Source organism: Pontibacter akesuensis (genome assembly GCF_001611675.1).
Lineage (GTDB): Bacteria > Bacteroidota > Bacteroidia > Cytophagales > Hymenobacteraceae > Pontibacter > Pontibacter akesuensis.
The window spans coordinates 3,225,650-3,283,320 of sequence record NZ_CP014766.1; the positions used below are offsets into that span (position 1 = coordinate 3,225,650).

A 57,671-nucleotide genomic window follows, 5' to 3' on the forward strand; every position below is an offset into this window, starting at 1 on the left:
CTACCTGTGGGCACTGCAGCGCATGTTCTTCGGCAAGTATTGGATTTTCCCGGAGCTGCGCGCTAACGCCATCATCACTGACCTGACAAAGAGAGAATACCTGATGCTGGTGCCGCTGGCGGTGCTGGCGCTGCTTTTCGGCATCTTCCCGCACCTGCTCCTCGACAAAATAGGCCTTACGGTCACAGGTTTTACCGAACTGGTGCTACAACGCGGTCAGGAGCAGTTGGGATTAATTTTATCAACGCTTAAGTAAGTGAACGAGCAGGCAGTAAACTTATCGCAGACGCTGGACGCCATCATGGGCGGGGCAGGCATGCTGCTGCCCGAGTTTCTGCTGGCGTTCTTCTTCCTGCTGCTCGTTACTCTCGACCTTTTCAAGTCTCCTGCGCTAAAAAGGCTGCTGCCCTGGCTGGCACTTACCGGCTTGTTTTCGGTGCTGGTGCTGCAAGTTCTCGGCGGTTATACTTCCGGTAACGGTTATTTTCTGAACCTGCTGGTAAAAGACGGCCTTGCTAGGTACGGTGGCATGCTATTCAGTGCGGCAGGTATTTTTACGGTTTTGATGTCGCTGCAACACAAGCGGCTTGAGAAGCTGCAGGAGGGCAGGGGCGAGTTTTACGCGCTGGTGCTTATACTTGTGCTTGGCCTCAATCTTATGGCTAAGTCGGTGAACCTGCTCATGGTGTTCCTGGCCATCGAAACCGTTTCCATTGCCTCCTACATCCTCACCCTCACCTTTAAGGAAGAGAAACGCGCCATGGAGGCAGGTCTGAAGTACATCCTGTACGGGGCATTGTCGGCGGGTGTGATGCTATACGGCATGTCTTTTTTCTACGGCTTTACGGGTACGCTCGATTATACGTCGCAGGCCTTTGCCTTTAGTTTGCTGTCGGCTGATGGCATGCTGGTAACAGTGGCGGCCATACTTGTACTGGCTGGCTTCTTCTTTAAGATATCGGCGGTGCCCTTTCATTTCTGGGCCCCGGATGTATACCAGGGAGCATCGCTGCCAGTGGTGGCGCTGTTCTCTACCGGCCCAAAGATGGCAGGTGTTTTAGTTCTCTACCGCTTTGTGACAAATTTTACAGATGCGGTGGCTTTTGCCGATGTGCAGTTGTTGCTGGGTATCGCCGCCGCTGCCACGCTGCTGGTGGGGAACCTGACGGCGCTGTGGCAGCGAACGCCGCGCCGGCTGCTGGCCTACTCCTCGGTGTCGCATGCGGGATTCCTGCTGCTGGCGCTGCTGGCTTTTGGCACCGACTATACTTCCAGTATCCTGTTTTACCTCACGGTGCTGCTGTTCATGAACTTCGGTATTTTCCTGGTGCTGCAGGTGGCCGAGGAGCAGTATGGCGTGCAAACGCTGGAAGGCTTTGCTGGCTTGGGCAGGATACAGCCCTACCTGGGGGTAATGGCAGTTTTATACTTGCTCTCGCTAACGGGCCTGCCGCCACTGGCCGGTTTTATGGGCAAACTGCTGGTGTTTAGCAACGTGTGGGAGGCCTATAGTATGAGCGGAAGTCTGCTGCTGCTGGCGCTGTTGGTGCTCGGAATCCTGCTGACGGGGGTGGCCCTGTTCTATTATATCAAGATACCGTTCTACCTTTTCTTCAAAGGGAATCAATCTCACGGAAATTTAGTTATTTCGCTATCAGATAAACTGCTGCTGGCACTGTTTGCCCTGCCGCTGCTGGTCTTGTTCTTTAAACCCGACCTGCTGCTGAACTGGATAGAAAGACTGCTGACTCAGACATAAAAACGCACTCATGAGCGACGCAATAAAACACGAATGCGGAATTGCCTTAATCAGGCTCCGAAAACCGATCGGCTACTATACTGAAAAGTATGGCACGCCCATGTACGGCATCAATAAGCTGTACCTGCTGATGCAGAAGCAGCACAACCGCGGCCAGGACGGTGCGGGTGTTGCCAGCATCAAGATCAACACACTGCCTGGCATCGACTACATCAGCCGCTTCCGCTCGGTGAAAACCCGTGCCATCGACAACATCTTCGGCAAGATCGGGAAAGAGTACAAAGACCTGGTGGAGCAGCAGCCGGACCGCGCCGATGACATGGAGTGGCTGTGGGAAAACATGCCTTTCCTGGGCGATGTATACCTGGGCCACCTGCGCTACGGCACGCACGGCATCAACAGCGTGGACAACTGCCACCCGATGGTGCGCGAGAACAACTGGCGCAGCCGAAGCCTGGCCGTTGCCGGTAACTTTAACATGACCAACGTGGATGAGCAGTTCCAGAAGCTACTGGAACTGGGACAGCATCCGAAGCATAAATCAGACACGGTAACGGTGCTGGAGAAGATCGGCCACTTCCTGGACGAGGAGAACCAGATGCTGTTCGACGAGTTTAAGAAGGGCGATTACACCAACAAGGAGATTACTAGCCTGATTGAGCAGAACCTGAACCTGCGCCGTGTGCTGAAGCGCGCAGGCAAGGACTTTGACGGGGGCTATGCCATGGCGGGCCTCACCGGTTACGGCGCAGCTTTCCTGATGCGCGATCCGAACGGCATCCGCCCGGCCTATTATTACATTGATGATGAGGTGGTGGTGATGGCCTCTGAGAAGCCAGCCATTAAAACAGCCTTCGGCATCGATTACAGCGAGATTAAAGAAGTGACGCCGGGCCACGCCCTGATCGTGGACAAGGCGGGCAACCCTGAGCTGGTGGAGGTAACCGAGCCGCGCGAGAAATTATCGTGCAGCTTTGAGCGCATCTACTTCTCCCGTGGCAACGACCCGGAAATTTATAACGAGCGCAAGAACATGGGTAAGCTGCTTTGCCCCCAGATTCTGGACGCTATCAATTACGACCTCAAAAACACCGTTTTCTCCTACATCCCCAACACGGCCGAAACCTCCTGGCTGGGCATGATGAAGGGCATCGAAAACCACCTGCGCGAGTACCGCAAAAAGGAAATCCTGAACAAGGACCTGACTGAGGAGCAGCTCGACGAGATTCTGCAGTTTAAGCCACGCGCCGAGAAGCTGGTGATAAAGGATGCTAAGCTGCGCACCTTTATCACTGATAACGACAGCCGCGATGACCTGGTAACGCACGTGTACGACACGACTTATGAGGTAGTGAAGAAAGGGGTGGATACGCTGGTAGTACTGGACGATTCGATTGTACGCGGCACCACATTGGAGAAAAGTATCATTAAGATGCTGGACAAGTTGGAGCCGAAGAAGATCATTATCGTGTCGTGCGCCCCGCAGATCCGCTACCCTGATTGTTACGGCATCGACATGTCGCGCATGAAGGAGTTTGTGGCATTCAGAGCACTGCTCGGTTTGCTCGAAGACAGGGGCCAGCTGTATAAGATGGAGGAGACCTATGACAAGTGCCTTGCTGCTGTGGGAACACCCGCTTTCAGGGAGACTAACTTTGTGCAGGAGCTTTACGGCTTGTTCACCCATTACGAACTGTCTGACAAGGTAGCCGAAATCGTGAAGGCGCCGGACGTGAAAGCAGAGGTACAGGTGATCTACCAGACGATCGAGGACCTGCACCAAGCCTGCCCGAACCACAAAGGCGACTGGTATTTTACGGGCAACTACCCAACCCCAGGCGGTACAGGTGTGGTAAACCGTGCTTTCATGAATTTCATGGAAAACAAATTAGTGCGCGCTTATTAATAAGACATAAGTATCAAGACACAGGACACAAGACTTTGTCTTGTGTGTGAAGTATAAAAGATCCCCGGCAGTTATGTCGGGGATTTTCTTTTGTGCCAGTTGCGCAAGTATAGGTTAGTTCCAGGTTTTGCCGACAAAGGCTTCTCGTCGATCTTGGCATATTTTGGCGCAAGCGTCCCCTGGTGCCGAAGTACACAAAAAATGCATCTGTCATTTCGAGCAGGGCCAGAAATCTATCTGGAATTCTGTATAGATCTCTCGTTGCACTCGGGAAGACAGAAGTGGGGGTATGAGCGATTAGGGGCAAGCAGAATAATGCTGTACAACTCAAAGAGAGATCTCTACAGGATTTCCATAGAAATCTCTCCTGTCGTCGAGATGACAACAGCATTGTAACAGTAACTGCAATGCTCACTTTCTCTTAAAAAGCCTCCCCGATTACCACATAAAAGTTACTGCCTTCGCGGCCGTAGCCCACATCCACGCGTATGTTCAGCTTTTGCTCTTTGTTGAGCGCGTAACGCAGGCCGGAGCCGATGGAGTATTTCAGGCTGGAGAAGCTAAGATCGGATGTCTGGTTGAAGACGTCGCCGATGCCAGCGAATGTAGCTAGGCCCAAGCGGCGGTACAGCGGGAAACGGTACTCTAGTTGGGTGCCGGCGAAATTATCGTCCAGGAAGCGGTTGCGGGCATAGCCACGCAGAATTCTGTCGCCACCCGCCGTAGCCAGGCGCATCACGGGTACCTCGCCGCTGTTCAGATTCACCACGGCATTAAATGCTAGAACTCTTTCCGGCCGCAGCGCTTTATACTTGCTGAAACTTAAGTTGATGTTCTGGTAACCGAAGTCGCCGCCGAAAGGAGAGCCGTAGCGGTAAGCCGAGGCTTCGAACATAATGCCGCTGCTGGCAAAAGCAGTGTTGTCGCGGGTGTCAATCAGAAACACCAAACCTGCGCCGCTGTTCAAGCCGCCCTTGTAGCCGGGTATGCGTTGCGATGAAAGTATACTTTCCCTGTTTTCGCTGATGGAGTCCTGGCTGACGCTGTAGTAATTGGTCAGTTGGTAGTCGAGGCCCAGGAACATCTGGTGCCCCAGGTTGCGGAGTGCGGCAAAACGCAGGCCCACCAGCGAGTAGCCATACTTGCCCTCATCCTCCAGCACCGTCTCGTTGCCAATGCCATAAAAGCGGTCGGTGTAGATGCGGTGGCGCAGTTCGCCGCGCAGCAGAAACTTCTCTTCACGCGTGAAGCCGTTCCACTCCAGCTGCTGGTCCATTTGCTTGTTTAAAGTATAGTCGGCCAGCAGGCGGGCGGTGGAGAGGCGGGTATAGGTGGAGTCGGTGCGGCTTTTCAGGCGGATGTACCCGATAACGGCGGCCCCCAAACCCAGGCGCGTGTCCGGGGTGTAATAAACTACCGGTATCGGGATCAGGCCTTTTATACTTGTCGCACCACCTGGGGCAACGGTGGAGTCAGGGGCTGTTTGGGCGTGGGTGTCTGAGCAGAAACCCCAGCAGCTGAGCAGCAGCAGGAAATAGAGATGCTTCTTCATAAGTATACTGCCGGTAACGTAAGTGAATCATTTGTAATCAGCTGCTGTTCAGTGCCTAAATCAGTCGGTCTGTTTTGCTGTAGCTAAATATACTATCTTCTGAACACAGAAACTATAGCCGTGAGCAACACAGAGAAAATATAGTACATCATTAGAAACTAAGGCATTGGATGCCTATATTTGATATTACTATCTAACACATCACCTTACCAATTCAGAATGAAGAAAATCTTAACCATTGCAGCCTGTCTTGCCTTTAGTGCAGGCGGTGTAATGGCGCAGGAGACATTTCCGCGCAACGGAGTGTATGATGAGCGCTCCGGACTTGTGGCCTTCACCAATGCCACTGTCCATACTGATTATAAGACAACCATTCCCAACGCAACGCTTATTATTCGCAATGGCAAAGTAGAGGCTGTCGGCACCAACCTGAAAGTGCCTGCCGGCGCAGTGGTGATGGATGCAGCGGGAAAGCACATTTACCCGGGTCTGGTGGACATGTACACAACGTACGGCCTGCCAGAGGTAAAGCCGGAGCGCAGAAACAGGCGCGCGGCCCCGCAACTGGAGTCGGAGAAAGAGGGAGCCTTTAACTGGAACCAGGCCATCCGCCCGGAGACGCATGCGGTGGAGCTTTTTAAAGTGAATAGCAAACAGGCAGAAGAACTGCGCAAGCAGGGCTTCGGCACAGTGCTGGCCGTGCACCGCGATGGCATTGCCCGCGGAACCGCCACACTCGTAACACTGGCTGACAAGCGCGAGAACGAAGTGGTGCTGAAGGACAAGGCGGCAGGCGCACTGTCATTCGACAAAGGCACCTCTAACCAGGATTACCCAAGCTCACTGATGGGCTCTATTGCGCTGCTGCGCCAGACTTACCTGGATGCACAGTGGAACGCACAAAACCCGGGCAAGGAGCAGAACATATCGCTGACAGCCTTTACACAGGCCAATAGTTATCCGCAGATTTTTGAGGCAGAGAATAAGCTGGATGCCATTCGTGCCGATAAAGTAGGGGATGAGTTCAACAAGCAGTACATCATTAAAGGTGCCGGCGACGAGTACCAGATGCTGCCACAGATCAAATCCACCAACGCACCCGTTATCTTATCGCTTGATTTCCCAAGCGCCTATAACGTAGAGGATCCGTTTGATGCACGCCGTGTATCGCTGGAGGACATGAAGCACTGGGAAATGGCTCCCTCTAATGCAGCCTTGCTGCAGAAAGCTGGCGTAACCATTGCGTTCACAGCCCATGACCTTAAGGACAAGAAAGACTTTTTGCCGAACCTGCGCAAAGCCGTACAGCATGGCCTGAGCGAGGAAGAGGCACTGAAGGCCGTAACTGCCACACCGGCAAAGCTGCTGAACGCGGAGAACCTGGTGGGCAGCCTGAACAAAGGCATGCTGGCCAACTTTATCATCACTACCGAAACGCTTTTCTCCGAAGACAACACCATTCTGGAGAACTGGGTGCAGGGCGAGCAGTATAAAATTGCCGGCGTGCCTGCCGATTACCGCGGCATGTATACTCTGAAAGTAGCCGGACAGCCAGACCGCAGGTTGCTAGTAGCGGGCACGGCCGAGAAGCCTGATCTGAAAGTGATCGCGCAGGACACCGTGAAAGGCAACATCAGCTTTAAGGGTAATCTGGTGACGATCTCTTTTGCAGAGAAAAAAGACAGCAAGGAAAGCATTCGGCTGAGTGGCTGGGTGGCCGATAAAAACCTGCAGGGCGAGGGCCAGCTGCCAAACGCTTCTACTGTAAAATGGTCTGCCGCTTTCTCTGAAGCCATGACAGCACAGGAGAAAAAAGACCGCGCCAAGAAAGAAACGGATACATCGGTAGGCAACATGATTTACCCCTTCCGCGCCTATGGCCAAGCCACATTGCCGCAGCAGGAAACGGTTCTGATCAAGAACGCCACTGTCTGGACAAACGAAAAAGAAGGCAAACTGGAAAATGCAGACGTACTGCTGAAGAACGGTAAGATTGCTAAAGTAGGCAAGAACCTTAGTGCCTCTGGTGCCAAAGTAATTGATGGAACAGGCAAGCACGTAACGCCGGGAATTATCGACGAGCACTCACACATAGCACTGGACGCTGTGAACGAAGGCGCACAGGCGGTAACATCAGAGGTGCGCATGGCCGATGTGCTGAACCCGGAGGACATCAACATCTACCGCCAACTGGCTGGTGGGGTAACCACTTCGCAGTTGCTGCACGGTTCTGCCAACCCGATCGGTGGCCAGTCGGCTATCATCAAACTGCGTTGGGGCAAAAGTGCCGAAGAGATGCTGGTAGAGAATGCCGATGGCTATATTAAGTTCGCGCTGGGCGAAAACGTGAAGCAGTCGAACTGGGGCAGCACGCAAACAGTGCGTTTCCCGCAGTCGAGAATGGGAGTGGAGCAGGTGTTCGTGGATGCCTTTACCCGTGCCAAAGAGTATGAGCAGACCTGGAAGAACTACAGTAAACTAAGCAAGCGTGAGAAGTCCAAAACTGCTGCCCCACGCCGTGACCTGGAGTTGGAGGCACTGGTAGAGATCCTGAACGACAAGCGCTTTATCACTTGCCACTCCTATGTGCAGTCAGAAATTAACATGCTGATGAACGTGGCCGATGAAATGGGCTTTAAGGTGAACACCTTCACACACATCCTGGAAGGCTATAAGGTAGCTGACAAGATGAAGGAGCACGGCGTAGGCGGTTCTACCTTCGCCGACTGGTGGGCTTACAAGATGGAGGTGAAAGACGCGATTCCGCAGAACGCTGGCATCATGAACCAGATGGGCATCGTAACGGCCATTAACTCGGATGACGCAGAGATGGCACGCCGCCTGAACCAGGAAGCTGCCAAGAGTGTGAAGTATACCGGCATGAGCGAAGAGGACGCCCTGAAAATGGTGACGCTGAACCCAGCTAAGCTCCTGCACCTCGACAAGAGAACCGGCAGCCTGAAAGAAGGCAAAGACGCTGACGTGGTACTTTGGAACGACAACCCGCTTTCAATCTATGCCAAGCCGCTGAAGACATTTGTGGATGGTGTGGCTTATTACGATCTGGAGCGTGACGAGCAGATGCGCCAAGACCTGGAGCAGGAGCGCATGCGCCTGGTGCAGAAAATGCTGAACGAGAAGTCAGGCGGTGCTAAAACGCAGGCTCCAAAAAGCAGCAAAGCACGGGTGGTACACTGCGAAGACGTGGAGCACAACGAGGAGGAGTCATACTTTGCGTATTAATTGTCAAATTGTTTAATGGCTAAATTGCTGTTCTTTAATTGTTGCCTTCCATACATGAATCAACAATTTAACAGTGCAGCAATGCAACAATCAACATAATGAAGATAACTATAAGATATATTTCTGCCTTTGTGGCACTGCTGCTTGCGGTGCCCGCCATGGCGCAGGTTCCTGCTCCGGCACCTAAGCAAAGCAAGCCCGTGTTGCTAAAAGGCGCTACACTGCATGTGGGCAACGGTCAGGTGGTAGAGAATGCCGCTGTTGGCTTTACTAACGGAAAAATTACGTATGCCGGTCCGCAAAATGGCGCCAACCTAAGTGGTTATGAGGTAGTGGATGTAACAGGCCAGCACATTTACCCGGGGCTGATACAGCCTAACTCCGCCCTGGGTTTGAACGAGGTGGAAAGCGTTCGCGCCACGATTGACTGGCGTGAGGTAGGAGAGATGAACCCGCACGTGCGCTCTGTCATCGCCTACAACACCGACTCCGACATCATCCCGACGGTGCGTGCCAATGGCGTGCTGATGACGCAGGTAACGCCGGTTGGCGGCACCATTTCCGGCTCTTCGTCTGTGGTGCAGCTGGATGCCTGGAACTGGGAAGACGCCATTGTGAAGGCGGATGAGGGCATTCACCTGAACTGGCCAAGCATGCTGATCGAGACCGGCAACAGCCGTACCGATGAGCGCCTGAAGCGCATGACTGAGGAGCGTGAGAAAACGATGCTGGAAATGGAGAAGCTTTTCCGCGATGCCGTAGTTTACAAGGCCGGCAAGCACAACAGCGAGAACCTTAAATTAGCTTCTATGACAGGCTTGTTCGATGGCTCCAGAAAACTGTACCTCCACGCCAACTATGGCAAAGAAATGATTGAAGGCATCAACTTTGCTAAAAAGCACGGCGTGAAGGATATTGTAGTGGTAGGAGCACGCGATGCCGTAGCGGTAGCGGACTTCCTGAAGGCAAACAAGGTGTCGGTGATCTATTCCGGCGTACACGCCCTGCCGTCCCGTGCCGAGGAGGATGTGGATATGCCGTACAAAACACCATACCTACTGCACAAGGCGGGTATCCCGTTCGCGCTGGATTACGATCTGGCGATACACGGTATCCGCAACCTGCCGTTCATTGCCGGAACTGCCGCTGCCTACGGCCTCGACAAGGAGCAGGCCTTAGCAGCTGTAACCCTGAACACGGCCAAGATTCTGGGTGTGGACAAACAGGTAGGTTCCATAGAGGTAGGCAAAGATGCCACGTTGGTTGTGTCTGCCGGCGATTTGCTGGACATGCGCACCAACAACGTAACGCACGCCTACATTCAGGGCCGTAATGTGGACCTGAACGACAAGCAGAAGATCCTGTACAAGAAGTTTGAGGACAAGTATAAAGCCCAGCAGCAAGCGCCAACCAGCGCGACCTCATCTGCCGGTAACTAATTTATAATTTAATGAAATGCAAAAAGGGGAGCTGCCATACTTGGCAGCTCCCCTTTTTTGTTGGTGCATCTTTTGTCTGAATCAGGATTTACGGGATAGGTTTGATTTACAGGATGTACTTTTATTTCTGGCGCAAGCGTCCGCTGGTGCCATGCGTTAGCAAAAACGTTCTTAGACGCATACTGCAATTTATACTTGTCCGGCACGTGTTAAGCTTTCAAACACCAGCACCCACTATTGAGTACCTCCACCATTGTCATCTCGACGTAAGGAGAGATCTTATACAAATTTCAGATAGATTTCTCGCCTTGCTCGAAATGACAATAGGAAAAACTCGATTTAAGTTTGCTTGATTAGGTCCTTCTGGCACAATCGAACACTTGCGCCGGAAGGCCTATCGCCCGGATAGGCCGTGACCTGTCCGCGCGAGTAATTTATTGGTAGTTTATACTTAAAGGCTTGCGCTGGGAGAGGTGTACGGCTCAAACAGCAGCTTCTGCTCCAGCAGTACTTTGTTGCCCACACCACGGATCTGCATTGTAACCTGCGTGAGATTTTCGCCCCAGGCAATGTCGAATATGCCGAAATTCAGTGCACCAACCTGTTCACCTATGCGGTAGCGGTTGCCGCTCTTGCTGGGTTCGCGGTGGTGCGTCATGCCGCTGGAGGTGATCTCGTAGAGCGGTTGCTGGTATCCTTCCAGTTCTATCCTGGCCAGTTCGCCCACGTGCCTGTCGCCGGAAAGCAGGATTGGGTTGGCAGGATGTGTGGTTTGGATCAGGTTTAACAGGCGTTCCCGCGCATTCGGAAAGGCAGACCAACTGGAGTAGGCAAGGCCGTTTGGCAGTATTTGCATACCGCTGGCGATGATGTTGATTTGGGCATCGCTGTTCTCCAATTCTCTTTCCAGCCATTGCCACTGCGCCTCTCCCAGCACATCGCCGCCGTAGTTGGGCAGGTACAGGTCGAACAGCTTGTTAAACTCGTCGCGGTGGTAACGCACGTCTAGCAGGAAGATTTTTACTTTTCTGTTACCCTCGCCAATAGTATAGGTACGGTAAACACCTTCCTGCTCCCGCACCGGGGCATCGGCCGGCACGCCCATAAAATCCAGGAACTTCTGCTGGCTCTGGGCCTTCTTCTCAAACTCTTTGCCTGCGTCGTTGTAGCCAAAGTCGTGGTCGTCCCAGGTGCCTGTAATAGGGGTAGACTGCAGCAGTTGCTGATAACCCGGCTGCCGTAGTTGCTGGTTATACTTGCTGGCGAGTGTGTCCATGGTATGCGTGTCTGCATAGATGTTGTCTCCCAGCCAAACCCACAGGTCGGGTTGGGCGGCTACGATACTTGGCCAAAGGGGCTGTGGCTCTGCCTGGCTATTACAGGAGCCAAACGCAATCCGTGTCCGGTCAGGGGCTGTATCATCTTCGCCAACCGATGTGGCTTTCAGGGGAATAACAGAGGCTAATAAGAGGACAAACAGCAGCAAGTGGCTGATAGAAAATACTTTCGTGCGCATACATTTATACACGCAGCAAGTAGACTAAGGTTCCTGAGGGGGCAAAAGAAAACCCTTGCACCAGTGGCACAAGGGTTAGCCCAAAGAAAATTATTAAACAAACAACAAACTCAACTTTACATGTTTTGCAACCAGGCCTGGCGAAGTGCCAGCTGCTGTGGCGTGGCCTGCTCGTTTACTATAAACTGGTGCTTTACCACGGCTTCCTGCTCCAGCATCTTCGCATGCAATTCAATATATTTACCGTCCCGCTCTACTGAGAAAGTATAGGAATCACCAGCGTTCAGAACGGCTAGCTTGCTTAGCTCCTGGTTCGCATTCTGCAGGCTGATGGCAACTCCGTTTAGTGCCACCAGTGCATCGTTTTCCTGCAACCCGAGCTGCTGCATACTCTCCTCCACCTTCACCAGGCGAAGCCTGCCGTCCGGCACAGCAAAAGTATAGCCCAAAGCTTTTGCCTTCTCACCCGTTTTAACTGATGGCAGGTAGTTGATGCCGAGTTTAGCATAATACTCTGCCAGCGGGAGCGGCTCTGCATTTTTTATATAGCGGTTGAAGAAGTCACCGATCTCTGGATAAGTCCTCGCCGTGAAAATGTCGAAGAATTCGTTCTCCGGGAATGCCTTGCTCGGGCCGTACTCCTTCGATAGCTCATTAATCACCTCGCGCAGACCGCGCTTGCCACCTGAAAGCTCCAGCAAACGGATATCCAGCAGCGTAGCCACCACGGCACCGCGCATGTAAATGTTGCCGTACTGGCTTTGCCCCGCTGGTGTGTAGGAGGTAAGCGCGAGTTTGAGCAGGCTGTAGTTCCTGTCCATCTGCTCATCCATGGCCAGCTTCTCACGTTGGTCGTTCAGGTAAGAGGCCAAATCCATCATGCCGCCGCGCAGCTGCATCATATCGGAGGCCCATTCGGTGGTGCCCTCATACAGCCACAGGTGCTGCGAAGGCGTTGGCTGCACAAAGTTAAAACGCTCGATCACCTCTGAATGAATGTTCAGTGGCGTGATGATGTGGAAGAACTCGTGCGCAGCAATGTCGGTGAGTTCTTTAGCATAAGCTGGCGTCAGGTCCTGCTCCTTCATTACATACTCAGAGCTGTAGGAATGCTCCCAGGCGCCCCACGACACATCCTCGAAATGATACAGGAAAGTATACCGGTCTACCGGAAAATCAACCACAAACTTGTGGGCGGCACCCAGCATGTCCGTCATGTTCTGCAGCAAATCCGCAGATTTTATCTTTCCCGTTTTAGAGTAAGTATAAATGTCAATCGTGGTGCCCTGATACACGGTTTCTGCCTTTGTCAGGGTGCCAAGCAATATCGGAGAGTCTACGATGTGGTCGTAGCTGTTGGCGGTGTAGTAGCCTTTGGCATCTTTGGTTAGGGCTGTGCCCACCAGCCACTCCTGCGGGTGTTCCAGCTTAATGCGCATCGGTTGCGCCTGCAGGCCCTGCACGTAACCAAATACACCCTGGCCGTTGATGAGTGCGTGGTCCTGCTCCAGCGAGGTGCCGCACATGCCATACACCTTTTTCTCGGTAACGGGTGTGTCCCAGGTTTCAGAAATCTGGTACGTGATCTTGCGCACCTTGTCCGGCTTGCTCAGTTCGAACTGGTTCACGCTTACCTGCTTTACCTCCAGTTCACGGCCTTTTTTATCAAATGCCTTGAATTCATGTACAAAGCGGCCGATGTCCATGGTCTGGTACGTGCCTGGGGCGGTAGCGGCAAACTGAAAGATGTTGTTGGCGGCTTTCAGGCCTTTTACATCCAGCGTTACCTTAAAGCGGTCGTCGGCGCGGTCGTTCAGGTTTACGTGGTAGGTCAGTTCAGGACCTTTGGCAGCCTCGGCGTTGGGAGTAAGTGCCAGGAGAGCCAACAGGCCGAGAGCAGCGGTAAGTTTTTTCATATACTTGGAAATGGCAATTTCGACTGCATAAAGCTAGAAAAGCAATCTGCCATCTTCTAATGAAATAGATAAACCTGGCTAACTTCTCGACCAACTCCGGAAACTGGTGCCAAAAGAAAGAGGCTGCCAATGCTGGCAGCCCCTTTAAAATGTAATTCACACGAAGTATACTTAGTATGGCCTGGCTGAGTGAGAGTCGGTCTGTGACTGCTTCAGGCCTTCTCTGCTCGATGTGTTACCCTGCGGTCCGTCGGTTCCCTGAGAGTGCTCCTTCATCTTCTTCATTTCCTCCTTCGCCATCTTGATTCCTTCTGCCACCCGGCGTCCGTAGTCTTCGTCGGCTTTGGTGAAGTTCTCAATCATTTGCTTCTGAATGCGCTCATCGGCACCAGCCAGCGTGTTTGAAAGGTTCATGATGAGCTCATCGCGCTCCCAATCCTCAAAGTTGCGATAGGTTTCACCGGCCTGCTTAAAGTCGTTGGCACGCTCTATCTTCTGGCGCACAAGGTTTGCCTCGTAACGCGGCGTGTAATCCTTGCCTGCTTTCGGGGCCTCCTCTATGCCGCCCAGGAAAGATGGTTCGTAATTCACGTGGATGTTCTGGCCTTCGGCGAAATCGGTTTTATACGACATCTGTCCGCCGCGCTGGTTTGTTGCCACCTTGTTCTTTGGCGCGTTAATCGGCAGCTGCAAGTAGTTGGCACCCACACGGTAACGCTGTGTATCAGAGTAGGAGAACGTACGACCCTGCAGCATTTTGTCGTCTGAGAACTCCAGTCCATCTACTAACACACCTGTTCCGAAAGCCGACAGCTCCACCTCGTTAAAATAATCAACCGGGTTTCTGTTCAGCGTCATCTTGCCTACCGGCAACCACGGGAATTGCTCTCTTGGCCAAAGCTTGGTATCGTCCAGCGGGTCAAAGTCCAGCTCAGGATGGTCATCGTCGCTCATGATCTGCACCAGCAGCTCCCACTCTGGAAAGTCTCCGCGCTCAATGGCTTCGTACAGATCCTGTGTGGCGTGGTTAAAGTTTTTGCCCTGAATCTCCTCTGCCTCTTTCTGGGTCAGGTTCCGAATGCCCTGCTTCACCGGCTCCCAGTGGTATTTCACAATAACGGCTTCCCCGTCTTTGTTCACCCACTTGTAGGTGTTCACACCGGAGCCCTGCATCTGGCGGTAATTTGCCGGAATGCCCCATGGCGAGAACAGGAAGGTGGCCATGTGTGTCGCCTCGGGCGTATTGGCGATGAAATCGAAAATACGCTCGCCGCTCTGGATGTTCGTTACCGGATCCGGCTTCTGAGAGTGGATCAAATCGGGGAACTTCATTGCATCGCGGATAAAGAAAATCTTCAGGTTATTGCCAACCAAATCCCAGTTACCGTCCTCCGTGTAGAACTTCACGGCAAAGCCGCGCGGGTCGCGCAGCGTTTCCGGAGAACCGGATGGATGGCCCACTGTGGAGAAGCGCACAAACACAGGTGTTTCCTTGCCTTCTTCCTGGAACAGCTTAGCGCGCGTATACTTGGCAACAGGCTCATCGCCTACTTTGCCGTAAGCAACAAACACACCATGCGCACCGGCGCCACGGGCATGCACTACGCGCTCCGGAACACGCTCCCGGTCGAAGTGCGATATTTTTTCAATAAAGTGATAATTCTCCAGTGTAGCAGGTCCGCGGTTACCGATCGTGCGGATGTTCTGATTGTCCGTTACGGGGTGTCCCTGCCTGGTAGTAAGATGTTTTGCACCTTGCTGGCTGCCATTCTGGTGCTTGCCGTTGCCGTTTGACTCCATAATTTAACTGTATGAGGTTTTGAATGATTGACTGGTGATAAACTTACTCAATAATATCTGTAAATGTTAATAGATAGTATTGATGATGCATAGGGGTTTCCTATTACCATCCGAGGTGCTGGTGGCGTTCAGTATCTATGTCCGCATGTAAGTAGGGCCAGCAAGGACATACTTTAAAGGGTTGCCTTCAGTGAGCTAACCCTTACAGCGGTGATACCTTACTTATACTTTACATGGTGTGGCAAAGTTGTATTTGATGTGCACGGTTTGCTTTATTCAGAGGTGGTGGCTTACAGTATATTACACCAGTGTGCCCCAGTGCAGTTGGTGCTGTGGGGCAACCTCCGGTAACGCGTGTAAGTCGCAGCTTTCCATGCTTTAAAATTCAAGCATACACCGGGTTGAAAAGTAGGGAAGAAAACGTAAGTGGCTGGTGTGCGTTTAAAGGGGTAATAACAGTAGTACAAAAACGAATAAAATAAACGAACCGAAACTATGGAAAGAGACAATAGAAATTACCACCGCGAGTTTGAGCGAAAGCTCCATAACGATAACGACCGCTTCACCGACCGCGGCCGATACGGGAACAGCAACCAGTACGGCAACCGCAACTCCTACGGGTCGCGCGATAACGACCGCAGGCAGGACAGTGACAGAAGCTTTGAGAACTACAGAGACCGCTACGATAACCAGCGCGGTAACTACTATGGTTTGAAAGATGAGAACTATGAGTACCGCAACGTGCGCAGCACCGGCTCCAATGCCTATGGCAGCGGCCCGGTGGGAGGCTATGGAGCCAGCAGCTACCGTGGTGCAACCAACAGCAACAACCAGGATGACGATTACCATTACGGTGACCGCAACCCTTACATGAACAACAGGCGCAACACGAACGATAACAGTGGCAGCATCTGGGACTCACACGACCGCTATGGTACCACCGGTGGCAACCAAACAACAAACTACAGCGCCGGACGCAGCAACAGCGACTATTCGCGGCAGGATAACAGCTACCAGTATGGCGGGCAAGGGCGCCGCTACGAAGATTTTAACCGCGACGAAAACAAGAAGATGACTAAGGAAAGCGGTTATAACATGCTGGGCATTGATGCCTACAAAGACCGTGGAGAGCACCGCCGAAGCGCCTCTGACAACAATTACCGACGCAGCAGCGACAGCAACAGGTTCTACGAGGGCCACTACAACAACGATGAACGCACCAACCGTGGCACTACCCGCAACTCGGGCAGCAGCGACGACAATTACGCAACCGGCCTTTATGCCAGCAACCGCGCCTACAACAGCGACCAAAGAAATAACGACAGCGACGACTACGATTTCAGCGAGCGAAGCAGTCGCTACCGCAAGCCGGGAGAGCGCTCAGGCCCGAACTACGGCGCCAGCTCAGGAGCCTCCGACTACGGCCACGACGGCACACGCGGTTAACAGCCGATGAAGTATAAACAAAGCCCGCGGCACTGCTGCGGGCTTTTATTTTGAGCCATACTTTCACGCTCCGGCTGCGTACGTAAAAAAGATTAGCCTCTTTGCTGAGTGCCAGAATATAGATGAACCCAAGCAACTATGAAAAAACTGATAAACATACTACCGGTGGCCCTGCTGCTTTTAGCCTTTTCGGCCGGCTGCACCGTGAAACAGAAAGACATCTCCGCAGAGGTGAGCACCATCAAAGATGCCTACTGGAGTTTGTATGCCCTGGAAGGGCAAGACATTCAGCGGCCGCAAAACACCATGACGGCCTATATCCGTTTCCAGGAAAACGACGATGACATCGTCGGCTTTACGGGCTGTAACAAACTGTTCGGTAAATATGAGATGGGAGAGGAGAGCCTGAGGCTCACAAAGCTAAACACTACCCGCATGGCCTGCCCGATCCTGGAGCAGGAAAACAAGCTGCTGGACATCCTGGGCCGCGTGGATTCTTACCGCATCTCTGACAATATCCTAACCATGTATGCAGGCGGCAAAGCCGTGGCCACTTTTATGTCCGGCACCGAACAGAGCATAGACAACGATGTGTCGGAGGAGATAGAGGAACGGGTGGATATAGAGGTGGACAGCGTTGGAATCTACTAACAGTTCCGCTGCACCAGGAGAAGAGTTACAAGTATAAATTAAAAGTTAAAAGGCTGTACCACCTACCAATTCAGGAGGTGGTACAGCCTTTTAACAGTATAGGTGGATGCGGGTGCTGCAGGTACGCCTAAGCCTGTGTCTTCAGCAGCAGGTCGTTGAATTTCTCCAGCAGGTTGATATACTTGCGCTGCAGGTTTACCAGCTCCTGTTCGCATTCGCGCAGGTTGTTGGGCTTGTATGCCTCCTGTGGCTCCCCGTCAAAGGAAAGTTGCAGGCTGGTGCTAAGTTGCGGCTGTGGCTTTGGAGCTTCTTTTTTCGCCGTTTTACTCAGATGCGGGAAATCCTGTGCAAAGTCATGATGAATCACTTCCCCCAACTTCAGGATAAAGCTGAACGGAATGCTGGACTCCTTGAACTTGTTGTAAAGCGTTTTGCGGCTGATGCTCATTTTCTCGGCCACTACGCCTATGGCCACGCCACTCGCCTTAATGGCCTCGCGTATTACTTCGCCCCTGTGTGTGTTAGTTTTCATCATTGTCTGCAGCACGTTACCTGTTTGTGTAAGTATAAGTTTCTATACAAAAATAGGTAATCGGCATGTACGAAATGTGAATGTGGACAAATTTTACACGGCAAGCAGGGGTGGTCTGAAGGTTCTGGGAGTATGCTTCTGGTTATCAGGTTGTAACAGCTGAACTGCAGCACTGGCAAGTATACGTTATCTACATTTAGAGACGTTATCCACAGCCCGTTTTACTGTTTGCGTAAAGAGTAAGTATAAAAAAACCGGCTGAATCCGGAGGCTGTGGTTCTTTTACTTTAGCCGCTGGCGTTCATCGTGTCGGAAGTAGGCCTAGTAAAGCCAGCATGGCAAATAACGTCAGGGTGCTCATACATTTATTTCAGCTACTGAAACATAAACAGGCATGTGCGCACCGGGGGAGCCCCGAAACGTGTGTACCCTATACGTAATGCCAGGTATAAACAAGCAGTTAATCAAGGCCCCCTGGCTTTTATGCACCTGCGGGTAGGTGAGCGGAGAACAAGCTTAGATTGTGTAAGGGTGGTGTGTAAAGCAGCAGCAGTACTTAGTAACTGCAGTGAGGGTACATCCTGCAGCAGCGCTATCTGTCCGGTTTGCTGTAGCGCTGCCGTAAAGCCTTCGTCTTTACCGGAGGCGGTACGGGTGGCGGCAACTTCAAATTTATACTTCTCCTGGGGCGCCGTGGCAAGCAGAAATACGAGCAACGCAAGTATGGCCGGTGCAAGTATAGCGGAGAAAGTTTTGCGCAGAAGCATAAGGTTGGAGCTGGACAGGCAGCAAATCGTATATGCAGGAGCAAGGCGGCAAATAGCGGGAATGAAGTATAATGCAAGCCCATTTTCAGCAGCGAAAGAAAATTATGTCAAACATATATTCGCTGCTGCGTAAGTTAATGCTAAAGCGAAAACACATGCAGCAAAGCACCATCATTGGCCTAGATATTGGCACTACCAGCACCAAAGCCGTAGCCTTCGGGCTTGATGGCCAGGTAAAGTACAGGCAGTCGGAGGAGTACCCTATCCTGAGTGAGGAGCCCGGACAGGCTGAGCAGGACCCGGAGCAGGTGTTTGAGGCGGTGCTGAGCACGTTAGGCAAGGTGGTGGCCTGGCTGCAGGTGCATGGCTATAAGCTGGAGGGCGTGAGTTTTAGCAGTGCCATGCACAGCTTGATTGCCATGGATGCCACCGGAAACGCCCTTACCCGCTGCATTATCTGGGCCGACACCCGCAGCCAGTCCTGCGCCAGCGCTATTAAGAACAGCGAGGCGGGGCGGGAGATTTACCTGCGCACCGGCACACCCATTCACCCGATGTCGCCGCTTTCGAAGCTGTGCTGGCTAAGTGAGGAAAAACCCGAACTGTTCCGCAGCGCCTCCAAATTTATCGGCATCAAAACCTATGTGCTTTACCGCTTGTTCGGCAAGTATAAAGTAGATTACTCCCTCGCTTCGGCAACAGGGCTATTTGATATCTTTGACTTTGATTGGCACGAAAAGGCGCTGGAAATGGCGGGAGTGGAGCCCGGGCAGTTGCCCGAGCCGGTCCCCAGCACCTACACCTTCCGAAACCTCAAACCCGGTTACGCCGCGCTGCTGCAGGTGCCCGACCAGCTTCCGTTCGTAATCGGGGCCAGCGACGGCTGCCTGGCCAACCTTGCCTCGCACGGCATCAGGCCAGGTGAGGCGGTGGTGACAATCGGCACCAGCGGCGCCGTGCGCACCATGGCCCACAAGCCCGCCACCGACCTGCGGGAGCGGCTTTTCAGCTATATCCTGAACGAAGACCATTTTGTGCTGGGCGGCGCCGTAAACAATGGGGGAGTGGCACTGCGCTGGTTCCGGGATGCCTTTTACGCCGCGGAAACCGCAGAAGCCCTGGCGAAGGACCAGGACATATACGAGCTGCTGAACGAAGTGGCAGAGGGTATCGCGCCGGGAGCCGATGGACTGCTGTTTCTGCCTTACTTACTCGGTGAGCGGGCCCCGGTGTGGGATGGCGCGGCGCGTGCCTGCTTTATCGGCGCGAATTTTAACCATACCCGGGCGCACTTTTTAAGAGCGGTGATGGAGGGGGTGATCTTCGGGGTTTACAGTGTGGTGGAGGCGTTGGAGCAGGTGGCCGGACCGATGCCTGTTATTTATGCCAACGGCGGCTTTGCGTTTTCGGAGCTGTGGGTGCAGATGCTCGCGGATGTATCCGGTAAAAAAGTGCTGCTAACAGAATCGCCGGAAGGTTCTGCCTTCGGGGCCGCCATTATGGGAATGTTTGCCTTAAAACTGATTCCCTCACTGGAGGCAGCCGAAGACATGATCCGCATCAGCGAAACCTTTGAGCCCGACAGCCAGCGCCATGAGCTGTACCAGCAGCAGTATGCGGTTTTCAAAGCACTCTATCCAAAGCTGAAGGATAGTTTTGAGCACCTGACAAACATACACGAGCGGCAGGCCGAAAAGCAGTAACAGCAGTAAAACGTGTGGATGGAGGGGCTTCAGGCAGAATGTTGGCTGATTTGCCATATCCTGCTCGTACTGGAACGGGTATAAACAGCAACGGCTCCCTACTAGAAGGAGCCGTTGCCATTCATTGAATAAATTCAACTTTTAGCCATTTGTATAAACGGGGATGATGAAGCTAAGGTTACGCTTGTTCCGAAAATAACTAAAAAAGTTTTTTAACTTTCTTCTGATAGCCTCTTCCAGTGTTGCCATAGGCGCAGCGGCTTCGTGTACTTCCACTTCTGGTAGTTACACTGTAAAGCTCGCAACGTGTCAACCAAATAATAAATGTAACTACATGTAAGTTAAGTAAATGCGATGCGTGTGGCAGGAGGGGTTCGCCGTGGCTGTTAAAGCTGATCTACTACCTCGTAAAGGAAGTTTAAACAAGGAGTAGTGGGTGTGTAAAGTGATAATTTGGATTATTTCAAAGCTTTTTTCCTGGCGTACCAAGGTTGTTAGGGGCGGGTAGATGGAAGGCGGGCTCCTGCCAAACCTGCTACAGTACCATTAGAAAGCATGAAAGAGGCCTACATTTACGAAAACGGTATGCATGGGCTGCTGGTGCTGGAAAAGGCGGCCCTTTATATCCGGCACTGTAAATTCTGGCTTCGTATAGAGCGTGCCCACTTCCAGGTTCACGCCAAATCGTGGTTCAGGATAGAAATCGAAACCGGCTCCCCAGCCAAGTGCCAGCGCGGTGGCCTTATCAGCGGGCATGATGATGTCGCCATACTTGGTGTTTAACTCCCATGATGCACTGCGGTTAAAAGAAGCGCCCGCCGATCCTTTCACGTACGCTTTCACCCAATCCTCCGATAGCAGTGTAAAATAGGCATCGGCCATGGCAAATACAGAGCGCCAGGCTTCAGATTTTTCGTCCAGCAGCAGGTCTCCGTCTACTTGCACAAGCTCCTCCATCTTATACTTGTTGTACCTTGTACCAAGCGAACCGCCAACTGCAAGCAACTTATGAAGGCTGTAACGGTAACTTGCCAGCAGCAGCACCCCTTCCTTGGCATAAGCCGGATACGGATCCTCAAAAGAAGACTTCTTGAAATCATCGAGCGGGAACACCGCGCCTGTATGCAGGCCGACATAGTGCCTGTTCTCATCCACGGCTTCAGTCTGGGCGGTGGCGGAAAAAGCGCAAAGGGCGGCTAGTGCCAGAAGTATAGCTGTTTTCATACGGAATGGTAGTGTTTTACTGCAGTAGGTCCTGGTGCTCAGGGTGCTGGATTACGTGCTTTTGCACGGCTGTGCAGGTGGCGATAACTTTATAGTTGTTCTGGCGGGCATAGGCCAAACCCGTCTCAATCAGCTGCTGCGCCAGCCCCTTGCCCCGGTACGCCTCAGGTACAAACGTATGCGTGAAGTCCAGCACCTTGTCCTGCGGCTTGGCATAGGCGAGTTCACCTTCCTCCCCGTTCTCCAGCTTAGCGGTAAACTGCTGGTATTTCTCCTCGTGTATGATCTGGTAGTCCATCCTTAAAAAGTTATTTCGTAAAGTCTTTCCTCCCCCGGCTGCAGCGCCAGCACATCCTTTTCAGTGGTAGTCACACCGGCCTTTGTTTTTTCCAGACGCACGGCGATGGGGGAGTTGGCCGGAAGAGCCAGTATGTTCTGAAGATAAGCCTGCCTGACATCAAGCACAAAAGTGCAGCTGTCGGTATCTGCCGGTACAAGTTTATACTTGAAAGTAGCGTAAAGCCGCTCATCAGGCTGCATCAGTTCTTCATTAACTAACTGTAAGTTTATGGAGGCCGATGGCGCTACCGTATAATTATTGATGATGACAGTGTCGCGGGCAAGGCTGCTGGCAGGAATGAAATCAAGTGGCTGACAGCTGATGTACTGGTTTGGGTCCAGGTCAGTCAGAATGTGGTAGACGCCTATCTGTAACTCATCGTCGCGCATCAGGAAACGCAGCTCGTAGTTGCCGTTCGCATCCGTGGTGGCGATAGCCTTGTTGCGTATGCCGCTGCCGTACTCGGTGTAGGTATCCACCTGCACACGCAGGGTAGCTCCCGCCACGGGCACGCTACCATTGTTGGTAGATACGCGCCCTTTGATGACCGTGCAGGAGCCGGGGCAGTACTTGCTGATGTAATCGTTGGGATACTCCCGGCAGCCCGTGAGCAGAAAGGCGATGCCTCCGATACCCAGGAGTACACACAGTTGCAAAAAAAGACGCGGTGTTTTCATAGAAGGCGTGCAGCTGGTTTAACTCCTTCAAGATAGAGAATATCTGGAAGTATAAATATACTTATTTAAGCTTAGTTACAGCAGTTGCCTTTCATAGTGCCTCACTTAGAGGCTGGCGCACAGGAGCTTGCCAGTTCTGAAACAGAAAAGTGCTGCCTTAGCGCCGGCGCTTCAGGGGTTGCAGCAGGTGCTCGAGGCCGTTTATCTTGATCTCGTAGATGGTGGCGAGCTGCATGCCCAGTTTACCGGCGGGGAAGCCCTTACTGTAAAACCACTCCAGGTACGACACGGGCAGGTTGCAGAGTAACACGTCTTTATACTTGCCGAAGGGCATTTTCTGGCTTACCAGTTCCAGCAGGATGGCCGGGTTGGGTTGTGCTTCTGGTGTTTGCATGGGCGGCAAGGTAGCAAAACGGTGGTTGTGGGCAAAGAAAACTTTATACCCGCTGGCGGCTCCTATTCACTAAAAAGCGATAACCCTACGCAAATCAGGAAGTATACTAAAAATTTGTAGCTACAAATGTTGCAACGGAAGCACTGGTTGCTGCCAATTTATGTTGTAACTTTGAGACGAATACGATATTACATGACTTGCAAGCAATACATTATAATTATATTGATTCTGGGGGCTTTGGCCACCATCAGTCCATTTTCCATTGACATGTACCTGCCGGGCTTCCCGGCCATTGCCCAGGATCTGGATGCCACCATTGCCCAGGTACAGCTGTCGCTGACGGCCTATCTGGTGGGTATTTCGCTGGGGCAGCTGCTGTACGGCCCGCTGCTCGATCGCTTCGGCCGCAAAAACCCGCTCTATGTGGGCCTGCTGCTGTACATTGTGGCCTCGCTGGCCTGTGCCTACACCGAATCAGTGGATTCGCTTATCCTGATGCGCTTTGTTCAGGCCATCGGGGGCTGTGTGGGCATGGTTGCCGCACAGGCGCTGGTGCGCGATATTTTTCCGGTTAACAAAACGGCGCAGGCGTTCTCGCTGCTCACGCTCGTTATCGCTGTGTCGCCGATGATTGCGCCAACCGTAGGCGGCTACGTTACGGCGGCTTTTGGCTGGCACGCGGTATTCATCATTCTGGCCGCCATCACGGCGCTTATTATGCTGGGGGTGTATTTTGCGCTGCCGGAGGGGAGGCAACCCGACACCACCATGTCGCTGAAGCCCAAGCCGGTGCTCAAGAACTTTATTTCTGTGCTGAAGCAGGAGCAGTTCCTCCTCTACGCGCTGGCAGGCGGCATCGCCACGGCGGCTCCCTTTGCCTACATCGCGGGCTCTGCCGATGTGTTCATGAACATTTACCAGGTAAGCGAGCAAACTTACGGCTGGATATTCGCTTTCCTGGCCTTCGCCATGATCGGCTCCACTCAACTCAACCACGTTATTCTGAACAGGTTTACGAGCGAGCAGGTTATTAACTTCACGCTGGTGTACCAGGTGCTGGTGGGCGTGCTGCTGGTGGTTGGCACCTACTACGACTGGTTCGGCATGTACACGCTCATCATCCTGCTGTTCGTTTTCCTGACGGGCCAGGGTTTGCTGAACCCCAATGCCACGGCGCTCTCGCTGGCGCCCTTCACTAAAAACACCGGCAGCGCCGCCGCCTTGCTGGGCAGTTTCCGGATGGCCATGGGAGGTCTGATGTCGGCAGCGGTGAGTGTGCTGCACACCGGCACCACGCTGCCGATGGTGAGTGTGATGGCGGGTTGTGCGGTGGTGGGAATGATCCTGCTGCTGCTCGGCAAGCGTACTATCCGCCACAGGGCCAGCAAACGTGCTGTAGAAGAAGACCCCTCGGTGCTGGTGCAGGTATCTCAGGACTAAGAATAGAAGGCACCACGTATAAAGCCAGGGCAATTTTGCCCTGGCTTTATACGTGGTGCGAATAATTTACAGCAAACCTGTAAACCCTCCTCCTAACCTCCTCCCAGGGGGAGGAGGGACTTGCAACGTCATACCTTGCAGCGCTTCTAAACTTCAAAAATATAAGAGACCGCAGAAGCAGGGAATTCCCTCGCCCTTCGGGGAGAGGGCTAGGGTGAGGAGATTTCCTTAAATAATTACGCCTTCGTCATTTCGATGTGATCAATGCCGTCCTCGTCATACACTTCGCCGCTCTGCACAAAACCAAAAGATTCATAGAAGCCCTTGGCGTATACTTGAGCGCCTATTTTGATGGGACCCTTGCCGTACAGGCGGTAGCATTCTTCAATGGAGTAATCAACCAGAAGCTTTCCGACGCCCGTGCCGCGCACCGCCATACTTGTCACGATACGGCCAATCGACATGGCATCGGGGTAGGAGAGGCCGGGAGGCACGAGGCGCGAGGTGGCCACAAGCGTATCGCCCTGGTAGAGCAGCAGGTGCTGGCATTTCTGGTCTTTATCGTCCATGTCGAGGAACACGCAGGTTTGCTCTACCACAAACACCTCGCTGCGCAGGCGCAGCATATCATACATTTCAAAAGGGGTGAGCTCGGCAAAGGCCTTGCTGGTTTTTGTAAACGCCATAACAAGTATAAATAAACCACAAAGCTACAATATCTCGGGCATCGGTTGCTAACAAAGCACCCGATATCGCCTTGCCGGGTTTGTAAGCATCATCAGGCAACTATAAATTAAAGTACAAGAAAGCCCCTGCCGTACTTGCGTGGCAGGGGCTTTCTTGTACTTTAATTTATAGTTTTATTATTGCGACCACTCCGTTGGCTCCCGGTCCCAGCGGTGGTTCTTCAACTCGGCCAGCAGGTCCTGCGGCAGCCCTTTGCCGTCGCTGTAAGAGGTGTTGGCCTGCACGTGGTTGGCTTTGCGCATGCCCGGTATGGTGGTGCTGATCTGCCTGTTGCTAAGTATAAACCGTAGCGCCATCTCCGCCATTGTCATGCCTTGTGGTAGCAGTGGCTTTAGCCTGTCAGCATGGTCTACGCTGGAGTTCAGGTTTTCGGGTACGAAGTAGGTGCTGCGCCAGTCGTCTTCCGGCCAGGTGCTTTCCTTGGTGATGTTGCCGGTGAGGGTGCCCTCATCAAACGGCACACGGGCGATGATGCCGATGTCCAGCTTCTCGCAGAGCGGGAACAGTTGATCTTCCGGAGCCTGATCGAAGATGTTGTAAATTACCTGCACAGCGCTGATATGGCCGGTTTCCAGTGTCTTCAGCACGTTGTTTGGCTCCCAGCGGTTCACGCTGATGCCCATGTGTCGGATTTTACCGTCTGCCTTCAGCTGCTCCACAGCGCGCTGCCACTCTTCCTGCTCGGCCCAGGCGTCTTCCCACACATGAAACTGCTGCAGGTCTATCGTCTCCACACCCATATTTTTCAGGCTTTTCTCGGTGTACTCCATAATGTGGCTTGCCGGGAAAACGTCCTCCAGTTTAAAGTGCGACTTGGAAGGCCAGGTAAAGTTTTTCGGTGGAATCTTGGTGGCGGCATAAAGCTGTTTGCTCGACTGCCGCTTGAGCAGCCTGCCCAGCAGTTCCTCACTGTGGCCGGCACCGTAGCCCCAGGCCGTGTCGAAAAAGTTGCAGCCGTTCTCTACGGCCAGGTCCAGCGAGCGCTCCGACTGTGCGTCGTCTGACTCCGTCCAGCCGGCCATGCCCCACATGCCATAGCCCACTTCGCTGATGTTCCAGCCTGTGCGGCCAAATCGTCTGTATTGCATTGTTATGTTTGTTTCTGTTGATTAGTAAAGCCAGTATCTATACTTACGTTGTGTGCCAGTCTAACGGCGTGATCCACGTGATCGATAAAGAAATGCTGCCAAAGTAGTTTGTAGTTCTGATAGCTTAGAAGGCGCTCTGTTCCGGGGAAGCGCTCTTCGTTTTAAAGCGATACCTGCGCGCGCCACGCGCCATCGCTGTCTCTCAAAGCGCCGGCGAGTGAATTAAAAGAAACTTGCGCTTTGAGATGCTAGTATATAACAACACCTGCTACAGCAGCATCCAACCAGTAACCCGTACTTGATGAACCCTAACATAGCACCCATACTTGAAGAGGTAGCGGCAAAATTCTCGCAGGTATACTTTGTTTACCACCCTGAAAAGGGGCGGTTTCAGTACCTGAACCCTGCCTTTACAGCTTTGTTCGGGCTACCGCTGGAGGATGTAGTAGACTCGCCTGGGGCGCTGTTGGATAAGGTGCACCCCGAGGACGTTGATTTTGTGCGGGAGCATTATAAACTGTTGCTGGCCGGGAAAGTGCAGGAGCACCTGGAGTTCCGGTTCATGGTTACTGCCGGGGGCTATAAATGGATCTGTGTTTCCGCTGCCCCGGCAAGTTCCATGAACGGCGAGACAGGCATGGTTGCAGGCTATGCAGAGGATATCACGGGTAAAAAAGCCTACCTGAACAATGTGCTCAAGTTTAACGCCAAGAAAAATTCCACGCTGGAAATACTGTCGCATGACTTGGCGGCCCCCTTCGCCAACATACAGGGCGCCATCAACCTGATTGAGGAGCAACTGGAAAACAGCGACCAGGATATAACACAGGCCATCGGTTTCATCAAGCAGGATTCGAAAAGAGGGTCTGACATGATCCGCGACTTTGTGGACAACGAGTTCCTGGAGTCATCGCAGGTGGTGCTGCACATGGAGCGGATTGACTTAGCGGAGAAAATACAGACGGTGATAGACAGTTACCGCGAGCGGACGCATCTTGTGTCGAAGGAGTTTCGGTTTGATCCGGTGGAGAAGCCCATCTTTCTGTACCTCGACGAGATGAAGTTTATGCAGGTGGTTAATAACCTGATTTCCAATTCTATCAAGTTTACGAACGACGGCGGCATAATTACGGTGGCGCTCGAGGATAAGGGCAAAACGGTGTTGGTTTCGGTGGCGGACAACGGCATCGGCATCCCCGAGGATTTAAAGCCCCATCTCTTCGATAAGTTCAGCAAGGCTCGCAGGCGCGGCATCAAAGGCGAAAAAAGCATTGGCCTGGGCATGTCTATCATCAAAAACATAGTGGAGTTGCACCGGGGCCGCATCTGGTGTGAGAGCGTAGAGAACCAGGGAACCACTTTTTATGTGGAACTCCCGGTTGGTTAATTACCTGCCGTTTATTCTTTCGGCTATACTTCTGGGTTTGGGGTGCCTGCCGTAGCTGGAGGCATAGGCTTTGGTAACCTCTGCACCGAATAGGAGAATCACAGAGGAGTAGAACACCCACAGCAGCAGCACCACCAGCGAGCCAGCCGCCGCATAAAGGCCCGCGATCCTGATGCTGCCCAACACGTAGTTGATGATCTCCTTACCGATCAGAAAAAAAATGGAGGTAATGAGCCCACCCACAAGCGCATCTTTCCACGAAACCTTCACGTCGGGCAGTATCTTAAGTACCGCCGTAAAGAAAACAAAGACGATGAGGAGGTAGAACACGGTGTTGATGGCACGCACGGCACCGGAGAAGTACTCCTCAAACGCATACTTTAGCTGCTCGTCAAACATGGTGATGGTGGTATCAAGCAACAAGCTAAGCGTGAGCAGCAAACCCAGGCCGATCACCATTCCCAGCGTAATCAGCCGGTGTTTCACTATCCGCAGAATACCCAGGTTTCGCTTGGGTTTTACCTGCCACACCGCATTCAGCGCCTTTTGTATAATTAAGAACATGATGGAGGAGCTTTGCACCACCACCACAATACCAAACAGCACACCCCAAAACCCCGCTGGAACCTCCAGGGCATTCTGTATCACCACGTTTACCTGCTCCGAGGCCTCCACGCTTACAAGGCTCCGCACCTCTTTCACAATCTCTTTCCGCACCGTATCCTCCGAAAAAAAGGCAGAGCCGATGAGGGTGATGACAATGGAGATGGCAGGCAGCGAAAAGATGGTGAAGAAGGCAATGGCAGCACTGTGTACAACAGGTTCTCCGTTGCGGAAATTCCGCTTTACCTCTTTCAGTATGCTCCAGGCTCTCTTAAAAAAACTCACGTACGCAATAGCTTAAAATAAAGGGCAGGGGGTAAGGGCTGTCCGTTTACACAACGGGCAAAAAGCTTTGATGTTTAGTGTGGAGAGGGAAATACACGGGCGCAGCCGATGTGAGCCACCTGCGCCTGTGCCTGAATCAGGCGCTGATGCTGGCGCCCAGTTGCTTCAGGATGCCAAGCTCATCGGAACTGCCCCAGCGCTCCACTATTTTTCCGTTCTCGAAGCGGGCAATCTGCACCCCGCGTGCGCTGATCTTTTTATTTGTGGGCGCAATGCCCATAAAGTCTCCTTTGTGCGTGCCTGTTACCGTGTAGGCAATTGATATGTTTTCATCGTCGGCCACCAGCTGGTCTACCTCCACCTTTAAATCAGGAAAGGCTGCCCGAAACGTTGTGAAAAAGTCGATAAAGCCCTGCGGTCCCGGTCCCTGTTCTGGGGCAGGGTCATGGTCTACCACGTTTGGGGCCATCAACTCCTTGAATCTTTCGAGGTTGCCGCTGTTAATTGCTTCGCCAAACTGCTGCTGGGTTTGAATGTTGTCTTGCTTGCTCATAGTTGGGTGTCTGGTATATACTTATGAGTTACGCGCTGACGTATGTGGGGTTCGCAGAAAGTGCCTCTACAGAATTATGCACATTTTTGAGTAAGATAGATAAGCTTTTTATAATTGGATATTTTAAAGCATAGACTATATTGGATTTATGGACAGGCAGGTAATGTGCTTCTGTAACTACTACCAAGGCAGGTGGTGCTAAAATAAGTAGACTCAGTTGCTTTCAGCCAATGTTATAACCATTTGTTTTATTTTGATGCTGCTGTTGCTTTGCACTGGTATTTAATCTTACTTTAAGCGTTATTTTACTATACCAAGCATTCAAGCTGATTTAGGTAGACTTAAGTAAGCCGGAATTGTACAAACCGATCAATGAAAGCCATACGTGTACTACTTAAAAGTGACAGCAAAACCGGCTTATTTCAGTCTTTAAGTTTTTGCTTTATGAAAGTGATGCGCCGCCGGGAAACACGAGGCGCCTCAACGACTATCGTTAAAGCAGCTTGTTAAGTATAGTATTTTAGTTATAAAAGGAATAGAAGTAAGCACTCCACACAAATTGAAAAATGATGCGCTCCGGTAGAAGTATAGGCTTCTATGAGAATATGATGAAGTATTCTCTTGATTTGATCTGCTCCATCGACCGGAATGGACGCTTTGTATATGTGAACGATGCCAGCGAGCATATACTTGGGTACAGCAGCGAGGAGATGCTGGGCCGCCACTATTTCGCTTTTATTCCTCCCGACGAGCATGACCGGACGCGTGCCGTGGCGGAGCAGACCTTGGCGGGTTTGAAAACAACCACCTTCGAACATAATTGTATTCATAAATCAGGTCAGTTGGTGCCAATGCTCTGGTCTATGGTTTGGTCTGAAGACGATGAGGTGTCCTTTTGTACTGGCCGCGACATTAGTGAACTGATGCTTGCCAGGCAGAAGCTTCGCGAGAAAGACGACTTGCACCAGGCCCTGATCAGCCACGGCACCGATATGCTGGCGTTGTTTGATGCGCAGGGAACGTACCTCTACAGTGCGGGCTCTACGCTGAAAGACCTGGGCTACCTGCCCGAGCACCTCATCGGCCGCAGTGCCTTCGAGCATTTGCACCCTGATGATGTGCCGAGAGTGGAGGAAAGCCTTGCAAAGCTGCTGAGCGAACCTTCAAAAATCAGGAAGCAGGATTTTCGTTACAAAAGTGCTACAGGCGAGTGGCGGTGGCTTGAAACCACGCTGACCAACCAGTTGCACAACCCGCACATCAAGGCTTTGGTTGCCAACTCACACGATGTAACCGAACAGCGAAGAAGTGCGAACGAACTTACTAAAAGCGAGCAGCAGTTCAGGGCTTTGTTCGATAACAACCCGGATGTGGTGATGATCGAGAACGAGCAGGGCATTATCCTGGATATTAACCTGGCTGGGGAATCCCTCCTCAACCTGCCCAAGCAGGAGATAGTAGGCCGTCATTACTCGGACATGCTGCCGCCTGAATCTAAATCTGTATGTGCTGATTACCTGCGACAGGCGTTTGAGGGGCAAACTGTAAAAATGGAGCTGGCGCTGCACTATGAGGGTGTGGGAATGACCATACTCGACATTACCAAAATTCCCGTTTCCCTGAACGGGAAAGTAGTGGCCGTGTACAGTATTGTGAAAGACATTACAGCGGTAACAAATTCGCACAACACCGTTAAGCAGCAGGCAAAAAAGCTGAACACGCTTTTCCAAAGTATAAAAGACGCGTTCTGCATCATCGGTAAAGATTGGACATACACATACGCCAATCACGAGTTTGATCGAATCCTGAATCCCTACCAGCAGGATATTATCGGTAAAAATATCTGGGATGTTTTTCCTGATGGAAAGAAAAGTATTTTTTATCAGCAGTATACGTACGCCATGGAGTCCGGGAATGCGGTTAGTTTTGAGGCATACTCCCCAGAACTGGAGCTGTGGCTGGACCTGAAAGCTTACCCATCGGAAGAGGGGCTGCTGGTGTATTTCAGCGACATTTCGGAAAAAGTGAAGGCGAAGCAGGAGCTGGAAAAGCTGTCGCTGGTTGCCAGCACCACTACAAACGGTGTTATCATAACCGACCCTGACCGCAGAATTGAGTGGGTGAACGAGGGCTTTGTAAACCTGACGGGCTACAGCCTGGAAGAAGCCCTGGGCAAGCGGCCATCGGAGCTACTGCATAGCAGCAACTCTAACACATCGGAGTTTGAGTTGATGAAAGAAAAGATGCTGAACGGAGAGCCCGTGGCTTTTGAAATACTGAACTACAGGAAGGATGGAGAGGAGATCTGGCTTTCAGTGCAGGTAAATCCCATCCGGGACCAGGAGGGCAGGCTGCAGCGGTTCATCACCACTCAGACAGACATTACTGCGCTTAAAAATTCGGAACTGGAGCTCTCTGAACTTGCAAAGGACTTGTACCGCCACAACCGCGACCTGCAGCAGTTTACGTACATCGTGTCGCACAACCTGCGGGCGCCTGTTGCCAACGTAATGGGCCTCTCGGACTTGCTTCTCAAGTTTAACAGAGATTCGGAGATGTACGATAAGTCGTTGGTTAACCTGAAAAGAAGCGTTACGCAACTCGATGTTGTGCTGAAGGACCTAAGCGCCATCCTCTCGATCCGGGACAGCAAGCACGTGCTGGAGCAGGAGCAGATTGAGCTGGGCCTGAAGTGCCAGCAGGTATTGGAAAGCCTTCGGGAGCCCCTGCAAGCCTGTGGCGGTAGTGTAACCCTCGACATAAAGCAAGACACGTACGTGCGCGGAAACAGTGCCTACCTATACAGCATCTTCTATAACCTGCTGACCAATGCCATCAAGTACCGCGCAGCTGATCGGCCGCTGGAGATCAGCGTAAAGCTCTACGGCGACACGCGGCTGGGCAAGTTTCTGGCGATCACCGACAACGGAACCGGCTTTGATATGACTCGCGCGGGAAAGGATGTTTTCAAACTTTACAAGCGTTTTCACGCGACCGCCGACGGCCGTGGAATCGGTTTATACCTGACGAGAGCTCATCTAGAGGCCATGGGCGGAAGTATAAAAGTAGACAGCCAGATAGGCATCGGCACCCGTTTCCTGCTCCAACTGAAGTAAGCGTAGCAGCTGCCACCTGGTGGTGGCGATAAAGGACCAAAGCCGGACTGCCGAAGTGTGAAGGAACAAAGTATAAAAAGCTCGTGCGTGCAGTTTAATAACAAGTAAAAAGTAACTGTACTGTGCAGGTTTTGCGTATGGCATATCCAAAAGTAAATCTGTTTTTTACCTAACCGTACCACCTGATGGATTCCAAAATCGCTCCTATACTTGCACAACTCCAGAACAAGCAAACCACAGTTTCGTGGCAGGCCCTGCTGGCCGATGTTATCGACGCATTCGACTGCTCCACCGGTACGCTCCACACCCTAAATAAAACCACAGGCTTGTTGGAACTGCAGGCGCACCAAGGCATTCCGCCGTTCCTGCTGCCCAAGATGGAGCAGATACCGATCGGCAAAGGCATGGCCGGCATTGCGGCTGAGCGCAAAGAGCCGGTGGAAATGTGCAACCTGCAAACCGACGGCTCAGGTGTGGCGCGCCCGGCTGCCAAAGAGACAAAAGTGGAAGGCTCCATCGCAGCACCCATGCTGCTGGATGGCGAACTGTACGGCACCCTGGGCATTGCAAAACCCGTTCCCTACGATTTCACCGAGGAAGAATCTAAGGCGTTGATGCAGATCGGGGAGGAGATGAGCCGGTGTATTCGGGCTACGTCTGAGCAAGTATAAGTAGCGGGGTAAGCTGCGAAGTTAAATAATGCTTAAACTATTTGCTCTGCCTGCAAAGTACCCACCCCTGCCCCTCCGAGGAGGGAATTATCTATAGAGGTATAAAGTCCCCTCGCCCCTTGGGGAGAGGGTTAGAGAGAGGGGTGTTTTTCTACTCTTTTTAGCTGCTGTTTAATGCTGGTTACGGTTCATCCTCCAGCTCCCAATCACCTAATGTTTCACTTCCAGCTTTGGAGCGCTCACGGCCGCGAGGCCCCGACCTGGGGGTAGGGGCCCTCGATAAGGGCATCGCGCTGGGACCTTTTCTTTGCTCGCTTTGCTTTGCAATCCCGCTCCCGCGGGACCGAAAAACTCCAAAGGCACTCAACCCAAGGACTGATATCAGCTCCAGTAGCCACTGCTTTTGCTATGCACTTTAAGCTAAGTCCCCCTTTGAAGGGGGTAGGGGGATGTTTATGCTTCTACAGAAACTCCCCCTCCTGTTTTTAGGAGAGGGCTGGGGTGAGGTAGATTCCCCTCCTCAGAGGGGCAGGGGTGGGTTTACACTGGCAGTTGAAACGCCTTCCAGTCGCTAGTCACACACCTTCGCTTTTACCGTACAAAATCACCTCAAAAAGTATAAATCCTAATCAACCACTAAACAAAAAAGGGTGGTGCCGGACTAACCAGCACCACCCTTTTTTATACTTGCCCTTCCCGCACATCACCTTCAAAAGGCAATCAGGGAAAAGCCTTATTACTTATTCGGTTGCGACTTTGGAACCGGGAAACCACGGTCACGCATCAATGCATCGATCTTGGCGTCGCGGCCACGGAACAGACGGTATGCCTCTGCCGGGTCCATGGAGTTGCGCGGGGCAAACAGGTACTTGCGCAGCTTGGCTGCTACCTCTTTGTCGTAGAAACCGCCTGGTGCCTCCTCAAACGCCTCAGCTGCGTCAGATGTCAGCACATCGGCCCATAGGTAGCCGTAGTAACCGGTGGCATAGCCTTCGCCGGAGAACACGTGGCCGAAGTGCGGCGAACGGTGACGCATTACAATTTCTTCCGGCATGTTAAGCGCCGTTAGTGTCTCTCTCTCGAACTTGTCTGGGTCAATGCCTTCCGGGTCTACGGTGTGGTACTTCATGTCCATCAGGGCAGAGGCCAGGAACTCTGTAGTCTCGAAACCCTGGTTAAATGTAGAGGCCTTCTTTATCTTGGCTACCAGTTCAGCCGGCATTGGCTTGTCGGTTTCGTGGTGGCGCAGGAACTGGTTGATCACTTTGTCGGTAGACAACCAGCGCTCCAGCAACTGCGACTGGAATTCGGTATAGTCGCGCACGCCGCCGTTCAGGGTCGGGTACTTCACGTCAGAGGCAAAGAAGTGCAGCGCGTGGCCGAACTCGTGGAAGAACGTGGTGGCATCATCCCAGGAAATCAGCGTCGGCTCGCCAGGGGCGGGCTTTACGAAGTTCGAGTTATTAGAGGCCAGCACTGTTTCTTTCCCATCAAAGGTGGTGTGGCTGCGGTACGTGGTGGCCCAGGCGCCTGAGCGCTTGCCCTGGCGTGCAAATGGGTCGAGGTACCAAAGGCCGATGTGCTCACCGGTGGTTTTGTCCGTCACTTCCCATACTTTCACATCCTCATGGAAAACAGGAACAGAGCCTTCCGGTACCGGCGTGAAGTTGTAGTTGAACAACTCACCAGCGGTAAAGAACAGCGCCTGAGTCAGGTTGTCGAGCTGCAGGTACTGCTTCACCTCGTTTGAGTTCAGGTCATACTTCTGCTTGCGCACTTTCTCGGCATAGTAGCGGTAATCCCAGGGAGCGATCTTGATTTTCTTTCCCTCGGCTTTGGCTACTGCCTGCATGTCTTTCACTTCCTCATCCACGCGGGCGAGGGCAGCCGGCCATACCTGGTTCATCAGGTCCATGGCGCGCTCCGGTGTTTTGGCCATGCGGTTCTGCAGGCGCCACTCGGCATAGTTATCATGGCCTAACAACTGCACACGCTCATCGCGCAGCTTCAGAATTTTGGCAATGTTGGCGTTATTGTCGTACTGATCGGCGTTATCGCCGCGGCTGTAGTAGGTGTTCCATACTTTCTCGCGCAACTCGCGGTTGTCGGAGTAGGTCAGGAACTGGTCCATCGACGAGCGGGTGTTGGTCACGGCGTACATGCCTTCCTTGCCACGGTCGGCAGCAGCTTTGGCCGCTGATTTCACAAACGACTCCGGCAGGCCGCTTAGCTGGTCTTTGGTGAGGTAGGTCACGTAGTTTTCCTCGTCGGCCAGCACGTTGTTCGAAAAGGAAGTATAAAGCGACGAAAGCTCCTTGTTGATGGCAGCGTATCGCTCTTTGGCAGCCGCGTCAAGGTTGGCGCCCTCCATCGCGAAGCCTTCATACACTAAGTCCACCACGCGCTGCTGATCGGCTGGCAGCGGGTTCTTTTTTGAGTTCTCGTAAACCGTTTTGATGCGCTCGAACAACTTTGTGTTCTGCGAGATCTTGGAAGAGAACTCCGACAGTTTCGGTGCCAGTTCTCCCTGAATCTTGCGGAACTCCGGCGACGATACGTTGCTGCTCCAGATGCCGTAGTACGTCATAGCGCGGTCCAGCTCTTCGCCTGCTCTTTCCATGGCCACAATGGTGTTCTCGAAAGTGGCAGGCTCAGGGTTGTTAGCAATGGCTTCGATCTCGGCCAGGTTCAGCGCCATACCGCGTTCAACAGCCGGCTTCAGGTCAGCCAGGTTCATTTTGTCGAAGGCAGGAACGCCGCCGTAAGGGCCTTTCCACTCGGCCAGCAGCGGGTTGGTTTCAGCCTGCTTTTGTTCTACGGAGGTCTGCATTTGCGTTGTTTTTTCCTGTGTTTGTACAGAGGTGCAACTGGCCAGCGCCAGCACGGCAAACAAGCCAGATGCCTTGCCTGCTTTTATAATCGGGTTTCCCATAGGTTGTTTGGTGTGGTATAAATTTGCCTTATCAGGCCTTGTTTGAGATAAATCAGAACACAAGGTACAAAAAATGCGCCAGAGTAAGTTTCTGCCAGATCCGCAGCAACAGGAGGCAGGTGCCGTAATAATTTGGCAAAGGCACAACCCGTCCTCACTGCCGCATCGTACAACCAACTAAAAACTAGACGTATGAGCCCACTAAAGATAATAAACACCATTGCCATACCCGCAGCTGTTGTCATTTTAGGAATTCGTTTATGGCGCCTGCTTTAAAGCAGTAGAAATTTAAAATTCAGGAGTGCCTGCTTCGGGCACCGCATTAACTTTAAAGAAAAGCCTTGCAGCGGAAACTGCAAGGCTTTTCTTTTAATCAACAAGTATGGCTGACGTATTGTGCAGCCTATACTTTAAATAGTTGGTGTGCCTCCTGTTACCTGCACCGTGGAGCCCGTCATGTAGCTGGAGTCCTGCGAGGCCAGTAGCACGTAGATCGGTGCCAGTTCGGCAGGCTGCCCCGGGCGCTTGAGCGGCACGCTCTTTCCGAATTCCTTCACCTTGTCTTCCGGCATCGTGCTCGGGATGAGCGGCGTCCAGACAGGGCCCGGTGCCACGCAGTTCACCCGGATTCCCTTATCGGCCAGTATCTGCCCCAGGTTTGCCGTAAAGTTCTGAATCGCGCCTTTGGTAGCCGCGTAGGCCAGCAGCACCGGTGATGGCTTATAGGCGTTTACAGAGGTGGTGTTCACGATGGTGCTGCCGGGCTTCATGTGCGGTTCTGCAGCCTTGCACAGGTAAAACATGGCGTAGATGTTGGTGCGGAACGTGCGGTCCCACTCGTCGCTCGGAATGTCCTGCAGCTTTTCGCGCGCCATCTGGAACGCAGCGTTGTTCACCAGCACATCAATCTGCCCAAACTCCTCCACGGCCCGCTGCACAATGCTTTTGCAGTGCTCCTCCTCGCTGATATCGCCGGGAACCAGTACCGCTTTACGGCCGGCTTCTTCCACCAGGCGCGCGGTTTCCTTTGCGTCCTCGTCCTCATTTAAGTAGGAGATCAGCACATCGGCTCCTTCGCGGGCAAAGGCAATAGCCACGGCACGGCCAATGCCGGAGTCGCCGCCGGTGATGATAGCTTTGCGTCCTTCCAGTTTGCCCGATCCTTTATAGGTTTTCTCGCCATGGTCGGCGTCCGGTGTCATCTCTTCCTCTGTGCCCGGCACATCCTGCTCCTGCTGCGGAAAAGGCGGCTTGGCATATTGGTCTTTCGGGTCTTGCATGTTCGGTTTGTTTTCGTTGTTCTGGCTCATAATTGTTTTGTTTAAGTAGGAGTAGACGCGTAAAACACTGCCCTGTTTTTGGAAATGCGCCTATACTTGGTGAACGGAAAGCTGGAACGGGAGAACGGCCCAGGTTGAGGAGCAAAAATAGCCGCGGCAGGAGAGGGGATAGATTCGGAATTGTACCTTATTTTTGCCTGCATGAACTCCGTTAAACTGAGCGCCAACTACCGCCTGTACGCTTTCTCCGACTACCAAAGTATGAAAGCTGCCCTGCCGTACATGCGCAGCGTGAAGCTGGCGAAGCGGTTTACAGAACTGGAGGAGCAGGAAATCAGGGGCTTTGTGTGGCGCAGCAGCGGGCAGGGCTATACTAATTACCTCAACCCGATCAGCACGCACCGCGCCAAACCCTCCGCCATGGATTCCTTCATCACTGCATTGCAACTGCTGTACAAAAGCAACGGCTATTCAGCCAGGTACGTGGTGGTGGAGCGGGGGTGAAGCACTGCTGTTAGGTTGATAAGGAGCACAATGCCTTTAATTTGCTAATCGGCAGCATAAATAAAAATATTTCAATCTATTGTCAGTAAAATGAGGCTATATGTAAAATCAATTTGTAACTTAAGCTTGAATTACATCATCCAGTAAGCTGCTACAGGTTCGTTGCCATACTTGCAACAGCTTATAAGATTTCACCTTCTACTACACAATAATTGAAAACAAACTAAAAACTCTATGCTACACTTAATTTGGTCAACACTAAACATTATAATTTTACTGTACTTTTTTTATTTGCTTGTCGGATTTATAGCAAAGGGCAGACAGATCTTTAATCCTAAATTTAAAGTTGTTTCAGCCATCATACTGGTTATTGGTGTTGTGCAGATCGCTTCGGCTTCTTCCTCAAAGAAAAATATGCACCAATTCATCATCACTGACGATTATGACCAACAGAATGAGGTCATCATAAAAAAAGTGCTACTTGAAGACAATCTAACGCTTGATATTAACATGTATGTGAAGTATTCGGCTGAGCAAAATAACTATATACCCGTAGAGAGCAAAAGCTATTTGACTGGGTTCGTTTCTGGCTACGAATGGGAGTTAAAATCAATTCAGGCACGCAACTTAGACCCGAATAAAAGTGCAGACTTTACAGCAGACGGTATCCTCACATGGAAACTATTTGGCATCAATATCTACAATGAAACAAAGGTTTTTAGAGGAGTTATAAAAGAGGAACTATAACCTAGAAAAGCCAGCTCACCTGAATGGCAACAGTCATGGTAAGTACTCGCTTTTAAATAAAATCCTGCATAAAATTCAGCTTAGAGTATACTTGCAATGTTATTGCACTACAATTTAACTACTCATAAGTAGGCTGTTGGTGAGAATTCACTTACTCCGTCTCTTAAAAACAAAAATGCCTGGCAAATCTTCATCTGCCAGGCACTTTTGTTTTACTGTCCCCTGCCGAACCTCATGGTTTAAAGCGATTTAATTGGCTTATAAATGACAGTAAAAAAATTTAAGCAAGCTGTTGTTTAAGTAATAGAATGAAGCAACGCTACTTAATATGTAGTCTTACATCAACGGTTTATCTGCAACGCATAGCAACAGCATTATAATTCTGGGCGACCATAAGGTAGAACCTCCTGCTGAATACACCTTGGTTAGCTTGAATAGGCACATTCTAGGTAGTTAGACAAGGTCTGGAGACCTAATTGCTTCTGGCAAAGTTAAGATTGTGGAAAAGGCTTACCTGCAGGGTCTGGTTGTGCTCAAATACAACACCGTCTGCCTTCTGCACGATCTGTTTCAGGTAACCAAGTTCCACTGCTGCGCCGGAGCTAATTTTATACCCTAACGCCACATAGGCCCTGTTCTGGTCAAAAATGTTCTTCCTGACATTCTTGCCGAAGCCAACAAACACCTCATCGTAAGCCGCCAGGAAAAGCTCTCCTGGCTCCAGCGTATTTCCACTGAATGGTAGCGTTGCTTTTAGCATGTAGCGGGCCCGGTTCAGGTACGTATAAGCACTCGCCTCTGGCTGCCTGACCCAGCGCTGCTCCAGGCGGTAGCGGTGCGACAGGCCCAGTCGGGCAAGAGAGCCCTGTAACTGAAGCTGCTGGTATATGCGCTGCTCCGGGAAAGTACCAGCCGCGGGATAATCTCCGTAAGGGTGCGTTTCTATAAAGCCATACCCGAGGGTAAGCATGGCGCCGGGCGTCAGGTTGTAATTAACTCCTGTCCGGATAAGTAGCTGCTGCGGATCTGCTATAATGTTGTGACGACGGAGCTGAACTTCGGTATGCACCCCCCACCTGTCCGAAAGCTTGTGGTCTCCGAAGTACATGTACCATCCGTTGTTGTTGTAGTCCTTGATGCGGGGCTGCTGGGCAGAGGCAACGTTTAAAAGTAGATCGGGAGAAAGTAGCGCGCAGGCTAGTAATAGAAGACTAAGTAAAAATTTCATGTTGGCAATTTGGGGCTATAAAATTTCAAATAAAAATTTTTAGAAACAGGGGCGCCTGCTTCGCTTGTTTTAATGTTGCTCCGTGGCCTGTTCCGGAGGCAACTAACTCCCCTAATAAAATACTGCTTAAATTACCTCGCCCCATTCAGCTTGAACATGATACCTGCTGTATGGTTTATAGGAAGCAGGTTTATAGCTGCAATCGAGCATCAGGATGCCAGGCAATGGCAAATGGGATGTAGCATTTTTTTGATAAATTTGAGCTGTTAATAGAATGGCTTATCACAATACAGATAGTATGAAAGACAGTAAGGTTCTGAATTATATAGAAGAGGTATTAGAAAACATGCCAGCTGACTGGTTGCGGCTTACAACCCACCGGCTGGATATTTACAACGAACAATTAGCCAAAACACAATTCCTGGAGCAGTTTGAAGCTTTGTTTGCCGCGCGTAATGCTGAGACAGCAGCACTCAGTGCGCTACCCACGGCTTTCGATTATATCCGGTTGGGTCACCCCTTGTCTACCGTGCTGGAGTGGGCAATTGCCAGCCTGCACAACCTGAAACCGGAAAATGTAATCAGTTTCTCCTCCCGGACGATGCCTGTTTTAGCCGTTCTAAGGAAAAATTTACTGACGCATAAGAACACCCGAATTGTTTATACCGGCGAGCTACCCGACTTTTTTGAAGCGGAAGTACTGGCGCATGTCTATGGGTATAAGTTTGAACTTAAGCGCGTGGAGAAGTTAGAGGAGCTTACTGCGTTTGACGGAAGCACCGTTTTCTTTTCACAAGAGGCTGAAGTGGGGCAAGCTACCCTCACCCCAGCTATTGACTTCTATGTAAGTGTTCATGCTGACCTGGGAAGTGTTATACTGGTAAATGGGGAACAGAATAACGGGTACGTTTCAGAAATCCAGCATGTCAGAAGAAGAGAGAGCATTGCCATGACGCCGGCCAATTGCTTCGCTGCCTTGCAACTGCTGTTAAAGAAGCCTTCTGTTGATCAAGACAATGGTGACGCCGGAGCAAACAAAGCACAGGTACGGAATCTGATCAAGGAGATCACCGGCACCAATACAAAGCCGCTGGTTGGTTCTTCCGGACTGTCTATTCAATATGCTATTATGATGGGGCTTGTTCATGATGCCCTGGAAAATCATACAGGAAAGGCCATCAGGTTTGTTGTTCCTCCGAACTGCTACGGTGGTACAAACGACCAGGCAAGACGGATAGCTGCTGTTCTGGACAATGTGGAAGTGGTGGATTTACTCGTTGACGGTGATAACAACATGGTCCAGAGTATAGACACGGTGCTGGAGAAAATTGCCAGCCAGGATGCTGTTCCGTACATTATCGCAGAAATTCCGACAAACCCTAGAGTCGAAGTTCCGGACCTCGAAAAGTTAAGGGAGGTGCTGAGCAAAGCGCGTAAGACGGCAACTGGGGAAGTGGCTGTTGATCCGGTTTTTATTCTGGACCAGACCTTCTGCCCGAATGTGCAATTTGTAAGTAAAGACGGCATACTCTCCACGGTCAGGGCTGTTTCCTACGTTAGCGGATCGAAATTCCCGAGTGGCGGAAAAGCTACAGCCGGCTACTGTGTAGCAAACACCAAAGCCGAAGCCCTGTTGGAAAAGATAGAGAAGCATCTGACGCTTTGCGATAACGAGGCGACCGATCTTCAAATGGAGATACTGGCAGAACAACTGCCTTCCATGAACCAGCGGATTGAGGCGGCCTACAGGAATACGCGTGCGTTTGTAAACTTCATAAAGGATACGTTGCCGGAGGCGAAAATCAACTTTGTTTCAGAGGAACTGGCACAGGAAGGGTTTACGCCATCCGTGTTTTCGCTGGATCTTCCGACAAAGGGGAACACGGCTGAAGAAAGGGAAGCTTACAAGCGGGCTCTGAATGATAAGTTGATCTCTATGATGATCGGGGAAATCCCTCATGAAAGTAAATACTGTGTAAGCTATGGACAGCTAAAGGGAAGTTACTGGACAATACCTGCCACCTCCACGCAAGGAACGACCAAAGAAGCCGACAAAGATTACATTGCCCGGGTATCATTGTCCCCAGACATGGATCTTGAACTTCATAAAAAAGTCTTTTCAGATTTTGTGGAGCAGATTTAAGGCTGGTGTAAGGATATAGCACCGCGCCATGTATTCTTCAACTCTGCCATGCAACTGTAGTACAAGACAAAGGGTATTCAGCCTAGTATGTGGTGGAGCCCGGGGTAGGGGAGATTGAGGAGTGTCCAGATAAGATTCTGGCGCAAGCGTCCGCTTGTGCCTTGCTTTGCCAACAGCTATGTGCGTTCCCAAGCAAAGTATCCTGACAAGTTTATACCTAGGCCATAGCTGTTCCTGTTAAAGCAGGTTGATTTTGGCACACGCAGACGCTTGCGCCAGGAATAGTTGTGGCGCTGGGCTTATTCAATTAACATGATGTCCAGCAGCCCTTTTTCTCCGGCATAGTCGCGTGCGCTACTGTAGGTAAAATCTTCAGGGCTGCTCACAAAGCCTGCTTCTACCGGATTCTGATGAATATAGTCCAGCTTCTGCTGGAGTAATGCGTTGTTATGCAGTTCTATCGGGTGGTTGTGCTGCTGCCAGAACTGAAAACCCTTGTTGTTCCCGTTCTTCTTGCCCGCCCGCTCCATGAGCCACAGCAACCACTCCTTCCTGCTCTCCTGCGGGTTTTCGTTTATTGCCTTTTTAAGTTGATTTGAAGTATGGCTTTTCAGGTCACGCATAATATCCTGTAACGGCTCTTGCTGGCTACCCACAACCAGGTGCACATGGCTCGTCATGATGCAGTAGCCGTACACCTCCAGCCCCTTATTTACCATGCAGTACCTCAGGCTATCGAGCAGCACCAATCGGTATTCGTCGCGGATGAACACATCAAGCCAGTATACTACCGAAAAGCTCACGAAGTATAACTTGTCGTTGTCCCTGAATTTATACTTCCTGCTCATAAACTACAGTTGCTGTTCGGCTATAAATACTGCACTGGCTACGAGCGGGTTCAGTTCGCTTCAACAAATATCAACTCTAAAAACAATACTAACTCTAGCGCAAGCGTCCGCTTGTGCTCCAACAGCTTTGGCTACAGGGCTAGGTAAGGGAAATGTGGGGAATGTAATTTTTGCTTTTTGCAAAGCAAGTCACAAGCGGACGCTTGCGCCATGAATAATTTTAAGTTAACTATATAAGTTTACCTCTAGAAATGAATAAGTTTGAGCTGAGTCTATTGAAGGACTCGCTGAGTTTTAAAATTCACGCTTGAATTATTTTATATGCAAGTTTACTATAAAACTGTTCCTCCGGAAGTATCAATCCCTCCACTCTACCATTATACCTCCCCGGCAGGTATGTTTGGCATGACTCAGAATGGTGCATTATGGTTAACTAATCTTCTGTACATGAACGATACTTCTGAGTATACATGGGCACTGAATTGTATCAAGGAAAAGCTTAAACTGTATGAAGTAGACATAGAAATTGTTTCAGAAAATTCATTTACATCTACAATTTACGCCCGTAGCCATGGGGTTGAAGCATATATTGATTTGGCAAATTTAAATAAAGAAGTGGGAGCATTTTCATTTTCGCTCTCTCAGCGTAAGGACTCACTAAGCCAATGGAGAGGTTATTGCCCTCGTGGTGGGTATGCTATTTCATTCTATGATGAAGGAAACTATGAATATTCGCAGCTTTCCCAAATGATTAAAAAGCATAGTTTATACATTGGTAAATGCTTATACACTGATGACGAATATGAAGTACTAGTGAGTGAGGTGATTATACATCAGGATCTTGCCACATTCCTTTGGTATATGAATGACACTAGGTGGTCTGAGGATGAACTTCAGCGCGCAGAAACCAGAGGTAGAGGTAGATATGAAACGTTGCAGGGTATCCTTGAAAGGATAGTCACTTACGCCCCATTTATCAAGCATCATGCTTTTAAAGATGAGGAAGAATGGCGTATTGTTGCTTTTAGCAATATCCAGCAGTATAAGCATTTAACTAGGTTCAGAGAAGGTAAAGGCTTCATTGTGCCATATTTGGAAATAACATTAATAGAAAAAGATGCTCAAGGAAATTTACCTCCTGTTCAAGTTGGTGAAATAGTTGTAGGCCCAACACCGCACATGGATTTGGCTGTTAATGCCTGTCAACTGTTTAGAAGTGAATTGTCAGGAAGGGTAACTCCCTCGGATATTCCTTATCGAAATTGGTAAAAGCTATTCCTCATTCATATAAGTGTATTTTACCATCCCCTGAAAACAAAAAAGCCTTGTAAGTTATTAACTTACAAGGCTTTTTATGTTGTTAATGTACCCGGAGCCGGAGTCGAACCGGCACGAGTGTAACCTCATTGGTGTTTGAGACCAACGCGTCTACCAATTCCGCCATCCGGGCATGTTCCCCTGTCAGGAACGAGTTGCAAACTTAGATAAACTTTCTTGAATGCGCAACAGGTATTTCTTCTTCAGGTAGTAAGTTTTTACCTCCTTCAGCGCCTCTTCTTTTGTAACGCCATGGAGCTCAGGGTATCGCTGCAAAACGGGCAGCACATCGTTATCTAATTGTGCCGTTACGCCGGTGGTTTTCTCGCCGATCTCGTGCAGTTTGTCCGCATCCATGTCAAACTCCAGCTCCATCAGCTCCTCGTTCAGCTCCATCATCTCCATCAGGAAATCGGAGGGGAGTTCGTTTTTGCCGCCTTCCTCCAGCAGCCCGTGCTCCTTCAGGATGTACTGCATGCGCAGGTCCGGATCGGAGAGGGTGCGGTAGGCGTTGGTGTTCTGGGTGGATAGTTGCAGAATCTCCTGCTGCTTTTCCTGGGGCTCGTTGGCGAAAAAATCGGGGTGGTACTCCCGGCTCAATTTATAGTAAGTGTTTTTCAGGGCTTTCTCGTCCAGCAGGAAGCTTTCGGGTATATTATAGAATTCGAAGTAGTTGCTCATTTATACTTTGGTTTTAAGTAGGCATTGCTCTACAAAGGTACAGAAAGTGCCCCACTAAAGTTTTAAGCTCGGCAGCAGCGCACAATTTTGTATTGAAATAAGACTTTCTATTTAGATTTTTTCTAAATAACTTTGTTCTGAAACTACGTTTAAACATTAACTGCCCTATGTCTCCCATCCGCGTGCTTGTAGCCGATGCCAACCTGCTCATCAGGAAGGGCCTTTCCGTACTGCTGGAGCAGCAGGGGCTGGAGGTGGTGGCAGAGGCCGAAAGTGAGGCGGAGCTGATGCAACTGGTGCAGCAGCACCAGCCAAACGTTGTGTTGCTGGATTGTAACCAGCCGGGCCTGCTGGAGGTCTCCAAAATGCGATCCTTAACAGCGCTTAGCCCAAACACGCACCTGCTCATTATTACAGACGACTGCAGCAAGGAAACAGTGCTGGGGGCATTGGAGGCAGGTGCCACCGGCTATGTGCTGAAGCTGTGCGGGGAGCAGGAGATCCTATATGCCGTGCAGGCCACGGCCCGTGGCGAGCGCTCCATGTGCAGCCATGTGCTGGAGTCGGTGTTCGCCAAAAACGACACACCGCAGGTGCTGCACCCACTTTCAGCCCGCGAAACCGAGATCATCCAGCTTATCGCCGAAGGCAAATCCACCATGGAGATAGCCGACACGCTCTTCCTGAGCCACCACACCATCAACTCCCACCGCAAAAACATCCTGCGCAAACTACAGATTAAGTCTCCCGCCGAAATGATCGTCAAAGCCCTCGACCTGGGCATCATCAAACCAAGCCGGTAAGTTAATTTTGAATAACTGAGTTTTGAATGATTGAATAAAGGAATTTTCAGCATGAATGAAATCCCCTCGCCCCTTGGGGAGAGGGCTAGGGTGAGGGGCATACGCTGGCTTTCAAACTTAGGCAGTTGCACTTGTTGGTCTCTGCGAGCCCGTCGGGTTACAAACCCGACATCATTAAAAGACACAAGTATAAATACTTGCGCCAGCGTAAGTATTGAAGTGAAATTCCCCTCCTCGGAGGGGTAGGGGTGGGTTAATTTCTAAGCAGGTTTTGGGTTGCTTTAAGTTAAGCCTGCATCCGGCCAGACGCTCGCAGGAGCTGCGCACGCTGCGAGGTCTTCAGGCTGTAGCCACTTACTGTTGTCATTTCGAGCACTCCTGAGGCGCGAGCCGAAGAGAGCGAGCGTAGCTCTGGGTAAACTATTCGAAATCCTGAATAGATCTCTCCTTTCGTCGAGATGACACTAGTGGAGTGGAAATGACAAGGAAAGAATTGACACTATTTAATTATTCACTCATCCACTCAATCACTCATTCAAAATTCAAACTTCCACCTGCTGCAGCGACCAGGCTTGTGGTTTATCTGAGAACAGCTTTTTAGTAGCCGGCCATACTTGCCCGAATAATTCTGAATCGCGGTAGGCGTTCAGGTGCGTTTCGGATTGCCAGTGGCTGTAGGTGCTGTACACGTTGGGCTGGTTCACGTCCTGCAACAGCTCCACGTGCTGGCAGCCGTCGAAGGCGCGTATCTTATCTTTTGAGCTGCGGAAGATCTCCAGGAATTCACCGGTTTTCTCCGGCAGAAAAGTCATTCTGACAATGCGAATGATCATGCGTAGCGGGTTGATGTTGTTTAAAAAAATCAGTGACCTGTTGCCTTGTGCTTTCTATACTCCACAATGGCAACGGCCAGGTAGGTGAGGGCGCAGGCACCAAACACGTATTGCAGGTACTGCCTGCCCTCCTGGTAAAACACCAGGGCCATCACAAACAAGGCAAAAGACTCGATGAGCAAACAGGTCTGCCGCACGTTGTGGTGGTTTAAGTGCAGCCGTTTCTCCAGCACAACGAGCGCCAGCACCAGCAGCCCGAGCAGCACCAGTATACTTCCCGATAGCCAGTACTCGTGCGTAAGCTTGTCTGTGCCTTTCAGCAGCAGCACCAGCACCGTCATCAGGTGAACAAAGGTAGCCAGCTTCGGATTGTGCCTCCTCATACTTACTTTATTCGGTTATTCAGTCATTCAAAATTCAGAATTAACCTAACTCCCCGGGTAAAAGCGCACGTTCACCTGCGAGTCGAAACCCAGGCCCAGCAGCTCGGCGGCATGGCCCTTGTTGATGCCGATGGAGAGCTGCCCCTGGCTGTTGTAGGCACAGCAGCAGTCGCCGTCGTCTATCTGGTTGAAGTTCGGGAAAATGCGCCCCACCGTTTCACGGCCAAAGTGGATGGTGAACGTACGGCCATGCGCAATGGTCTCAATGCTGTCGCGGGTGATGTTGGTGATCAGGTTGCCGTAGCGGTCCACGTGAATGACGTGGCCGGTAATGGCGTGGTCGCCGAGGCGCAGCTGGCGGTTCATGAGCCGCACGAAATTGCTGGTGCTCTCGCCGAGCACATCCAGCTCGCCGCCTTTGGCCAGGTACACGGCCACGGGCGCCAGCAGATCCCTGGTGGGAGAGGGCATCAGCGGGTGGTCGGTTTTGAGCTCCACCACCTGTTCGGGCTGCCCCTCAGTAAGCAGGGAGAGCAGGCCGTTATCAGCCATTAAAAAATAATGGCCCTTATACTTTGCCGCATGAAATTTGCCTTGTTTATTGCCGTGGGTATCTACAGCAATCAAATGCACCGTGCCAACCGGGAAGTCCTGGAACACGGAGCCGAAAACATACTCGGCGTGCGCGATGTTGTAAGGCTCAATGGCGTGCGAGATGTCTACAACAGTGAGTTGTGGGTCTAGCGAGATGATTTTGGCCTTTACAGCAGCCACGTAATGGTCGCTATATCCAAAATCAGACAGAAACGTAATTACAGCCATACTACGAACTATAATTTGAGTAGATTTGTATCAATATATAGATTTTAGTTAAGGTAAATAAAATATTTTTAACCTACTATATACGAGGGTAATCATTTGGTTGAGAAAGTAATAACGCTAGAGAATGTTTCTCTGATCGATTTTCTGGGGACAGAGAATCAGAACATAAAACAGCTGGCTGCCGCATTCCCGAGCAGCAAAATCATTTCCAGGGGAAATGAGATCATGATTCAGGGCCAGACGCCCGAGATCACCAAGATCCACGAAATCCTTTCATCACTCATAGACCATTACCACAAGTTTGGGAAGATTACGCATAACAGCGTAAATAGATACCTTTCTGCCGACTCCATTACGGAGGAAGACGTGATCGTTACCTCTCCGGATGTGATCGTGTATGGTAGCAAAGGCGGCATCATCAAGGCCAAAACACCGAACCAGCAAAAGCTGGTGGATGCGGTGGAGAACAACGACCTGGTGTTTGCCATCGGACCTGCCGGTACCGGTAAAACCTATGTGTCGGTAGCGCTTGCTGTGCGTGCGCTAAAGAACAAGGAGGTCCGAAAGATCATCATCTCCAGACCGGTGGTAGAGGCAGGCGAGAGCCTCGGCTTTCTGCCCGGCGACATGAAGGACAAGGTGGACCCGTACCTGCGCCCGATCTACGACGCGCTGGAAGATATGATTCCGGTGGAAAAGCTGAAGTACTACCAGGACAACAAGATCATTGAGATAGCGCCGCTGGCCTATATGCGCGGCCGCACGCTGAACAACGCCTTTGTGCTGCTGGACGAGGCGCAGAACACCACGCCCGCCCAAATGAAAATGTTCCTGACGCGTATGGGCCCGACGGCCAAGCTGATGGTGAACGGTGACTGGTCGCAGGTGGATTTGCCGCGCAACCAACGCTCTGGTTTAACCGAGGCGCTGAACATACTCAAGGGTGTGAAAGGCATTGGCTTCGTGGAGATGAGTGCCGAGGACGTGGTGCGCCACAGACTGGTGCGCGACATCATCAAAGCCTACGACAAAGTGGAGGACGCGCGTAAAGCGGCCCGCGAGGAGGCCAAGGCAGCCGAAGACGGTGCCGGAACCAAGCAACCAGCCGTAGACCGCAGAAGAGCGCCTGCCAAAAGCACGAAAGCTGCCAACCCGGAAGGATAACAGCAGGTTGATTTAAGACATATCGAGAAGCAGGTAGAGGCGCGTAACAGCGTCTCTACTTATTTATACTTTACAGGAATGATTCAACTCAAACGCATACAGGACGAGCAGGATTTGCAGGCTGCCTTTGCCATTCGGGAAAAGGTGTTTGTGCAGGAGCAGAATGTGCCCCGCGACGCCGAACTAGACCAGCACGAGCCAACGGCAAGGCATTACCTGGCTACGTATGATGGCGTTCCGTGCGGAGCAGCGCGCTGGCGCAAAACAGAGAACGGCGTAAAGCTGGAGCGCTTTGCAGTGCTGCCCGAATACCGGAACAAGAACGTAGGGGCGAAGGTGCTGGAGGCGGTGCTGGAGGATGTACAGGCCGAGCAGCCGCAGCAAAAGATTTACCTGCATGCCCAATTACCGGCTGTTAATTTTTACAAACGCCACGGCTTTGCGCCGGAGGGCGAGATGTTCAGCGAGTGCGACATTCAGCACTATAAAATGACTTACAGAGGCTGATGCTACGGTGGGCGCCATATCCAATTGTGCGCGTCACGCTGAGTTTTATACTTGGCGTTCTGCTGTATCTGTTAATAGGCAGGCAAGAAGGAATAGGCCCCGGACTGCTTGCCTTCTTCTTTGCCCTGTTTATACTTGCCGCCATACTTGCGAAAAAGTACAGAACTGCCTTTGCCTATGATGTGGCCGGTATACTTGCCTTGCTCACTTTCGCTATACTTGGTTTCGTGATCACGCAGCAGCGCACCGAAATTTACCAGCCCAATCACCTTGCTCATCTTTCTGCTGCACCTGCCTTCTACATCGGCGTAGTGGACGATTATGTGCTGCAAAAACCCGGCTACCAAAGCACGGTGCTGGAGGTAACGCAGGTGCAGGTAAACGGTGCCTGGCAAAAGGCCAGTGGCAAGGTGCAGCTGTCGGTGCCGCACGACTCGGAGGCGAAGTATGAACTGAAGTATGGCGATGTGCTGCTGGTAAAAGGCGCGCCGCAGGAGGTAACACCACCGCTCAACCCCAATCAGTTCGACTATCGGAATTATCTCGCCAACAAAGGAATCCACTACCGCCATTACCTGCAGTCTTTCCAGTACCAGAAGCTCGGCCACGAACCAAACAACCTCATTTTATCCTACAGCATACAGCTGCGCCGCAACCTCGACGAGGTGCTGCGCGAGCGGATAGGGGAGAAGCGGGAGTACATGATTGCCTCGGCACTTATACTTGGGGTGAAGGACGAACTGGACAACAGCATCCGCCAGGCCTACGCCGATACGGGCACCATGCACGTGCTGGCGGTGTCGGGGCTGCACGTGGGCCTGATCTATACCTTGCTGATGGTAGTGCTTGCCCGGATGAACAGCACGGCGCGGCAGCGCTGGCTCGGGGCTATACTGGTACTGGCGGTGCTGTGGCTGTACGCCTTCATCACCGGCCTGTCGCCTTCGGTGCTGCGGGCGGTGCTCATGTTTAGTTTGGTAACAATAGGACTGGCCCTGCGGCGGCGTACGGTCATCTACAACACGGTGGCCTTTGCGGCGGGGGCACTACTGTTTTACAACCCGTACAACCTGCTGGAGGTGGGCTTTCAGCTGTCGTTCCTGGCGGTGCTGGGCATCGTGTACCTGCAGCCGCGGCTTTACAAGCTGCTGGAGGTCGATAACTGGCTGCTCGATTTTGTCTGGGCCTATTTTACGGTGTCGGTGGCGGCGCAGCTGGCTACCTTGCCGCTGGGGCTGTACTACTTCCACCAGTTCCCGATGTACTTCTGGCTGGCAAACATTGTGGTAGTGCCGCTGGCAACGCTGGTGCTCTACTCGGGTGTGGTGGCTTTGCTGTTCAGTTGGGTGCCGGTGGTCAGCAACTGGCTTTTCGACCTGCACCTGGTGCTCACCTACCTCATGAACGACTTCAACCTGTGGGTGCAGCGCTGGCCGCAGGCGCTCGTCAACGGCATCGACATTACGCTACTGCAGGCGGTGTTGCTGTACGCGTTGCTGCTTGCCTTTATCCTTTTCCTGGCGATTAAAAAGCTCCGCTACCTAAGTATAGCCGTGGGGCTAGTAGCCATACTTGTGGTGCAGGAGATAACGGAGGCGCAGCGGCAGCAAAGACAGAAGCAGCTGGTCGTCTACAGTGTGCGCGGCAGTACAGGTGTCGGTTTAGTACAGGGGCAACAAGCGGTGCTGCTGGCTGATTCCGCCTTACGCCACAACAAAAGTAATTACACCTTCAACGTGCAGCCGCACCTGTGGCAGTTGGGGGTGCAGCAGGCAAATATCGTTTCCTTTGTGGATGCTGCCCCGGGTACAGCGCCGCTTGTCACGCTGCCTGACAGCAACCAACTGCTGGTGTGGCAGGGCAAGCGCTGGCTTATACTTTCTCGTCCTCCCAAGCTGCACCCGAAGGCAGGCTTTGAAGTAGATTACCTTCTCTTGCGTCAGAACATCCGCGTTTGGCCTGAGCAGCTGCAGGCATATAAAGCCGGTAAAGTTATATTGGATGCCTCCAATGCTACCTGGTACCGCAAGCGCCTGCACCAGCAGCTCGATACATTGGGCATTTCATACTTTGATGTAGCGGACTCCGGAGCATTTGTTGTGGAGTTTTGAGTGGGAGTGTAATACCCACCCCAGCCCCTCCGAGGAGGGGAATACTCCGCAGTAGTGAAAACATCCCCCTACCCCCTTCAAAGGGGGACTTGGCATAAGTTGCATAGCATAAGTTGTGGCTAGTTGAACTGATTCCAGTCCTTGGGTGGGGGTAGGGGCCCTCGAAAAAGAGCGCCTTTGGAGTTTTTCGGTCCCGCGGGAGCGGGATTGCGATGCGCGAGCGAGCAAAGAAAAGGTCCCGGCGCGAAATCCGAGGACGGGGCCTCGCGGCCGTGAGCGCACCAAAGCAGGAAGTGGAACAGTAGGTGTTTGGGAACTGGAGGATCAGCAGTAGCTAGGAAGGATAACTTGGTTGAGGTTGTGGTAAGTGGAGGCTATGCAAGTATGGCTAGAACAATTATAGCTAGAACAACTATAGCAGCGGCTATTCATGCCCCCTAGCTCTCTGCCCAAGGGGCGAGGGAATCCAAATCATGCTTAAAATGCCCCTCCTCGGAGGGGCAGGGGTGGGTTAACCAATTGTGAATAGCAGCTTCATCCCCACCACCCCACCATCATCTTACGAAATTCGTATCTTTGCACATCCAAAAGAGAAACAGACATGAGTGACTATACCCCATTGAACAAAGTAGGAGAGTTCGGGCTGATCCGGATGATCAAGGAGAAAATTGAATTGCGCCACGGTTCCACCATCAAAGGCATTGGCGACGATGCAGCTGTGCTGGAGCCGAAGCAAAAGCAGTTGGTCGTGTCATCGGACATGCTGCTGGAGGGCGTGCATTTCGACCTGACCTTCTGTCCACTGAAGCACCTGGGCTACAAAGCCGTGGCCGTGAATGTTTCTGATATTGCGGCCATGAACGCTACCCCGACACAAATCACAGTGAACATTGCTGTTGGTGCGCGCTTTACGGTGGAGGCCGTGGAAGAGCTTTATGAAGGTATCCGGCTGGCCTGCGAAAGCTACAAAGTGGACCTGGTGGGCGGCGATACTACGTCTTCTAACTCGGGCTTGATCATCAGCATTACCGCCATCGGCGAAACCACCGCAGACCAGGTCGTGTATCGCAGCGGCGCTAAGTTAAACGATCTGATCTGCGTGACCGGTGACTTGGGAGCAGCTTACATGGGCCTGCAAATTCTGGAGCGCGAGAAGCAGGCCTTCATCGCGAACCCGGACATGCAGCCCGAACTGGACGACAAGCAATACATCGTGGGACGTCAGCTGCGCCCGGAGGCGCGGATGGACGTGATTTATGATCTGCGCGAGCGCGGCATTAAGCCAACCGCCATGATCGATATTTCAGACGGACTGGCTTCAGAGCTATTCCATATCTGCAGCCAATCAAAAGTAGGAGCCGTAGTGTATAAAGACAACCTCCCCGCTGACAGCCAGATGCTCGAAACAGCAGTGGAGTTTAACATGGACCCGCTCACCTGCATTATGAACGGTGGCGAAGACTACGAGCTGCTCTTCACCGTGCCACTCGCAGCTTACGAGGAGCTGAAGAACCACCCCGACATCACCATCATCGGCAGCATCACCGACGAAAGCGACGGTGTGAACCTCGCTACCAAATCAGGCCAGGTATTCCCGCTGAAAGCTCAGGGCTGGAGCCACTTTTAAGACGCAGAGCGTCTTAGACACAAGTATCAGGACACAAGACACAAGACTTTTCTTTAGATAGTATGTAAAACAAAAGGGAGGCCTTAAGCCTCCCTTTTGTTTTAGTCTAAAATCTTGTGTCTTACGTCTTGTGTCCCAAAAATCAATCTTCCGGAAACGGAATGAACACGAAGTTCTGGAAATTGCCGTCTACCACGAAGAGGCAGCAGAACTCGTCCGGGTCTTTGTAAGCGGCTTTGAACTCTTCCTCCTTCTCCTCCACAATAAGATTTCGGCTCATGAAATCCTCGAGGTACGAGGCGTTGATGTGCCACTCCAGCGCTGCCTCCTCTTTGGCCAGGAACACGGAGCCAACGGGCAACTGTGTGCGGCTGAACACGAAAATCGGGTAATCAGATATCTTACGCTTGCGCACCTGGTACGATGCCTCTTTCAGCGTTTCGGCCACCACCACAAAGTCCTTTGAGATCGTGCCGAGGTATTTGCCATTCAGTTCCGGATCGTTTTCCATATTTTTTTGGACACAAGTATCACGACACAAGACACAAGACTTTTTCTTTCTGTGTAATTAGTTTGACTTTATTAGCTTCATGAAAGCCTTATCAAAAGTCAACTTTAAACTACTACATGTGGATAGTCCTGTGTCTTGCGTCTTGATACTTGCGTCTTTTATCTAGCTGTTAACAATATAATATTTTCTACATGGTGCGTCTGCGGGAACATGTCCACGGGCTGCACACGGCTTACGTCATACTTGGCGGATAGCCACTCCACGTCGCGGGCCTGAGTGGCCGGGTTACAGCTTACGTACACAATGCGGTTCGGGTGCACCTGCAGCAGTTTCTGCACCACATCCTCATGCATGCCAGCGCGTGGCGGGTCGGTAATCACTACATCCGGCCGTCCGTGGCGCGCAATCAGCTCATCAGAAAGTATATCCTTCATATCACCGGCGTAAAAGGTGGTGTTGGTGATATTGTTGATCTGGGAGTTAATCTTAGCATCCTCGATGGCGCTTGGCACATACTCAATTCCGATCACTTCGCGGCACTGGTGCGCCACAAAGTTGGCGATGGTGCCGGCACCGGTATAAAGGTCGTACACCAGTTCGTTTCCTGTTAGGTTGGCCAGTTCGCGTGTCTTTTTGTAGAGCTCGTACGCCTGGTCGGCATTGGTCTGGTAAAACGACTTTGGCCCCACGCGGAACTTGATGCCTTCCATGTCTTCGTGAATGTAGGGCAGCCCCTTGTAGCACACCACCTCGAGGTCATGGAACGTCTCGTTGCCTTTGGAGTTGACCACATACTGTAGCGAAGTGATTTCCGGAAAAGTGGTAGCCAGGTGCTGCATCAGCGCCTCCATCTCTTCCGGCTTGTCCTCAAACACCTGCACGATCACCATTACTTCGCCTGTGTTGGCAGTGCGTATGATCAGGTTGCGCATGTAGCCCACGTGCTTCACAAGATCAATGAAAGGCAGGCTATGTTCACGGGCGTAGCGCTTTACCTCCAGGCGGATGGCATTGGATGGATCTGGCTGCAGGTAACAATGCTTGATGTCGAGAATTTTGTCAAAGCGGCCGGGGATGTGAAAGCCCAGCGCATTGCGGTCAAACTCCTCGCTAGAGTTAATCTGCTCTTTGGTCAGCCAGCCGTTGTTAGAGAAAGTATACTCCAACTTGTTGCGGTAGTAGCGGGTCTTGGCTGATCCAAGAATAGGGTCGAACTCGGGGAGTGGCACCTTACCGATGCGCTCCAGGTTGTCCTTCACCTGCTTCTGCTTGTAGTATAGCTGGGTATCGTAACCGATGTGCTGCCATTTGCAGCCGCCACAGGTGCCAAAGTGCTCGCAGAAAGGCTGCACACGCAACTCCGACAGCTCGTGGAACGCCACGGCCTCTGCCTCTAAAAACGTTTTCTTCTTGCGGGTGATGCGCAGGTCTACCACGTCGCCGGGTGCTACCCCGGCAACAAAGATCACCATGTTATTGTGGCGCGCCAGGCATTTGCCCTCGGCCACCATTTCCTCGATTCTGATGTTTTCGAGTATTTCGAATTTCGGCTTCTTGCTCTTATTTCTCACAGTGGGGCAAAATTACGAAAATTTTACGCAAATAGCCGCTCCAACACCGGGTGCGGGTAATCCGCCATAAAACTTATCTTTGCAGGTAATTTGAGGATTGAAAACAGAATACATGAAAAATAAAGTAGTGCTCATCACAGGCGGTACATCCGGCATCGGCAAAGCCCTGGCTTTTTCGTTTGGCAGGGCAGGGGCAAAGGTGGCTTTTTCGGGCCGCAACCCGCAGGGGCTGGAGCAAACGGCTGCCGAACTGCAGGCTGCAGGTATCGACAACCTGCCCATTCAGGCCGATGTAAGTATAGCCGCGCAATGCGAGCAGATGGTCGCGCAGACTGTAGCCAAGTATGGCAAGCTGGATGTGCTCATCAACAATGCCGGGATCTCGATGCGGGCCCTTTTTGAGGACCTGGACCTGGAAGTGCTGCACAAACTGATGGACACCAACTTCTGGGGAACGGTGTATACCACCAAGTTTGCTTTACCTTACATCAAAGCAGCAAAGGGCTCTGTGGTAGGCGTTTCCTCCATAGCCGGCTACCGGGGCTTGCCGGCCCGCACGGGGTACTCGGCCTCAAAGTTTGCCATGCACGGTTTCCTGGAGACGCTGCGAACAGAACTGTTGCATTCAGGGGTGCATGTGCTGTTGGCCTGCCCTGGCTTTACGGCGTCCAACATTCGCAACACCGCGCTGGCAGCCGACGGACAGCAGCAAGGGGAGACACCACGCGCAGAAGAGAAGATGATGAGCGCAGAAGAGGTAGCGGACCGTATTCTGCAGGCCACTATCAAACGCAAACGCGACCTGGTGATGACCACACAGGGCAAGCTGGCGGTTTGGGTAAACAAACTCTTTCCGAGCCTGGCCGATAAATTGGTGTACAATGTGATGGCGAAGGAGAAAGACTCGCCGCTGCAAAAGCGTTAATCGTTTTTCGTTGCTCGTTGTTCGCAGGGGGGATTTTTTTTACCTTGTGAAGATCATCATAGAGGCTGGTGGCGAAGGCATTAAGACGCGCAAACAAGCTCCTTACCAGATGACAAAATGTGGATGAGGCTTGGGGAAAAGAGGGCAATGCGTTTCTGAAATGCTGTTTCGCTACATCCCGCGATCAACGAAAAACAATCAACGGACAACGAACCTATGGTAGCTCCAGCAGATTGCTTTTGCGGATATAGGCTGTCTCGCCTTTCCATTTTATCTCGTACCAGATGTCCTGCTCCCCGGTTATGGGCACTTTATGGCCCTGCGTGGCCGTGGCAAGCCAGTTGGAGCCGGCAGAGGGTGCCGACATGACAGCCACATGGTCGTTCCGGATAATGCCTGCCTCACCCAGGCTCAGGAAGTTGACGTAGTAGAGTATAAACAGCAGGTAAAGCGCAAACCCAATTTTCAGGTTTCGGTCAAACCGACGGCCCCTGCGCCACAGTACAACCAGCGTGGTTGCAGTTACTACCGCTACGAGCAGCATCAGCTCCAGCAGGCGCATGTAGTGCTTGCTGAACTGTGTTTTGAAGAACTGCAGGTCGCTGTACTCATAGCCCTGCAGGCGGTGCACCTGGGCCAGTTCCTCCATCTTTTTGAGCGTGGAGCGGCTGGGTTCTTTGGTGTAGAACAGGTGCAGGTAGTACATAGCACCCGTATAATCGCGCAGCCCCTCTTTGGTGTAAGCCATCTTCAGGAGCATCTGCGGAGAGTAATGCTGCTCTTCCTCGAGTATTTGCTCGTATAGCACAAAAGCGTTGGAGTACTGCTGCGCCAGAAACAGGGAATCGGCTTTAGCCAGTGTTAAATTATTTGCTTGAGCAGTAGCTTGTTCCGCTGAAAGTGCCAAAAAAATAACCAGAATGGCTGATATTTTGGATAAGATGTTTTGCATTTAAAAACTTAGCTGTTAGTTTTGCATCGCAATTCAGGGAAACGCTTTGTGATTGCAAGTTAATAAAAAGATTCTGTAGCTCAGCTGGTAGAGCAATACACTTTTAATGTATGGGTCCTGGGTTCGAATCCCAGCGGGATCACCAAAGAAAGCCGAAGCCTTTCCTAATCGAAAGGCTTTTTCTTTCCGCCTCCTAAACGGGTGAGGCTGAAAAATAAATTTGAAAGTTAAACTTAAAGTTTTATCTTTGCACTCCCAATCGGGAAACAACGCGTACTGATTCTGTAGCTCAGCTGGTAGAGCAATACACTTTTAATGTATGGGTCCTGGGTTCGAATCCCAGCGGGATCACTAAAAAGGCCACTCCTAAACGAGTGGCCTTTTTTTATTTACATCCAGGTACTTTTCTGTATCCTCTCTTTTCAACAAGGCAATCATTCTTTGCGGCCGACGCCCCTACGCTGCCTTAAAATGCGTTTCGTGCAGTTTATACTTATACTTGGGGTACTCCTTCAGCACGGCCACCATGGCCAGCATGGCGCCTGCAATCAGCACCGGGTACACCAGGTACAGGATAGGGTGCAGGAGCGGCAGAAACAGCATTCCGAAGAGGCCAATGGAGAGAAAGTTAAAGAGAGTAGAGGTCTTTGAGCTGAAACTGAACAAGCCTCCCTTCACTGTTTTAGGACTCACGATGGAGGCAACAATGCTCAGCGGCGTTAACAACAGGATAGCCCCTACATACATCACCACCGCAAAAAGGGCATTTTCGTGGTTGAAAAACGCAATATAGGCAAACGTAACGGCCGCGTCGAGCAGGAGGGGCAGGCGCAGTAGTTGCAGCGTTACCCGCACCAGGTCTTTTGCCTTGTTGCTGGAGCGCTCGATGGTGAGCCACAGATTCCGGTAGAAGCCCCATAGGTTGTTAAACACATAGGAGTAGACGATGATGGGGCCGGCAAAGAGCCACAGCGTTGCGATTTCGTCCAGCACATGCTGGCCCTTGCTGGTATAGGCGAAGGCATCC

Annotated in this window: 49 protein-coding genes and 3 tRNA genes (2 of these 52 running past the window's edge); 24 read left to right on the forward strand and 28 right to left on the reverse strand. The window is 51.7% G+C overall.

What is annotated here, in order from left to right:
• The 3 genes in view from A0W33_RS13700 to A0W33_RS13710 are tightly spaced (at most 10 nt apart) and all read left to right on the forward strand, a layout consistent with a single transcriptional unit that may run on beyond the window.
• On the forward strand, window positions 1-256 hold the final stretch of the coding sequence (locus A0W33_RS13700) for a complex I subunit 4 family protein (protein ID WP_068838719.1). 1,487 nt of this gene lie to the left of the window's left edge; 256 of the gene's 1,743 nt are visible here — the last part of the coding sequence; its start codon lies beyond the left edge, outside the window; its stop codon occupies window positions 254-256.
• Window positions 257-1,759: an NADH-quinone oxidoreductase subunit N gene (locus tag A0W33_RS13705; protein WP_068838720.1), complete on the forward strand. Its 1,503-nt coding sequence runs from the start codon at window positions 257-259 to the stop codon at window positions 1,757-1,759.
• A 10-nt stretch (window positions 1,760-1,769) separates the two neighbouring features.
• Window positions 1,770-3,665 carry an amidophosphoribosyltransferase gene (locus tag A0W33_RS13710; protein ID WP_068838721.1) on the forward strand — a complete coding sequence of 632 codons (1,896 nt, stop codon included), beginning with the start codon at window positions 1,770-1,772 and terminating at the stop codon, window positions 3,663-3,665.
• A 421-nt stretch (window positions 3,666-4,086) separates the two neighbouring features.
• Here the strand turns inward: A0W33_RS13710 and A0W33_RS13715 are convergent, their stop codons facing one another.
• A complete protein-coding gene (locus tag A0W33_RS13715; protein WP_068838722.1) occupies window positions 4,087-5,217 on the reverse strand; it encodes a BamA/TamA family outer membrane protein in 1,131 nt (376 codons plus the stop codon).
• Window positions 5,218-5,436: 219 nt separating this feature from the next.
• On the opposite strand from A0W33_RS13715, the gene A0W33_RS13720 reads away from it, so the two are divergent.
• The gene (locus A0W33_RS13720) at window positions 5,437-8,460 is read left to right on the forward strand and encodes an amidohydrolase family protein (protein WP_068838723.1); all 3,024 of its coding nucleotides are present in this window, start codon (window positions 5,437-5,439) and stop codon (window positions 8,458-8,460) included.
• Between the two features lie 98 nt (window positions 8,461-8,558).
• Window positions 8,559-9,899, forward strand: a complete 1,341-nt coding sequence (locus A0W33_RS13725) for an amidohydrolase family protein (protein WP_068838724.1) — start codon at window positions 8,559-8,561, stop codon at window positions 9,897-9,899.
• Window positions 9,900-10,350: 451 nt separating this feature from the next.
• Here the strand turns inward: A0W33_RS13725 and A0W33_RS13730 are convergent, their stop codons facing one another.
• From A0W33_RS13730 to A0W33_RS13740, 3 genes are all read right to left on the reverse strand, one after another.
• Window positions 10,351-11,415, reverse strand: a complete 1,065-nt coding sequence (locus A0W33_RS13730; protein WP_068838725.1) for an alkaline phosphatase D family protein — start codon at window positions 11,413-11,415, stop codon at window positions 10,351-10,353.
• A gap of 116 nt (window positions 11,416-11,531) precedes the next feature.
• Window positions 11,532-13,331, reverse strand: a complete 1,800-nt coding sequence (locus A0W33_RS13735; RefSeq protein ID WP_068838726.1) for a M61 family metallopeptidase — start codon at window positions 13,329-13,331, stop codon at window positions 11,532-11,534.
• 171 nt (window positions 13,332-13,502) lie between these two features.
• Window positions 13,503-15,131, reverse strand: a complete 1,629-nt coding sequence (locus A0W33_RS13740) for a catalase (RefSeq protein WP_068838727.1) — start codon at window positions 15,129-15,131, stop codon at window positions 13,503-13,505.
• Between the two features lie 495 nt (window positions 15,132-15,626).
• Here A0W33_RS13740 and A0W33_RS13745 point away from each other — a divergent pair, with 495 nt between their 5' ends.
• Both A0W33_RS13745 and A0W33_RS13750 read left to right on the forward strand, forming a co-directional pair.
• Window positions 15,627-16,577, forward strand: coding sequence for a hypothetical protein (locus A0W33_RS13745; protein ID WP_068838728.1), 951 nt, complete (start codon window positions 15,627-15,629; stop codon window positions 16,575-16,577).
• Between the two features lie 138 nt (window positions 16,578-16,715).
• Entirely contained in the window at window positions 16,716-17,228 is a 513-nt protein-coding gene (locus A0W33_RS13750) for an META domain-containing protein (RefSeq protein WP_068838729.1), read from the forward strand.
• A 127-nt stretch (window positions 17,229-17,355) separates the two neighbouring features.
• On the opposite strand, the gene A0W33_RS13755 is transcribed toward A0W33_RS13750, so the two are convergent.
• Window positions 17,356-17,763, reverse strand: a complete 408-nt coding sequence (locus tag A0W33_RS13755; protein WP_068838730.1) for a hypothetical protein — start codon at window positions 17,761-17,763, stop codon at window positions 17,356-17,358.
• A gap of 461 nt (window positions 17,764-18,224) precedes the next feature.
• Complete coding sequence (locus tag A0W33_RS13760; RefSeq protein ID WP_068838731.1) at window positions 18,225-18,527, reverse strand: hypothetical protein; 303 nt, start codon at window positions 18,525-18,527, stop codon at window positions 18,225-18,227.
• Between the two features lie 104 nt (window positions 18,528-18,631).
• Here A0W33_RS13760 and A0W33_RS13765 point away from each other — a divergent pair, with 104 nt between their 5' ends.
• Window positions 18,632-20,230 (forward strand): gluconokinase, encoded by a 1,599-nt coding sequence (locus tag A0W33_RS13765; RefSeq protein WP_229802262.1) that lies wholly within the window; start codon window positions 18,632-18,634, stop codon window positions 20,228-20,230.
• A gap of 546 nt (window positions 20,231-20,776) precedes the next feature.
• Here A0W33_RS13765 and A0W33_RS13770 read toward each other — a convergent pair.
• The 4 genes from A0W33_RS13770 to A0W33_RS13785 all read right to left on the reverse strand — a co-directional run bounded on the left by A0W33_RS13770 (window position 20,777) and on the right by A0W33_RS13785 (window position 22,865).
• Complete coding sequence (locus A0W33_RS13770; protein ID WP_068838732.1) at window positions 20,777-21,454, reverse strand: outer membrane beta-barrel protein; 678 nt, start codon at window positions 21,452-21,454, stop codon at window positions 20,777-20,779.
• Window positions 21,455-21,470: 16 nt separating this feature from the next.
• A complete protein-coding gene (locus A0W33_RS13775; protein ID WP_068838733.1) occupies window positions 21,471-21,752 on the reverse strand; it encodes a GNAT family N-acetyltransferase in 282 nt (93 codons plus the stop codon).
• A 2-nt stretch (window positions 21,753-21,754) separates the two neighbouring features.
• The gene (locus tag A0W33_RS13780; RefSeq protein ID WP_068838734.1) at window positions 21,755-22,471 is read right to left on the reverse strand and encodes a carboxypeptidase-like regulatory domain-containing protein; all 717 of its coding nucleotides are present in this window, start codon (window positions 22,469-22,471) and stop codon (window positions 21,755-21,757) included.
• Window positions 22,472-22,628: 157 nt separating this feature from the next.
• Window positions 22,629-22,865, reverse strand: a complete 237-nt coding sequence (locus A0W33_RS13785; RefSeq protein ID WP_068838735.1) for a DUF3820 family protein — start codon at window positions 22,863-22,865, stop codon at window positions 22,629-22,631.
• Window positions 22,866-23,057: 192 nt separating this feature from the next.
• Between A0W33_RS13785 and A0W33_RS13790 the strand changes: the two genes are divergently transcribed.
• Window positions 23,058-24,305, forward strand: a complete 1,248-nt coding sequence (locus tag A0W33_RS13790; protein WP_068838736.1) for a multidrug effflux MFS transporter — start codon at window positions 23,058-23,060, stop codon at window positions 24,303-24,305.
• 236 nt (window positions 24,306-24,541) lie between these two features.
• Here A0W33_RS13790 and A0W33_RS13795 read toward each other — a convergent pair whose 3' ends face one another.
• A complete protein-coding gene (locus A0W33_RS13795; protein WP_068838737.1) occupies window positions 24,542-24,991 on the reverse strand; it encodes a GNAT family N-acetyltransferase in 450 nt (149 codons plus the stop codon).
• 177 nt (window positions 24,992-25,168) lie between these two features.
• Window positions 25,169-26,140, reverse strand: a complete 972-nt coding sequence (locus tag A0W33_RS13800; protein ID WP_068838738.1) for an aldo/keto reductase — start codon at window positions 26,138-26,140, stop codon at window positions 25,169-25,171.
• 301 nt (window positions 26,141-26,441) lie between these two features.
• Here A0W33_RS13800 and A0W33_RS13805 point away from each other — a divergent pair, with 301 nt between their 5' ends.
• The gene (locus A0W33_RS13805) at window positions 26,442-27,527 is read left to right on the forward strand and encodes a PAS domain-containing sensor histidine kinase (RefSeq protein WP_068838739.1); all 1,086 of its coding nucleotides are present in this window, start codon (window positions 26,442-26,444) and stop codon (window positions 27,525-27,527) included.
• Here the strand turns inward: A0W33_RS13805 and A0W33_RS13810 are convergent, their stop codons facing one another.
• On the reverse strand, window positions 27,528-28,415 hold the full coding sequence (locus A0W33_RS13810; protein WP_068838740.1) for a YihY/virulence factor BrkB family protein: 888 nt from the start codon (window positions 28,413-28,415) through the stop codon (window positions 27,528-27,530).
• Between the two features lie 136 nt (window positions 28,416-28,551).
• Window positions 28,552-28,968 carry an ester cyclase gene (locus A0W33_RS13815; RefSeq protein WP_068838741.1) on the reverse strand — a complete coding sequence of 139 codons (417 nt, stop codon included), beginning with the start codon at window positions 28,966-28,968 and terminating at the stop codon, window positions 28,552-28,554.
• 566 nt (window positions 28,969-29,534) lie between these two features.
• Here A0W33_RS13815 and A0W33_RS13820 point away from each other — a divergent pair.
• Window positions 29,535-32,084 carry a PAS domain-containing sensor histidine kinase gene (locus tag A0W33_RS13820; RefSeq protein ID WP_071890061.1) on the forward strand — a complete coding sequence of 850 codons (2,550 nt, stop codon included), beginning with the start codon at window positions 29,535-29,537 and terminating at the stop codon, window positions 32,082-32,084.
• Window positions 32,085-32,269: 185 nt separating this feature from the next.
• Window positions 32,270-32,755, forward strand: coding sequence for a GAF domain-containing protein (locus A0W33_RS13825; protein WP_068838743.1), 486 nt, complete (start codon window positions 32,270-32,272; stop codon window positions 32,753-32,755).
• Between the two features lie 736 nt (window positions 32,756-33,491).
• Here A0W33_RS13825 and A0W33_RS13830 read toward each other — a convergent pair.
• From A0W33_RS13830 to A0W33_RS13840, 3 genes are all read right to left on the reverse strand, one after another.
• Complete coding sequence (locus A0W33_RS13830; RefSeq protein ID WP_068838744.1) at window positions 33,492-35,687, reverse strand: M3 family metallopeptidase; 2,196 nt, start codon at window positions 35,685-35,687, stop codon at window positions 33,492-33,494.
• Entirely contained in the window at window positions 35,669-35,932 is a 264-nt protein-coding gene (locus tag A0W33_RS21105; protein WP_068838745.1) for a hypothetical protein, read from the reverse strand. The genes A0W33_RS13830 and A0W33_RS21105 overlap by 19 nt, the downstream gene beginning before the upstream one ends.
• A 165-nt stretch (window positions 35,933-36,097) precedes the next feature.
• Window positions 36,098-36,997: an SDR family oxidoreductase gene (locus A0W33_RS13840; protein WP_068838746.1), complete on the reverse strand. Its 900-nt coding sequence runs from the start codon at window positions 36,995-36,997 to the stop codon at window positions 36,098-36,100.
• A 171-nt stretch (window positions 36,998-37,168) separates the two neighbouring features.
• Between A0W33_RS13840 and A0W33_RS13845 the strand changes: the two genes are divergently transcribed.
• A complete protein-coding gene (locus tag A0W33_RS13845; RefSeq protein ID WP_068838747.1) occupies window positions 37,169-37,471 on the forward strand; it encodes a hypothetical protein in 303 nt (100 codons plus the stop codon).
• 234 nt (window positions 37,472-37,705) lie between these two features.
• Window positions 37,706-38,218, forward strand: coding sequence for a hypothetical protein (locus A0W33_RS13850; RefSeq protein WP_068838748.1), 513 nt, complete (start codon window positions 37,706-37,708; stop codon window positions 38,216-38,218).
• Window positions 38,219-38,690: 472 nt separating this feature from the next.
• On the opposite strand, the gene A0W33_RS13855 is transcribed toward A0W33_RS13850, so the two are convergent.
• Window positions 38,691-39,446 (reverse strand): DUF2490 domain-containing protein, encoded by a 756-nt coding sequence (locus tag A0W33_RS13855; RefSeq protein WP_068838749.1) that lies wholly within the window; start codon window positions 39,444-39,446, stop codon window positions 38,691-38,693.
• Window positions 39,447-39,744: 298 nt separating this feature from the next.
• Between A0W33_RS13855 and A0W33_RS13860 the strand changes: the two genes are divergently transcribed.
• Window positions 39,745-41,589, forward strand: a complete 1,845-nt coding sequence (locus A0W33_RS13860) for a PLP-dependent aminotransferase family protein (RefSeq protein ID WP_068840133.1) — start codon at window positions 39,745-39,747, stop codon at window positions 41,587-41,589.
• 299 nt (window positions 41,590-41,888) lie between these two features.
• Here the strand turns inward: A0W33_RS13860 and A0W33_RS13865 are convergent, their stop codons facing one another.
• Entirely contained in the window at window positions 41,889-42,437 is a 549-nt protein-coding gene (locus A0W33_RS13865) for an REP-associated tyrosine transposase (RefSeq protein WP_068838750.1), read from the reverse strand.
• A 447-nt stretch (window positions 42,438-42,884) separates the two neighbouring features.
• On the opposite strand from A0W33_RS13865, the gene A0W33_RS13870 reads away from it, so the two are divergent.
• A complete protein-coding gene (locus tag A0W33_RS13870; RefSeq protein ID WP_172798121.1) occupies window positions 42,885-43,706 on the forward strand; it encodes a DUF2971 domain-containing protein in 822 nt (273 codons plus the stop codon).
• 97 nt (window positions 43,707-43,803) lie between these two features.
• On the opposite strand, the gene A0W33_RS13875 is transcribed toward A0W33_RS13870, so the two are convergent.
• Together A0W33_RS13875 and hscB are read right to left on the reverse strand one after the other, a co-directional pair.
• Window positions 43,804-43,887 (reverse strand) — tRNA-Leu (locus A0W33_RS13875).
• Window positions 43,888-43,898: 11 nt separating this feature from the next.
• Window positions 43,899-44,435 carry a Fe-S protein assembly co-chaperone HscB gene (gene hscB, locus A0W33_RS13880; RefSeq protein WP_068838752.1) on the reverse strand — a complete coding sequence of 179 codons (537 nt, stop codon included), beginning with the start codon at window positions 44,433-44,435 and terminating at the stop codon, window positions 43,899-43,901.
• A gap of 167 nt (window positions 44,436-44,602) precedes the next feature.
• On the opposite strand from hscB, the gene A0W33_RS13885 reads away from it, so the two are divergent.
• Window positions 44,603-45,238, forward strand: coding sequence for a response regulator transcription factor (locus tag A0W33_RS13885; RefSeq protein ID WP_068838753.1), 636 nt, complete (start codon window positions 44,603-44,605; stop codon window positions 45,236-45,238).
• A 542-nt stretch (window positions 45,239-45,780) separates the two neighbouring features.
• Here the strand turns inward: A0W33_RS13885 and A0W33_RS13890 are convergent.
• The 3 genes from A0W33_RS13890 to A0W33_RS13900 are packed head-to-tail and all read right to left on the reverse strand — an operon-like array spanning window position 45,781 to window position 47,276.
• Complete coding sequence (locus tag A0W33_RS13890) at window positions 45,781-46,071, reverse strand: putative quinol monooxygenase (protein ID WP_068838754.1); 291 nt, start codon at window positions 46,069-46,071, stop codon at window positions 45,781-45,783.
• Between the two features lie 29 nt (window positions 46,072-46,100).
• A complete protein-coding gene (locus A0W33_RS13895) occupies window positions 46,101-46,454 on the reverse strand; it encodes a hypothetical protein (protein ID WP_068838755.1) in 354 nt (117 codons plus the stop codon).
• 45 nt (window positions 46,455-46,499) lie between these two features.
• A complete protein-coding gene (locus A0W33_RS13900; RefSeq protein WP_068838756.1) occupies window positions 46,500-47,276 on the reverse strand; it encodes an SAM hydrolase/SAM-dependent halogenase family protein in 777 nt (258 codons plus the stop codon).
• 96 nt (window positions 47,277-47,372) lie between these two features.
• Here A0W33_RS13900 and A0W33_RS13905 point away from each other — a divergent pair, with 96 nt between their 5' ends.
• The 4 genes from A0W33_RS13905 to thiL all read left to right on the forward strand — a co-directional run bounded on the left by A0W33_RS13905 (window position 47,373) and on the right by thiL (window position 52,685).
• Complete coding sequence (locus tag A0W33_RS13905; RefSeq protein WP_068838757.1) at window positions 47,373-48,440, forward strand: PhoH family protein; 1,068 nt, start codon at window positions 47,373-47,375, stop codon at window positions 48,438-48,440.
• A gap of 78 nt (window positions 48,441-48,518) precedes the next feature.
• On the forward strand, window positions 48,519-48,947 hold the full coding sequence (locus A0W33_RS13910; protein WP_068838758.1) for a GNAT family N-acetyltransferase: 429 nt from the start codon (window positions 48,519-48,521) through the stop codon (window positions 48,945-48,947).
• Window positions 48,947-51,058 (forward strand): ComEC/Rec2 family competence protein, encoded by a 2,112-nt coding sequence (locus tag A0W33_RS13915; protein WP_082815241.1) that lies wholly within the window; start codon window positions 48,947-48,949, stop codon window positions 51,056-51,058. Before A0W33_RS13910 ends, A0W33_RS13915 begins: the two co-directional genes overlap by 1 nt.
• A 601-nt stretch (window positions 51,059-51,659) precedes the next feature.
• On the forward strand, window positions 51,660-52,685 hold the full coding sequence (gene thiL / locus A0W33_RS13920; RefSeq protein ID WP_068838759.1) for a thiamine-phosphate kinase: 1,026 nt from the start codon (window positions 51,660-51,662) through the stop codon (window positions 52,683-52,685).
• Between the two features lie 142 nt (window positions 52,686-52,827).
• Here the strand turns inward: thiL and A0W33_RS13925 are convergent, their stop codons facing one another.
• Entirely contained in the window at window positions 52,828-53,196 is a 369-nt protein-coding gene (locus A0W33_RS13925) for a hypothetical protein (RefSeq protein ID WP_068838760.1), read from the reverse strand.
• A 158-nt stretch (window positions 53,197-53,354) separates the two neighbouring features.
• Complete coding sequence (gene rlmD, locus A0W33_RS13930; RefSeq protein WP_068838761.1) at window positions 53,355-54,767, reverse strand: 23S rRNA (uracil(1939)-C(5))-methyltransferase RlmD; 1,413 nt, start codon at window positions 54,765-54,767, stop codon at window positions 53,355-53,357.
• A 112-nt stretch (window positions 54,768-54,879) separates the two neighbouring features.
• Between rlmD and A0W33_RS13935 the strand changes: the two genes are divergently transcribed.
• Window positions 54,880-55,692 (forward strand): SDR family oxidoreductase, encoded by an 813-nt coding sequence (locus A0W33_RS13935; RefSeq protein ID WP_068838762.1) that lies wholly within the window; start codon window positions 54,880-54,882, stop codon window positions 55,690-55,692.
• Between the two features lie 214 nt (window positions 55,693-55,906).
• Here A0W33_RS13935 and A0W33_RS13940 read toward each other — a convergent pair whose 3' ends face one another.
• Entirely contained in the window at window positions 55,907-56,644 is a 738-nt protein-coding gene (locus tag A0W33_RS13940; RefSeq protein ID WP_068838763.1) for an SH3 domain-containing protein, read from the reverse strand.
• A gap of 69 nt (window positions 56,645-56,713) precedes the next feature.
• Here A0W33_RS13940 and A0W33_RS13945 point away from each other — a divergent pair.
• Window positions 56,714-56,789, forward strand: a tRNA-Lys gene (locus tag A0W33_RS13945).
• 133 nt (window positions 56,790-56,922) lie between these two features.
• Window positions 56,923-56,995, forward strand: a tRNA-Lys gene (locus A0W33_RS13950).
• A gap of 105 nt (window positions 56,996-57,100) precedes the next feature.
• On the opposite strand, the gene A0W33_RS13955 is transcribed toward A0W33_RS13950, so the two are convergent.
• Window positions 57,101-57,671, reverse strand: the final stretch of a protein-coding gene (locus A0W33_RS13955) for a hypothetical protein (protein ID WP_068838764.1). Its footprint extends 788 nt past the window's final position; 571 of the gene's 1,359 nt are visible here — the last part of the coding sequence; its start codon lies off the right edge, out of view — the gene reads right to left on this strand; the stop codon is at window positions 57,101-57,103.

Coding starts and splice junctions, on each gene's coding strand:
- A0W33_RS13710 (WP_068838721.1), top strand. CDS start 1,770: ATGAGCGACGCAATAAAACACGAATGCGGAATTGCCTTAATCAGGCTC.
- A0W33_RS13715 (WP_068838722.1), bottom strand. CDS start 5,217: ATGAAGAAGCATCTCTATTTCCTGCTGCTGCTCAGCTGCTGGGGTTTC.
- A0W33_RS13720 (WP_068838723.1), top strand. CDS start 5,437: ATGAAGAAAATCTTAACCATTGCAGCCTGTCTTGCCTTTAGTGCAGGC.
- A0W33_RS13725 (WP_068838724.1), top strand. CDS start 8,559: ATGAAGATAACTATAAGATATATTTCTGCCTTTGTGGCACTGCTGCTT.
- A0W33_RS13730 (WP_068838725.1), bottom strand. CDS start 11,415: ATGCGCACGAAAGTATTTTCTATCAGCCACTTGCTGCTGTTTGTCCTC.
- A0W33_RS13735 (WP_068838726.1), bottom strand. CDS start 13,331: ATGAAAAAACTTACCGCTGCTCTCGGCCTGTTGGCTCTCCTGGCACTT.
- A0W33_RS13740 (WP_068838727.1), bottom strand. CDS start 15,131: ATGGAGTCAAACGGCAACGGCAAGCACCAGAATGGCAGCCAGCAAGGT.
- A0W33_RS13745 (WP_068838728.1), top strand. CDS start 15,627: ATGGAAAGAGACAATAGAAATTACCACCGCGAGTTTGAGCGAAAGCTC.
- A0W33_RS13750 (WP_068838729.1), top strand. CDS start 16,716: ATGAAAAAACTGATAAACATACTACCGGTGGCCCTGCTGCTTTTAGCC.
- A0W33_RS13755 (WP_068838730.1), bottom strand. CDS start 17,763: ATGATGAAAACTAACACACACAGGGGCGAAGTAATACGCGAGGCCATT.
- A0W33_RS13760 (WP_068838731.1), bottom strand. CDS start 18,527: ATGCTTCTGCGCAAAACTTTCTCCGCTATACTTGCACCGGCCATACTT.
- A0W33_RS13765 (WP_229802262.1), top strand. CDS start 18,632: ATGTCAAACATATATTCGCTGCTGCGTAAGTTAATGCTAAAGCGAAAA.
- A0W33_RS13770 (WP_068838732.1), bottom strand. CDS start 21,454: ATGAAAACAGCTATACTTCTGGCACTAGCCGCCCTTTGCGCTTTTTCC.
- A0W33_RS13775 (WP_068838733.1), bottom strand. CDS start 21,752: ATGGACTACCAGATCATACACGAGGAGAAATACCAGCAGTTTACCGCT.
- A0W33_RS13780 (WP_068838734.1), bottom strand. CDS start 22,471: ATGAAAACACCGCGTCTTTTTTTGCAACTGTGTGTACTCCTGGGTATC.
- A0W33_RS13785 (WP_068838735.1), bottom strand. CDS start 22,865: ATGCAAACACCAGAAGCACAACCCAACCCGGCCATCCTGCTGGAACTG.
- A0W33_RS13790 (WP_068838736.1), top strand. CDS start 23,058: ATGACTTGCAAGCAATACATTATAATTATATTGATTCTGGGGGCTTTG.
- A0W33_RS13795 (WP_068838737.1), bottom strand. CDS start 24,991: ATGGCGTTTACAAAAACCAGCAAGGCCTTTGCCGAGCTCACCCCTTTT.
- A0W33_RS13800 (WP_068838738.1), bottom strand. CDS start 26,140: ATGCAATACAGACGATTTGGCCGCACAGGCTGGAACATCAGCGAAGTG.
- A0W33_RS13805 (WP_068838739.1), top strand. CDS start 26,442: ATGAACCCTAACATAGCACCCATACTTGAAGAGGTAGCGGCAAAATTC.
- A0W33_RS13815 (WP_068838741.1), bottom strand. CDS start 28,968: ATGAGCAAGCAAGACAACATTCAAACCCAGCAGCAGTTTGGCGAAGCA.
- A0W33_RS13820 (WP_071890061.1), top strand. CDS start 29,535: ATGATGCGCTCCGGTAGAAGTATAGGCTTCTATGAGAATATGATGAAG.
- A0W33_RS13825 (WP_068838743.1), top strand. CDS start 32,270: ATGGATTCCAAAATCGCTCCTATACTTGCACAACTCCAGAACAAGCAA.
- A0W33_RS13830 (WP_068838744.1), bottom strand. CDS start 35,687: ATGGGAAACCCGATTATAAAAGCAGGCAAGGCATCTGGCTTGTTTGCC.
- A0W33_RS21105 (WP_068838745.1), bottom strand. CDS start 35,932: ATGACAACAGCTGCGGGTATGGCAATGGTGTTTATTATCTTTAGTGGG.
- A0W33_RS13840 (WP_068838746.1), bottom strand. CDS start 36,997: ATGAGCCAGAACAACGAAAACAAACCGAACATGCAAGACCCGAAAGAC.
- A0W33_RS13845 (WP_068838747.1), top strand. CDS start 37,169: ATGAACTCCGTTAAACTGAGCGCCAACTACCGCCTGTACGCTTTCTCC.
- A0W33_RS13850 (WP_068838748.1), top strand. CDS start 37,706: ATGCTACACTTAATTTGGTCAACACTAAACATTATAATTTTACTGTAC.
- A0W33_RS13855 (WP_068838749.1), bottom strand. CDS start 39,446: ATGAAATTTTTACTTAGTCTTCTATTACTAGCCTGCGCGCTACTTTCT.
- A0W33_RS13860 (WP_068840133.1), top strand. CDS start 39,745: ATGAAAGACAGTAAGGTTCTGAATTATATAGAAGAGGTATTAGAAAAC.
- A0W33_RS13865 (WP_068838750.1), bottom strand. CDS start 42,437: ATGAGCAGGAAGTATAAATTCAGGGACAACGACAAGTTATACTTCGTG.
- A0W33_RS13870 (WP_172798121.1), top strand. CDS start 42,885: ATGAACGATACTTCTGAGTATACATGGGCACTGAATTGTATCAAGGAA.
- hscB (WP_068838752.1), bottom strand. CDS start 44,435: ATGAGCAACTACTTCGAATTCTATAATATACCCGAAAGCTTCCTGCTG.
- A0W33_RS13885 (WP_068838753.1), top strand. CDS start 44,603: ATGTCTCCCATCCGCGTGCTTGTAGCCGATGCCAACCTGCTCATCAGG.
- A0W33_RS13890 (WP_068838754.1), bottom strand. CDS start 46,071: ATGATCATTCGCATTGTCAGAATGACTTTTCTGCCGGAGAAAACCGGT.
- A0W33_RS13895 (WP_068838755.1), bottom strand. CDS start 46,454: ATGAGGAGGCACAATCCGAAGCTGGCTACCTTTGTTCACCTGATGACG.
- A0W33_RS13900 (WP_068838756.1), bottom strand. CDS start 47,276: ATGGCTGTAATTACGTTTCTGTCTGATTTTGGATATAGCGACCATTAC.
- A0W33_RS13910 (WP_068838758.1), top strand. CDS start 48,519: ATGATTCAACTCAAACGCATACAGGACGAGCAGGATTTGCAGGCTGCC.
- A0W33_RS13915 (WP_082815241.1), top strand. CDS start 48,947: ATGCTACGGTGGGCGCCATATCCAATTGTGCGCGTCACGCTGAGTTTT.
- thiL (WP_068838759.1), top strand. CDS start 51,660: ATGAGTGACTATACCCCATTGAACAAAGTAGGAGAGTTCGGGCTGATC.
- A0W33_RS13925 (WP_068838760.1), bottom strand. CDS start 53,196: ATGGAAAACGATCCGGAACTGAATGGCAAATACCTCGGCACGATCTCA.
- A0W33_RS13935 (WP_068838762.1), top strand. CDS start 54,880: ATGAAAAATAAAGTAGTGCTCATCACAGGCGGTACATCCGGCATCGGC.
- A0W33_RS13940 (WP_068838763.1), bottom strand. CDS start 56,644: ATGCAAAACATCTTATCCAAAATATCAGCCATTCTGGTTATTTTTTTG.